Genomic DNA, 57,671 nt, shown 5'->3' with positions numbered 1-57,671 from the left:
AATGCGGCTATTATTAAAGAAATATTGGAAGAGATCAACCAATAGTTCAGATATAAGGGGTAGATATAATGGATAAGATTAAATTGTTTTGTCTGCCGTATGCAGGAGGTTCTGCAGCAGTATATAAATATTGGGAACAATACTTGCATGATAGGATTGAGCTTTTCCCGATTGAGCTTGCGGGAAGAGGCAGCAGGATTGGTGAACCGTTTTACGGAAGTGTTGAGGAAGCGCTTGAAGATATACACCGTATTATCATAAGCAACCTTGAAGAACAACCTTATGCGTTGTTTGGCCACAGTATGGGCAGTGTACTTGTATATGAACTTGCCTATAGAATAAAGGAGCTCGGACATCCATATCCTGTCCATATGTTTATTTCCGGCAGATATCCTCCGGGTTTTGTAAGTAAGAAGAAGGTACTCTATGATTTGCCGGATAAGGAGTTTGTGGATGAGGTATTTAAGCTGGGAGGCACGCCCAAAGAGGTTCTGAAAAGCAATGAATTAATGGAGTTGTTTTTACCGATACTCAGAGCGGATTTTAGAATTACTGACACATACAGGCACATTGAAAAAAACGCTAAGCTTGACTGCGATATAAGTGTATTGTGGGGAAAAAGAGAAAAGGGAGCCACTATTTTTGACGTTGCAAAATGGCATGATTATACGTCCAAAAGTTGTAAAATTCATATGTTTGACGGGGATCATTTTTTTATACACGATTACAAAAAGGATGTAGCAGCAATAATAAATAGTAGTCTCATCGACTTTGCAGACAATGTTATGTGAAGACTGAAGTTTATTTAAAATTTAATATGAAATCAAGAGGCTAAGTTTTTAGGTTGACTTTAATGACCTGTAGACTTAGCCTCTTTCCAGTCTAATCAAAAATTTCAAGAAAGTAGAACCTACGTCCTATTGGAATTATTTTCATGTTTCTGTATTATCAGAATTGTAATCATTTGTTTAATCGCTTTAATTATGGAATGAACTTGAAGTATTTGTGAAAACAAAGGGGGGGGAAATAGTGCTGATAAATGTTGAAAATGAGCAACACAGGAAAATATCAGAAGAAAAATACAAGGAGGTTTGAAAATGACTAGCAAAAAGTTTTCTTTTAAAGCCACATCACTTTTGGTAGTTTTAGCAGTATTCTTATCCACCTTTTGCGCAGTCTTGCCGGTGAGCGCAGCCGCTAGGGGAGCATGGGCACCAAATACTGCCTATGCAGTAAATGATACAGTAACATATAGTGGAAGTACTTATACCTGTCGTCAGGCACATACTTCCCTCGTAGGTTGGGAACCACCTATTGTTCCTGCTTTATGGGAGAAAGGCGGCAGCGGAACTACGCCACCTACAACACCGCCAACAACGCCACCAACAGGTCCTTCAGTAACAAAGCCTTCCGAAGTTCCAAGCCACATATGGACATACACAATGAATGCGGGCGATAAATTCGGTAAAGGCGGAGATTTTGCTTTATTGCTGAGTGCTGTGATCAAAAAGGAAAGCAGCTTTGGAGCAGGCTTACCAGGCAGTCCATCAGCCGGCGACGGATTGATGCAGGTAGAACCAAACACACGTAATGCTTATTTATCTCAATTCAGTTCAAAATTTGGCCGTGCTTATAATCACGGCAGTGAACAAGATCAGGTATGCTTGGGCGGACTGATTTTAAATGAAAAGATTACTAGATTCGGCAACATATATAATGGCTTATTACACTATAACGGAGGAGATAACTGGTATCCGGGAGCTACAGACTCTTATGGCCGTCCTATTCTGGCCAATCAATATGCAGATGCAGTTTACGCTACTTATAAGGGCTATGGCGGTAAGAACTAAGGTGGATTTTAAAAAAAGATAAGCAAAATCGGGCTGAAAAATGCGTTTTTTCAGCCCGATTTTTTTATCAGTTTTTAAATGGATAGAACAAGGGAAGAGAGATGATTCAAATCGGTTTCTATTTACACCACAGGTTAGTTCAATTCAACATTTTACTCTGGAACCTAGAGTTAAATCCAAGTATTTTTTTAATGTGAAAGTTGCCTTAAGGCAAGATTACTTGTATAGAGATGAATTTAAGAATGATTTATATAATGAAAATAGTAGATGTTTCAAAGCTATAGACCAATATATTAGAAAGAAATTCATCAAAAAACATCTAAAATGTATACTAATGCTTCAGGAACTTAGAAAAAATGAAAATGAAGAGTTCCCTCCCATTTGTCCATATGCTTATGCTTATGTATTTTGGAAGCAAACTTTATTAGGGAGAGAGCATTTTTACAATAATCTAGTTATTTCTAGAAGAAGGCCCGGTATAACTGTTGTAACTGAACTTATAGAGAGCATCATAGATGACTACAAAACTAAGCTCTTTGCCCATACCAATCTTTCTATATACGACAACAGAGAAATGTTTAGGTAGTGGAAAACGAATATCATCTTACAACCGGATTCGTTGGAACTCCATACCTGTGTCAAGTATTATCGAACAACGGGTTTCACGATACAGCGGTCAAGTTATTGCTACAGCAATCGTATCCATCCTGGTTATATTCTATAAATCAAGGAGCGACGACTATCTGGGAGCACTGGGATGGCATCAAGCCTGACGGCTCGTTCTGGAGTGACGATATGAATTCTTTTAATCATTATGCTTACGGTGCCATTGGAGAGTGGTTGTATCAAACTGTTGCAGGACTTGATTTAGACGAGGAGGTGCCGGCATACAAGCGAATTCGGATAGCACCACGATTTGCATGTGGGGAACTAACGTTTGCTCGTGCAGCTCTTAATACACCATATGGACGAGCGAATCACACTGGCACCTCGAGAAAGAAGGAACGAGACTATATGTGCAAGTACCCGCAAATGCGACTGCGGAAGTATTGCTGCAGGCTGCTGAACTAAGTAACGTATTTGAAAATGGAGAGACTTTGTCCTCTTCAGAAGGAGTAATCAGTTATGATCAAACAGAAAAAGGGATAGTTCTGACGATCGGTTCAGGTGCTTATAATTTTTACTGGTGATATTATGGCCTGACGGTAACTACAGGCTATTTTTCTAAGCTGGGGCAGAAAGGTTATGGGTTATGGGTTTAGCCATCTACGTGCAACTGTATACGATGCTCTATCGTACGAGCATTGCGTAGAATAACATTGGCTGAATCTCTTTGATTTTCAGAGGCGAAACGTTTGAACGTAGCAAAGGAGAGAAGAGTATGTTGGGTGTTCAAAAAGCCAGATCCGAGCATATCCCAGTGATGTGTGATTTGTTAACAGAATTGTTTCAAATGGAAAAAGATTTTACAGCCGGTAGCCAAGTCGAAAAAATGAGAGCCGGACTGAATATGATTATAAGTAATCCCGATTCTGGACAACTGCTATTATTGCTTGAGAATAATCAAATTATTGGAATGGCGAATTTATTATATTCTATTAGTACCGCTGAAGGCGGGAAGGTCATTGTACTTGAAGATTTTATTTTGTCATCAACGGAACGTGGTAAAGGATATGGCAAATTCTTTATGAAAGAAATCATTCGTTTTGCTAAGGAACATGGATTTTTAAGGATTACATTGTTAGTTGATGCAGATAATCCCACAGCACAGAGATTTTATGAGGGTGTTGGGTATGAATACTCCAATATGAAATGTATGCGGGTAAATGTCAATGAGACATCTACTTAAAGAATAGACCTATGTTATTTCGAAATTCTGAGGCAAAGCTGTTACTTTGTGAAAAAAGGATGGTGTGTTAAAAAGTTGGCTAAAAATCGAAATAAGCGGTTGGAAAATTGAAATGAGCGTGTGAACGGTGATATAAAATAGAAAACATCTGCAATCCTAATGAACCTGACCTCGCTTGAACGAAGCTCTGCCTGATCTAATAATAAGGAAAGAAATTGCAGATGAATGTTTGACGCGGTGTCGATGGGCGAGCTACTGATCAATTTAACGCCATCGGGAAGCAGAACAGGGATAGCCGCTGTTCGAATGCAATCCCGGCGCTTTCGGATAATACGGTTATCTGCGGTTCTTTCGGGAATTGAAATAATTGCTAACTCATTTGTTGGTTATTTAGAATTATCCAGAAATGTCCCTCCAAACTCCTAGTTAGATCTGGTTTACTCAGATCTTCTAGGCTATGAAGGGATTTTTTCAGTTTCCGATAAACCGCATACTTGGTAACGTTTCCGTACTGAAGTGGTCTGGGATATTGAAAAATTGATGCAATTATTATATTTTGATGCTCTTGAGACAAACCTAGATCATGTTCAATATCAAATATCAATAGAAACCGGAGTTATTGTTATAATTAAGGCCTTTTCATCTACAGAAGTTTGACATACACTAACGAAACAAAATGCTGTCTGGCATTGTATCGTCAGTACCGAGCTTTTTGAAAGCGCAAGCATGATTGGAACACAAAGCACTCCACTAGGTAAAAAAGATGAATTTTCATGGAGGGGATTTAGGAAAATTTCCATGGGTTTATGAAAATGCTGTATTTAAGCAGGATCAAAATGAATCGAAGAGGTGACTATGATTCGTGAGAAAACTTAGCAAAGTATTTGTATTAAGTATAATCATGCTCTTTTTGTTCAACTCAATATGGAATTTTGAGTTTCTGCGAGTAGATACTTCGTTAAAATCAAGTGATCTTAAGCTAAAAGATGAGGATATTGTGGACCGGAAAGTACAAATGATTAATATGGGAGTACCTGGAGACACCGCTCTAGGGAGGATTAATAAGGCTGGATTGGGAAACATCTTTTGTTAATGCAAATAAAGCGATCATTATGTTTAGAATGAATGATTTAAACGATGAGGAATACGAGGTTGACCAATATATCGAAGATATGAAATCTCTAATTGAAGCTGTTAAGTCAAAAGATATCCAAGATATTACTCTCTTTGCATCATCTCCATATGATGAGACCGTAAGTGTTGATGTAGCACCAATACCTGGGAAACTTCAAAGAATGCTGATTGCAGCTAAAAAACTTAAGCAAATAGCTAAAATCGAGGGATACCATTTTGTTGATTTTACATCTCCTATAACTAAAATCAATTAGGAACTCCAAAAAAATGATTCAAAAGCAACTATTATAGGCAGCGACCGTACGCATCCAAGGGATGTGGGAACATATATAATGATGTATCTCTATGCAAAAGAGCAAGGCTTTGCTCCTTTGATTGCAGATGTTGAGATAAATGCGAAGCGAGCCCAAATTAGGGAAGAACAGAATTGTGAAGTCGCGGATCTAAATATTAGTCAAGGTGTAGTATCATTTGCTTATAAACCCAAGTCCTTCCCTCTAGCAGTGAATAAAGCTTATCAGGATGCAGACAAGTTTGTTTCTCTGACAGAAGATTAAGCATCATTTTGTTTGTATTATTCGGCCAACCAGAAAACTCTGGCTGGCCATTTATGTTCGCTATATGAAGTGGTGACCGTGTTTCTTTTCTCATCGGTTCTGATTTCGTTTATCTAAAGACTTTCGTGCCTCTCACCATGAATCCGGGAATGGATATATCGTACTGATAGCAAAGAAAAAAGACGATATATAAAAGGTAATATTATCAGAAATTCGAGATATTATGTTGGGGATACAGACATCTTGAAACTCCAGTTGCCAATTGTTTTTCCATTCCGTTCAATTGTTGTAAAATCAAACTCGGTAAATCCATTCTTAGTATAGAATTTTCTATTGATATCATTATTCGTAAAAGTAACAAACGATTCTGACTTGCTCCCTTTACTTTGTTCTTTAATGTAGGGGATGACACAGTCCTTAAGCATTTTACTTCCCAATTGCTGACCCCTGCATGAGTTGTCAACTGCCAGGGATTCTAAGAACCAGGAACGTTTTTTAAGATCCTTACTGGGTTCATGACCTTCATTGAGAATCTTTAAAAATTTAAACACTTTGGTGATGCTGACTGTTCTAAATAATTTGAATACACCAGCACGGAAATAGTCAAATAAACCGATACCCTTACTATAAGGGCGGTCTAAAATAGCAAAACTTTTTATCTGATTTTCTACTTCGCCCACAAAAACGACACTTTTCTTATAATATGCTCCGATGTAAACCTGAAAGATTTCTGTCATAAAATCAACAAAGCTATCCTCATCTGTAAATTCACTCCTGATCTCACTGCATAATGGATAATCTGCAAATGACACGGCATTCAATCGTGCTACCTCTTTCAATTCTTCCAGCCTTGGTCTTCTGTAATTAATCATGCTCGATTCCTCCTAATTTCATTTATTAATTGTTGTTCTAAAGTAAGTAATATTAGACAAATCAAGTTGTTATTACTGCCATTGAAATAGCTCATTCAGTATTTATTAAATTTTAACCTTAATAAGGGGCTTATAGTAAGACACAGTTATAATCAAAATATCCGCTAACGAACACTTTGCTCCACAATGTTCGTTAGCGGATATTTTAGTTTACTTTGATTATTGTTAGTTTAATCACGCATAAGATAAAATGGAAAATATAGAGCATGGCGTTCTATTCCCATAGGTATCCTAATAGATTTGACAGGCATAAGGTGACTTCTTCGGCAGGCATGGAAAAATCCGTCTCAGTCCACCACATTATAATACCGACAACACCAGTTGTATAATAAGCTACTAAAGGCGGCAGGGTCTCACAGGCCAACTGTACACCCTCCGTCTTGCAGACATTGAGTATATTGGTAAAGAAGCTGCTAAATGTCCCTTGAAGCAGTCGCTGTAATTCATCTGACATTTCTGCCACAAAGAGATTATAGTACAGCTTTTTATTGTCGCGAATATCAAGGAGAACATGTAGTATTACTTCCTCTGGTGGCGAGTTCAGTATTATATCTTCCAGCCCTTTCTGCTCTTGATGCAAAATATAAGAGATAAGCTTATATTTTGCATCAAAATGAGCATAGAACGTGGTACGTCCTATAATAGCCGTCTTGCAAATATCATTAACGGTAATTTTTCGGAAAGGCTTTTGTTCGAGTAAAGTATCCATTGCTTGTACAATAGCTTCTCTACTTTTCGTTATTCTAATGTCCTCTTCAAGCACGTATTAGCTCTCCTTGCTATTTGAGTAAACGTTTATATACTACAGGCGGGATGGAAGTATATCAAGGGTCGACTTGTAAACAATTATATGATCTGTCCAGTCGAAGATGAGCTGCAGCTATATCGATGGTGTGTCAAAATTCTGCAGATGGGTAACAGGCATCCGTAGAACCGAAGGTGACTGCCAGCGTTATTCTAATTAATCTTATCTTTGTGAAAGGTATTGTTTACCCAAGATATAGCCTTGTCTGTGTACTTCCATCTGGTTGATGGTGTCGTCACCGTTAGCGAAGATCAGCGGTTTTGGCGATTATTCAGGTAATGTTGGTTGATTGCGAATCCACCTAAATTAAAATATCAGATAGTCGATCAATGCCTTCCTTAATGGCTGCTTCACTTACATTAGCGAAGCCCAGTACCCATCCTTTTCGATTACTCTCCAAACAATATGTGCTAAGAGGGTAAATGCGCACCCCCTTTTCAAGTGCCTTATTTGTTATTGTTCCTTCATCTGATGAAGATTCAGCTTCGAGAAGCATGTGCAAGCCTGTTTCTACGCCGCTTAATCGGAAATGCTTGTTTAAATCTGCCGCGAGGATAGCTTTCGTCATGGCTGCGTGTCTACGCCGATATACATTTCGCACCCTCCTCATATGACGCATGAAATGGCCATGCTCAATAAAATGAGCAAGTGTTAACTGTTCCATAATGGGAAGATGGCGGTAGATCAATTCATGTATGTGTGCAAGCTGACGAATGGCATCTTTAGAACCGATAATTGCTGATGTGCGAATACCGGGGGCGACCATTTTTGAAAAGCTTATCATATACAATGTATTTTGAGGTTGCTGGTTGTATAACGATGGGAGGGGGTCACCACGATAGCGAAATTCGCTGTCATAATCGTCCTCAACAATCCAGAATGAATGTTGTGCGGCCATTTGTAATAACTGCTGTCTTCGAGGTTCTGACATGATGACCCCAACTGCACATTGATGTCCTGGTGTTACAAAAACAAGTTTGGATTGAGGGTCAACACGATCAACTTGCAGCCCGTAATCATCTACAGGAACTGGAACAACTTTCATCCGTCGATAGTTCATTGCCAACCAAGAAGCAGGGAATCCGGGGTCTTCTACCGATACAGTATCCCCTTCTTTTAGAAGGCCTTGGGCAATCAAATCGAGAGTATGTTGTGCGCCTGAAGTTAAAAGGATTTGATCGAGATCTACTTGGATGCCCCTTTCAACTGACAAATAATGTTGAATTTGTTCGCGTAATGATACAAGTCCATAAGCATCACCATATGCCCAATCCTGCAATTCTGTTACTGAAGAGGCTTTTAGAAAAGATTGCCTCCAATTTTTTTGAAACTGATCATCCAAATATGGCTCATGAGGGTTGAAGTTGATCACTACCTTTTGATTGTTCTCTCCTCTGATCCAGTTGTGTAAATAGCCTGCATTTATATTTAATTTTGGCAATTCAGGAATTATTGGTTCTCGGAAGGATGCTTCTTCTGGTAAAAGAGACCCACATGCCCAATTACTTACTCTTGTACCGTTTCGGCGAGATGTTACTGTGTAACCGCGACTGAATAACTCCTCATAAACTATCTGAATCGTTGAACGCGAAACCCCAACTAATTGGGCCAGTTCACGAGAAGGAAGCAGTAGTTCACCAGGAGGCCACTTCCCCGTTGTAATATTATGAATCATTTGATCAAGTAATTGCTGCCAAATTGGTTGTTTATCATCTCGATTTACTTTCAACATCGGTTTCACCTCGGATCCCGTCAAGTAATGAAGTATGGACTGTGTAAAATATATAATCATTGTGTATCATTAACAGTCCATTAGAAAATATACTAACATGGACAATGTTATTTTAGCAAAATTTCTAGAATTGATAGGCGTAGGCTAGAGCGTTCCAATCCACTTCAAATAGGTATTAAGATCATATCTGATTTGTGTTAGGTTCCGAAAAAATAATGAGATGGGATATGAAATGGATTGTTCAAAAAATAATAGTATGGAAGTTTCTATTGGCTAAATAACTGTTATAATTTTAAGAAATTTAAAGATAGTTCTATAGAATAAGGTTCATGATTTAGATGAATCAAAGTATAGAAAATTAATTACAAAAAAGGAGTTTTTTGTATGCATATTCATTTTCTTGTTCATGAAGTTTTCGAAGGGCCGGGTGCTTTTCTTACATGGGCCGAAGCAAATAAACATAGCGTTGGATATTCAAGGGTTTATAATGGTGAACAGCTTCCTCAATCGATCGAGGAAATTGATTTATTAATTGTATTGGGTGGACCTCAATCTCCAAGTACAACCGTAAAAATGTGCCCACACTTTGATTCGGCCTCAGAAGTGGCGCTGATTAAAAGGTGCGTGGAATCAAACAAGGCTGTATTAGGAGTTTGTTTGGGAGCTCAACTCATTGGGGAAGCTCTTGGGGCAAGATATGAGCATAGTCCAGAAAAAGAAGTTGGTTGTTTTCCGATAACATTTACGGATGAAGGGAAGAAGATAGAACTTTTTTCTCATTTCGATAATACCAGTGTTGTAGGTCATTGGCATAATGATATGCCTGGATTATCAGCAGGAAGCCAAGTGGTGGCATACAGCGAAGGTTGTCCAAGACAAATTGTAAGGTACCAAGAATTTGTGTATGGGTTTCAATGTCACATGGAGTTCAATCCGGAGTTGATTGAGCTTTTGATTGCACATTCAGAAGAAGAGTTGATTCGAGATAAAAACAAACGTTTTGTACAGCAAGCTGATGAATTAAGGAAAAATGATTACACTTCAATGAATAATCAATTATTTTCCTTCCTGGATAAATTTACTTCTGAATATTTGAAGAAATAGCTCAGGAGATAGGTAAAGTGGAGCAAGATAGATGAGTTTTTTTGTAAACGTAGATTGGCGCATGAGTAATTGGCTATGGTTTTAGTCAATCAGCTTAAATGTTGGCTAGAGCTGGTCACCTGTTTGATTTGTATTGTGATTCGTGTGAAACCATAAGATTTGCTGTAAAATTGATAGTGGATTGTTCAAAAGGTCGCTGCTCTCACATGCGACCTTAATTCTTGAACTTTTGGATATTGGATCTACGCCATAATGTTAATTCCATGATTGTAAGAAAAACCCTAGAGTTATTTAGTATAAACGAGGAACGTGATATCCACTCTGGGTAAACCTATATATTGTTGACTTTTTAAAATCTGTCAAACATTAAAAGTAGATTATCAATGTATAATATATAGATGGAACTATCGCTATTCATCACGACATGGTCGTGATAATGAATCTTACGTATTTTCATAAGACTGTTTCTGCAAGTCGGTATATTCCTTCCTCAATTAATTCCTCGTCTACCTTTGCAAAACCTAATACCCATCCTTTACGTTTGCTCTCCAAGCAGTAAGAATGAAGTTGATGTACATGAACTCCTTTCAGAAATGCACGATGGGTCATCATACTCTCCTCGAAACACTCATTAGCCTCCAGTAATACATGGAGACCAGTTTCAACTCCTTGTAATGTAAATTTCTCGCGAAGACCACTTGCAACAATTGACTTTTGCAGTATCTCGTGTCGACGACGATAGACATTTCTAACTCGTCGCATATGGCGCATAAAATATCCGTGTTCAATGAAGTGCGATAGTGTTACTTGCTCCATGATTGGAAGATGACGATAGGTGAATGCTTGGACGCGAGCCAATTGTTCAATCGCTTTTGTAGGCCCAATAATTGCTGATATTCGAATGCCCGGTGCAGTTAATTTTGAGAAACTCATTAAGTAAAGACAATTTTGTGGTAGCTGACTATATAAAGTCGGCACAGGTTCCCCGCGGTAACGAAACTCACTGTCATAATCATCTTCAATAATCCAAGCTCGCTGTTTCGCTGCCTTATGCAGAAGCTGCTGTCTGCGCGATGCCGACAGCATTACGCCAACAGCACATTGATGAGCAGGGGTTACAAAAATTAGTTTGGCTTCAGGTGCTATGCTTTCCACTACAAGACCGTATTCATCAACAGGAACTGGAGCAACCCTCATATGCCGATACTTCATTGTCATCCATGCTATGGGATAACCAGGATCCTCCACGGACACCGTATCTCCTTCGGTCAAAAGCGCTTGGGCAATGAGATCAATGCTTTGCTGTGCTCCAGATGTTAATAAAATTTGGTTTGTTTGAACGTGAATGCCACGTTCAAGTGATAAATGGCGCTGGATTTGTTCGCGTAAAGGCTCAAATCCATAAGAATCCCCGTAAGACCAACTGGATGCACTTAAATTGGAAGAGGCCTTCAAATAAGACTTACGCCACAAATTTTGAAAGTGCGAATCCAAATAAGGTTGATAGGGACTAAAATCTATAACTGAATTTAGGTGATCTTTGCTTCTGAACCAATGTTGTGACTGATCAACAAAATGAGGCAGATCAGGGAGCTTAGGGGGGGAAGGTGAAATTTTCTCCTTTATTGGCTTTCCAGTAAAGTGCCTCCAATCATTCACGTGTGTTCCCCCACGTCGAGAGGTCACCGTATACCCACGAGTAACTAGCTCTTCATACACAATTTGTACGGTTGAACGAGAAATTTCTAGCTGTTTGGCAAGTTCCCGAGAAGGTGGAAGGAGTTGGCCAGGATTCCAAACACCGCTTACAATATGATTTATAGCCTGATCAAGTAATTGCTGCCATATTGGTCTTTTATCGGTACGATCTATTTTCATGAACTCGTATCCCATCCTTAATAAAATTCATGTGAATTATTAATGTTTTTGGATTGTTAGAATTGTAGTGTTTTGGATATATATAACCAATCCACCTATTGCTATACTAGCATAGGGTTATTTGCTTGTACAACGATTGCGAATTATCACTTACTTATCAAACGAAAATTATAAAAACGGAAGTATCGCGGTAGGTTGTCATTTTCGTTAAATGAACTGGCTGGTGTGGGGAGTTATTATTCCCAAAATAGATGAGAACAAAAAACACGGAATACAGAGAACAAGGAGTGGGAAAATAATGAATCATTTTGTTAAAGAAAATCTTCGAAGCGTCAAAGAGCAAATGAGAGCTGCATGCCAATCATCTGGCCGCAGCATCGACGAAGTGAAATTATTGTTGGCCACTAAAACGGTGCCGATTGAAAAGCTTGAATTAGCAATGCAAGCAGGGGAAATCTTGTTTGGTGAGAATAAAGCGCAAGAGTTGCGCGGGAAATTCCCGCTTATGGAACAATATAATCAAGTCGAATGGCATTTTATTGGACACCTCCAAACGAATAAAGTTAAGGACGTTGTTAAATATGTAACTATGATTCATTCTGTAGATCGCTTGAAGTTAGGACAAGCATTGCACAATCAACTTCTCAAAGAGAATAAGACCATGGATATATTGATGCAAGTCAATACTTCATACGAAGAAAGCAAATTTGGTGTCTCGCCTGAATCGGCACTAGAGTTAGTTGAGCAATTGTCTCATTTCGAAACATTAAATATAAAAGGTTTGATGACAATTGGGAAGTTAAGTGCTACAAACGATGAGACTCGTCACTGTTTTAAATTATTAAAGTCTATTCAGACACAAATCAAGGAAAAAAATATTCCACGTGTAGAGATGGACATCCTTTCAATGGGAATGTCCGGAGATTTTAAGGTAGCTATTGAAGAAGGTGCCACGATTATTCGCGTAGGGACCAGAGTGTTTGGACAGCGCTATTTGCCTGATGAATATTACTGGAACGAGAAAGGGAATTATGATGAATAGATTGATATAGAAAGGAGCGCATGGATCAGATAGAAATTCGGAAACAATTCCAATCTTAATTAAAAAATGAATGATCATGTACTTTTCTATTTATAGACATTTATGTTTATGGACAATCGCCCATGCGAGTTTCTATATCTATGATACAGAAGACGATGTTGAACGCTTTCTAATTGTATTACTTAAAACCAATGGATATTTTATGGAGTGATAAATTTGAACATAGAACAACATAGCGCCTTATTTCAAAATTATGCAAAGTTTCCTATCACTTTAGTGAAAGGAGAGGGGAGCCGATTATGGGATAATGAAGGAAATGAATATTTAGACTTTATGTCTGGATTGGCTGTGTGCAACTTGGGGCATATACCCAATAGGGTAAAGAAACGTGTTCAGGAACAACTAGAGCGTTTATGGCGTGTTTCTAATCTGTTTCATACTTCTAATCAGGAAGAATTGGCACGTTTGCTAGTTGACCATAGCTTTGCTGATCTCGTTTTTTTTGTAATAGTGGGGCCGAAGCAAATGAAGCGGCTATTAAATGCGTAAGACGTCATCATCAAAAGATTTTTAAAAATGGAAAATACGAAATCATCACATTCGAAAAATCATTTCATGGCCATACATTGGCGACATTAACAGCAACAGGTCAAGATAAAGTTAAAGATGGCTTTTTTCCATTACCAGATGGCTTTTTATATGCTAATTATAATGACATTACTTCAATAGAAGAAAAAATGACGGATCGAACAGCCGCGGTAATGCTGGAACTTGTACAAGGTGAAGGTGGAGTTTATCCAGCCGATCCTAAATTTGTTACTCAACTTGCTGATTTATGCAAGGAGAGAGGAGCACTTCTAATTGTTGACGAGGTACAAACAGGAATGGGTCGAACCGGAAAATTATTTGCGTACGAACATTACGGTATTGAACCTGATATTGTAACTCTAGCTAAAGGATTGGCTAGTGGCTTTCCTATTGGAAGCAATGATTGGGAAAAGTTCACTCGGTAATGCTTTCTCTGCCGGAAGCCATGCTTCGACATTTGGAGGATCACCATTAGCCACTTCGGCTGGCATCGCTACTTTAGAAGTATTAATGGAAGAAAGACTCTTTGAGCATGCCGAAAAGATGGGGGAATATCTCATAATTAAGCTATCTGCTTTGCTTGAAAACGATCTTAGGGTGAAGGCTATTCGTGGTATGGGATTGTTAATTGGTATTGAATTTAAAGAATCAGTTTCAGAGATTATAGAACAATTGCATCAGTACGGATTGCTTGTAGTGCCAGGTGGACTCAACGTTATTCGTATCATGCCAAATTTGTATGTGACCCAAGAAGAAATAGAGCGGGCTTGTCATATCATCTCTTCAGTTCTTTTCGCAAGTATGTAACCATCAAGAGCGATGAATACAGCTTTGGAAAAGGGGTGCTTAAGCATCCCTTCTGTATATGTAAGGACATTAATTGAATAGAGGGATGAAATGAAACGCACTGTGCTGAATTTTAACGCTGGTCCAGCCGCCTTGCCTAGTGATGTAATGTCTCAACTTCAAACCGAATTATTAGATTTGCAAGGTAGCGGCCTATCCATTCTGGAAATTTCACATCGAAGTAAGCTATATGAAGATATAAATGAAGAATCCATGCAGTTGTTAAGAAATCTTTTAAATATCCCCTCCGAATATGAAGTATTGTTTTTGCAGGGAGGGGCAAGTACTCAATTTGCTATGGTACCGATAAACTTTCTTACCAAAGGTAGTGTGAGCAATTACATTTATAGTGGCACCTGGTCAGGAAAAGCCATTTCAGAAGCTCGTAAAGTAGGCAAGGTGTTTATAGCGGGAAGTTCGGAATCATGTAATTTCACTAAGATGCCTGATTTAGATAATGTACATTTATCTCCTAATTCTGCTTATATTCACTTGACTTCAAATGAGACTGTCGCTGGCACGCAATATAGTGAATTTCCTGACACGGGGCAAGTTCCACTAATTGCGGATATGTCTAGTGATATTCTTTCTCGGAAAATTGATATTTCTAAATTCTCTCTTATATATGCAGGAGCTCAGAAAAATATAGGTCCCTCTGGAGTTACGGTTGTTATTGTAAAGCGTGATATGCTCTCGCAAATCCCTGAACAAATACCGGATATTATGAATTATCGAGTACATGCAAACAGTGCATCTCTTTATCACACACCTCCAGTATTTGCTGTTTATATCGTAAGGCTTGTTCTTAAATGGATTAAGGATAATGGGGGTGTCGTCTCTATGGAAGAGCAGAATCGCATGAAGGCCGCACTTCTTTATGACACTATAGACCAGAGTGATGGATTTTACAATGGACTGGCCAATATTCATAGCAGATCCATGATGAATGTTACATTCAGAATAGGGAACAAGCAGCTGGAAGGGCTATTCCTTGATGAGGCAAATAATAATGGATTTATTGGCCTTAAAGGACACCGGGATGCCGGACATATGAGAGCATCGATCTACAACGCAGTATCATATAAGCATTGTGAACACCTGGCGGAGTTCATGCGTTATTTCCAAGGACGATTTGGTTAGAACTTTAATTTGGAAAGGAACATATATTTTCATGAATCAGCATCAAACACCTTTGTTTACCGCACTGATTGAACATGCTCAACAAAATCCTATTCCTTTTCATATACCAGGTCATAAGGCAGGATAAGGGATGGAACCCGAATTCAGAAGATTTTTTGGGAGCAAACGTATTGTCCATTGACCTTATTAATATTGCTCCTTTGGATGACTTACATCAACCTACTGGTGTTATTGATAAGGCACAACGTCTCGCGGCCCAAGCATTTGGTGGGGACTATACCTTGTTCTCCGTTCAAGGCACCAGTTGTGCGATTATGACCATGATTATGTCGGTTTGTGGAGCAGGCGATAAAATCATTGTTCCTCGTAACCTGCACAAGTCTACATTGTTCGCGATTATTTTTTCAGGAACGAAACCTGTTTTTGTTGTTCCTGAAAGAGATATTAAATTGGGAATTGGTCATGGAGTCTCCGTTGGTTCGGTCAGGAAAGCCTTAGAAAAACAGGGATGCTAAAGCTGTACTTATAATCAATCCAACGTATTTTGGAATCCGTACTGATTTGAGATTAATTGTAAATCTTGCCCACCAGCATGACATTCCAGTACTTGTAGATGAGGCATGGAGCATTGTTGAATTTCCATGACAAACTTCCTTTATCTGCTATGCAAAGCAGGGGTCGATATGGCTGTTACCAGTATGCATAAGCTTGGCGGTTCTTTAACGCAAAGTTCACTCCTTCATATCAGAGAGTGAATTGTTGATCCCAAAAAAGTACAGGCCATGTTCAGTATGTTGATCACAACATCGACATCATATATATTACTTGCTTCATTAGATATTGCCCGAAAGTATATTGCCGCAAATGGCCACGAAATAGTGGAAAAAACAATACAGCTAGCAGACTATGCTAGGGAGCGTATTAATAAATTACAAGGTCTTTCTTCATTTGGAAGAGAGATTGTTGGAACAGATGCTCTTTTCGTTTTGATCCTACCAAATTGAGTATTCATGTAGGCGAGCTTGAAATGACCGCTTATGCTGTGGAAATTGGCTGCGTGATCATTACAAAATAGAGGTTGAACTAAGTGATATGTATAATATTTTGTGTCTAATAACTGTTGGTGATTCAGTTGAAACGGTTGATTCTCTGATAGGAGCATTGGAAGAGCTTGCTTAATTCGAAGTAGTGGCTCTCATATTTACGAATCAAATGTAGATATTCCTGATGTATCATTGCTTTCATTAAGCCCACGTGAAGCTTTCTATAGTGATACCGAACTTGTACCATTCAGAGAATCTTGTGTACGAATTATTGCAGAATCGATTTATGTGTACCCTCCTGGAATTTCGATCTTATTACCGGGAGAAGTCATTGCAGAAAAGCATATTCAATATATTTTATTTGGAAGTAGGTCTACCAGTTAAAGGGCCGACGGATTTATCTCTTTCTTATGTCAAAGTTGTTGATGAAGTTAAAGCTATTTCCTGAGACCATTCGAGCTTATCATGGAGTAGGCTCATTTATTCAAGTTCATTAGAAGAGAGGTTGAATAAGTATGTTATCGATGCAAGGCAGAAATGACCAGAAGTCAAAACAGATATATGAAGAGGCACTTATTCATATTCCAGGTGGAGTTAATAGCCCTGTAAGAGCGTTCTCAACTGTTGGACTAACACCTGTTGTGCTGGAAAAAGGATATGGATCTCGCGTAATGGATCTCGATGGGAATGAGTTTATTGATTATATAGGATCGTGGGGGCCGTTGATTTTGGGCCATGCTCACACTAGTGTCCTTGAAGCGATTCACAGCACATCATTGCAAGGAACCAGTTTTGGTTTAACAACAGAGATTGAAGTTAAAATGGCCAAGATCATATGTGAGAATATCCCATCTATCGAAATGGTTCGTATGGTGAATTCAGGTACAGAAGCTACGATGAGTGCTTTACGACTAGCCAAAGGGTTTACCAAAAGAAATCTAATTGTAAAATTCGACGGTGGATATCATGGACATGCGGACGAATTGCTAGTTAATTCTGGTTCAGGTGTCCTTACGTTAGGAATACAGGATAATTCAAAAATTACTCAAAATGCAGAAAGTCATACATTTTCTTTGTCGTACAATAATTTAGATGAAGTTTTTCACATATTTGAAAAACATGGAGATGACATTGCGGCAATTATTGTCGAGCCCGTTGCAGGAAATATGGGAGTTGTCCCCGCTAGACCTGAATTCTTAAAAGGACTGCGTGAGGTAACACATAAATTTGGAAGCTTGCTTATTTTTGATGAGGTAATGACTGGCTTTAGGGTAGGATTACAGGGAGCTCAAGGTTTGTATGGAATTGCACCGGACATTACCTGTCTTGGCAAAATTATTGGCGGTGGACTTCCGGTTGGCGCTTATGGTGGCAGACGTGAAATCATGGAATATGTTGCACCTGTTGGACCTGTATATCAAGCAGGAACACTTTCCGGGAATCCCCTTGCTATGGCAGCAGGTTATACTACTTTGAAACTTTTAACACAGCCAGGTGTATATGAAGATCTGGAAAGAAAAGCATCTATGCTGGGGCAAGGTTTTTTGCAAAATGCTGAGAAAACCGGGATACCACTGAAAGTGAACCGAGTAGGATCTATGATGTGCCCATATTTTTCTGATTGTGAAGTGTTAGATTTTGAAACCGTCAATTCATCAAATATTAAATTATTCAAATCCTATTATGCTGCTTTGCTGAATCATGGAATTCTGGTAGCTCCTAGTCCATATGAAGCTCTTTTTATTTCTACTGCACACTCTGATATAGATATTGAATATACAATCAACAGTCATTATAAGGCATTAAAACAAATTTACGAAGAGATTTGAGAAGGTACAAAATGAATCGTTAATTTAAGTAATACCTATATTTATTGTTTCTTATAGACAGTTATATGGACATAAAGAGGAATAGAGAAACCAATATGGGCTGTATTAATTCTGAGCTCCGCTAATTCAAGTAATTAACTAACGATATATCTCTATATTTGTATTTCATTAAGATGATTCAGCGCTCAAAAGCGGAAGGAACAAAGAAGTCATAAAAGTAACTCATTTGTAAATCAAAAGGAGATAAGCAGGTTGGATATCACTTATACAAATCATAAAGATGTGAGCGTTAAGGATGTGATTCGGGTATTCAGAACAAGTGGAATTGTTCGTCCGATTGATCAACCCGAAAGAATCCAGATGATGATAAGTAATTCAGATATTCTCCTCTCGGCATGGCATGGGAATAAGATGATTGGGATAGCTCGTGCATTAACAGATTGGAGCTTTTGCTGCTATCTGTCAGACTTAGCTGTCGATCAAACCTTTCAAAAATCTGGAGTGGGTAGAAATCTAATTTCCATGGTACAAGAAGAAATAGGAGAAGGTGTTGCTTTAATCTTATTAGCTGCACCGAGCGCAATAACATATTATCCTAAAATCGGCTTCGACCTAATTAATAATGGTTTTATGATCAAACGTAAGAAATAACAAATGCCGAATCGTTCAAATTATATATACTTAGACTTTTTTATATCTTATTACAATATTGATGATATAAATTGAGAGGAAGATGTTCATGAATAAGCTGGGTCGTCAAGATAAATTGGTAGCCGATGCTATCAATCAAGAGCTTGTAAGGCAGCAAAATAAAATAGAATTGATTGCTTCTGAAAATTTTGTTAGTCAAGCAGTTATGGAGGCGACGGGGACCGTCTTGACCAATAAATACGCGGAAGGATACCCAGGGGTAAGATATTATGGTGGATGTGAATACGTCGATCTGGTTGAGAAACTTGCTATTCATCGCGCTAAGGAGCTTTTTGGTGCAGAGCATGTCAATGTACAGCCTCATTCTGGCGCACAGGCAAATATGGCTGTCTATTTCGCTTCAGTGAAACCAGGTGACACAATTCTAGGCATGAATTTATCTCATGGTGGACATCTTACACATGGGAGTCCAGTAAATTTTTCTGGAGAAATCTATAATTTTGTTTCTTATGGTGTTGATCAAAAAACGGAACGTATCGACTTTGATCAAGTGCGAAAACTCGCACATAAGCATCGGCCACGTATGATTGTAGTAGGAGCAAGTGCCTATCCAAGAGTGATTGAATTTGAGATATTCGCTCAGATCGCCAATGAAGTTGGAGCTCTTGTTTTAGTAGATATGGCACATATCGCTGGAATTGTTGCAGCAGGCTTACATCCTAACCCAGTACCCAATGCCCACTTCGTAACAACAACTACGCACAAAACCTTGAGAGGACCAAGAGGGGGGATGATTATGTGTAGGGAACCTTGGGCTCAGGTGATTGATAAAGCCATATTTCCTGGAACACAAGGTGGTCCATTTATGCATGTCATTGCAGCAAAAGCAGTTGTACTGGGAGAAGCTATGCAGCAGGATTTTGTAACTTATATAGAAAAGGTTCTTGACAATGCCAAAGTATTGGCAGATTCGTTAATTAACGAGGGGTTATCTGTTGTTACAGGAGGAACGGATAATCATATTGTCTTAGTTGATTTGCGTACTATTGGAATGACAGGGCAAGAAGCACAAACCATACTTGATAATTTAGGAATCACTGCGAATAAAAACTCCATTCCTTATGATACTGTCAGCCCGCTAGTAACGAGCGGCATTCGTTTTGGAACTCCTGCTATGACATCTAGGGGACTAGGACGTATAGAAATGAAAGAAATTGCGCGGCTTATTGGGCTTGCTTTAAAAAATCCCAAGGACTCAACGATTAAAGGACAAATTGTAGGGCAAATTCGAGAAATCACTTCTCAATTTCCTTTATACAGTGGCCTTTAAAGTGTTGAAGCTTTGAAAGAAAGAACTGCCGTATCTGTATCGGCAGTTCTTTTTCAATTTGAAATAAATATAAAAAATATGCAACGGTTATGTCGAATTTATGGATTGAGCAGATTATTAGTTTTTGGATGTTTCACTTCCACCCATTAATAGATATATTATAACATAGCAAGTGATCAAATATCATGAGAAGTGAGGGCAGTATCTTTAAATATTTTTATTGATGGCGCCATAGCCAAGTGGTAAGGCTGAGCTCTGCAAAGGCTTGATCCCTAGTTCGAATCTGGGTGGCGCCTCCATCATAATTTCTAGTTCAAACAAAATAGTTCTTTAGCTATAACTAACAACCTTAAATATATAATGGTTTTATGATTTAGCGTAAAAACAAACGGCTATGTTGATACTTTGAGCCGTTTGTTTTTATTTTTATACAATATTTAAAATGAATTTTCGAACTAAAATCAAGGTATATCCCTTTACAACTAAAATAAATTCGAGCAATCTTGGTGATTTTTTTGGTTATTTATGGAGTGCTTGAATATATCGATTTTGGATATATCTATACAAACCATACCTTGCTAAACTATCGTTATGTTTCTTAACAAGTGGTTTACAAACTACAAGACCGCATTTATATCTTGCAGTTTTCGGATAGAGAGGGAGGCGAAGATCATGTATAAAGTTCTTGTATCAATCCAATAAGCGATTTTGGATTGCAGCAGTTGAAGCATGCTGAAGACGTGGAGGTCGTCGAAATAACGGGGATGAGCGAAAAGGAGCTCATTTCTATCATTCATTCCTATGATGCACTGCTCGTTCGTTCTCAAACAAAAGTGACCAAGCGCACTATAGAGGCAGGCGTTCGTTTGAAAGTCATAGGTAGAGCTGGAGTTGGGGTGGATAACATTGATCTGGATGCCGCGACAAACCAAGGTATTGTCGTAGTCAATGCACCTGACGGTAATACAATCACGACGTGCGAGCATACTTTTGCGATGATGATGTCACTCGCGCGGCATATTCCGCAAGCCTATACCAAAACCGTTGCTGGACAATGGGACCGCAAATCATTTCTTGGTGTTGAATTGCGAAATAAGACACTTGGCGTGCTTGGACTTGGGCGCATCGGGATTGAAGTAGCTAAACGCGCTGCGGCGTTTGGCATGACAGTTATCGGCTACGATCCCTTTTTAACGGATGAAAGGGCGAGTAAGCTGGGGATCGAGCCGGCGACTGTAGACGCAATTATCCGTATTGCCGATTTTATTACTGTGCATACGCCAATGACAAAAGAGACGCATCATATGATTGCATGGACACAGTTCGAAGTCATGAAGCGGGGAGTGCAAATCATCAACTGCGCGCGCGGGGGAATTATTGACGAGGCGGCTCTTGTTAAAGCAATCGATGAAGGGATTGTGGCAGGCGCTGCTTTCGATGTATTTGAACATGAACCTCCGGCACCGGATCACCCATTCTTAAGGCATCCCAAAATCATCGTTACTCCGCACTTGGGTGCGTCTACTTTGGAAGCGCAAGAAAACGTAGCTGTTGATGTCTCTGAACAAGTAATTCATATCCTGCGACAGGAACCCTATAAAAATGTAATATACCGACCGTTTCATCCGACCTGCTAAACCAATTACAGCCTTGGTTCAGATTGTGCGAACAACTGGGGAAATCGCTTGTTCAGATGACGGACGGAGCGATAAGAGAAGTCACGGTGGAATGTGCAGGCGAACTTGCGAATCTAGACACATCTCCGCTTATCCCTTATGTGCTCAAGGGGATACTATCTCATCATCTCGGCGCGGAACAGGTCAATATCGTCAATGCTATTCATTTGGCGAAGCTTCGTGATATTCGCCTTACAGTAGGAAAATCGTTGTTCGTCCAGAACGCATCCTGTGAGATAACCATTCGACTTAAAACGACTATCGAGGAAAGATGGGTGACAGGAACATCACTGTCCGGTGTTGGGGAACGTCTTGTCCGAATTGGTCCGTATCCAGTTGAGCTTCTACCTGAAGGACATGTTTTATTGATTTCACAGCAAGATATGCCAGGAATCATTGGACAGGTGGGAACATTGCTTGGAGATAGCGGTATAAATATTGCCACAATGCAAGTGGGGAGAAATAAAGTTGGCGGTTCAGCAGTCATGATCTTAAAAATCGATAAAAAAGCATCAAAGAACGTGATAGAGTCTTTACTCGCGATACGGGAAATCAAGCGCGTAAGAGAAATCTCCTTTGACGAGCGTGGCGAGGAAGAAGAGGAGCGTACTGGAGTTGATAGAACAACAGCCCCAGTTTGAAACTTTAAACTTTAAATATAATTGGTTTAATGATGATTGACAATCTGAATGCGACTAATGAGGAGTCCCGACACTGCCATAAAATACGCAGTTCTTTAAGGCATATATACAGGTGTGCTGAAGTTTGGTAATTTACTGCCCCTACATTATACGAAATGAGTTTCGTTTTGGCAGTTCATTACGACGGGGATATCAAAAGGACGATCAGAGCTCATTATCTTGTATTAACCAAAACCAGCTATAAAGGATGATGATTTTGGATACTTCTAGCATAAGAAAACTTTTTCCTATATTGAGTCAAACAGTTAATGGTTATCCGCTTGTCTACCTGGATAGCGCAGCATCAGCACAAAAACCGACTGAGGTGATAGAAACCTTAAAACGCTATTATGAACAAGATAATGCGAATGTTCATCGTGGTGTTCATACGTTAGGATCACGTGCAACAGAAGCTTATGAAGGAGCGCGAGCTAAAATAGCCCGTTTTATCCATTCAGAACGGGTTGAAGAAATTATTTTCACACGTGGGACAACTTCATCCATTAACCTCGTCGCCAGCAGCTACATACGAGCGATATGCAAAGAAGGTGATGAGATAGTTGTCTCTGCTATGGAGCATCATAGCAATCTCCTTCCTTGGCAGCAAGCGGCAAAGGCAACAGGTGCAGAGTTGAAATATATCCCATTACAAGCTGATGGAACATTTTCAATAGAAGATCTAGAGAACGTGATTACGGATCGTACGAAAATGGTGTCTGTTTCACACATTTCTAATGTACTGGGTGTTACCAATCCAGTGAAGCAAATCGCAACAATCGCTCATAAGCACGGGGCAGTTGTCATGGTAGATGGAGCCCAGAGCATCTCGCATATCAAGGTGGATGTCCAAGAGTTGGATTGTGACTTTTATGCCTTCTCGGGACATAAAATGTGTGGGCCAACGGGCATAGGAGTGTTGTATGGTAAAAAGGCTTATCTTGATCAAATGGAGCCGATTGAATTTGGCGGAGAGATGATCGCGGATGTAGGTCTGTACGATTCGTATTGGAAGGAACTGCCATGGAAATTTGAAGGGGGGACCCCTATTATCGCAAGCGCAATTGGCTTGGGTGCCGCCATTGATTTTCTTGAGCAAATCGGATTGGATGTCATCGAAGCACATGACAAACAACTGACCAGCTATGCGGTACAACGAATGAAGCAAATTGAAAATTTGAAGATCTATGGCCCTGAGGAAGGACGGCTTGGCTTGGTGACGTTTAACCTGGGCAAAATTCATCCGCATGATCTGGCTACGGTTCTAGACACGTATGGCGTAGCGATTCGTGCTGGGCATCATTGCTGCCAACCATTGATGAGACATTTTGGAGCTAGTCCTACAGCTCGTGCCAGCTTCTATTTATATAATACAGAAGCGGAGGTAGAGAAGTTTCTTTTTGCCTTGAACAAAACGAAAGACTACTTTAAGGAAATGGAATAAGACGAGAATTCGTTACTTACTATATATTCCGTTATTGGGTTGTGAATAAGGAATCCATATAAGGAGGATTGACTGGCATTCTGTAAAGATAACGGAAGAGTCCGAGTAATCTGTATTTTTCAAACATTATCCATAAGTGACATATACCTCACTATATTGGTTACAAAGAGAGTCTCTTCCTTAAAGTTGTCGTTTATAAACATTTTTACTAGATTGTAATAGAGGGGAGAGAAATCGCAATGGGTGAAAAAGTATTTGAGTCCGGGCATCTAGCCATGCCGGAGGATAATGGGAAGACAGCGCATCTTTGTGGCTTACAGATCCCCAATATTACTTTGGCTGCAACTGATGGTCCGCAGTCCTGCGCATTTCGCGATCATTTCGCCGAACTGAAGGAAGTGGGTACTGAGAGGTTGTTTGGTCTTTCTACTCAAGCTACAGACTACCAAAAAGAGGTCGTTGAGCGGCTTCATTTGCCTTTTCCTCTACTATCAGACAGTTCGTTCTCCTTTTCACGAGCTCTTGTACTACCACTATTTGTAGTGGGAGGGATGATCTTAATCAAAAGACTGACTCTAATTATCAATAACGGGAAAATTGAACATGTGTTCTATCGAGTCCTTCAACCTGAACGAAATGCATCGGATGTAATAGCGTGGCTTTCATCGCGATATATCTAGAATCTGTTATTAAGCTTTGCAGTTCATGATTACTGTGCGTGCCTGTGAGAGTTCATGAAACATATTATAGCAATAATGTAGTAAAGCTCGCCCTACTTCGGTAAGAATTTTCGAAACGATTAAAGGAGACATACCGACCTCGTGTTCAAGTAAACGAATTTGCTGACTGTGTAGTTTCTCCAATTTCTCCAGCTATCAGTTCTATAGTAATCTCAACTTTACGTCAAGAATTGCATAAATAATGTTCGGATTTTGGTGCGAAAGAACTATCAAAATTAAGTAACAATTCTTTTTATTGGAGGTAGTTGTCTCTAAATATTTTGAGTTATAGAAAGTATAAAGGGACAACACTACAATATTTATGGATTGGATAAAAGTATCGTTTATGGATATTTAAATGAATCCAATTAATAGGTATCATATTTATTAAAATAATCATTATCTGTGTAACTAAAAAAGTTACCTTATTGATGGCGCTATAGCCAAGTGGTAAGGCCAAGCTCTGCAAAAGCTTGATCCCTAAGTTCGAATCTAGGTAGCGCCTCTTAATCAAGTACCTTTATCTCGGAAGACGAAAAGCTATCTTACAAATTCAGTGGTTCACTTCATATATTGAAGTGCTTTTTTAATTCAACACATAGACAGAAAGAAGACTTAAAAGCACCTTCTATCAATAGCCTCGATAATGATGATCTTTGTACAGAGAATATCGAATATTATAAAAATCTAGGTTGCTTCGTAAATATCCTGGAAACAGAAGGAGTGATATTTTGAATTCAATAATAAATGTATTGAAAATGGCCAAATTAGGGGAGAAACTCAAAACAGAGCTTCGTCATAGTTGGTTGTCGAATGGACGTAGAGAGAGTGTCGCAGAACACACTTGGCTAACTACCTTGATGGCTATGACAATTGAGCCTTACCTGCCTAAGAAGGTGAATGGAGAGAAACTTATAAAAATGTTAATTATTCATGACTTAGTGGAAATCTATGCAACGGACATTCCTGCATTTAAAACGATGAATAGCCCTGAAATGAGGTCAAATAAAAAACAAAATGAAATCCAAGCTATTGAAAAAATACGTGAGATCTTAAGTGATAAAAATGGACAGCAATTTTATGATTTATGGTTTGAATTTGAGGGGAAAGAGACGTACGAAGCAAAGGTTGCAAATGCTTTGGATAAACTGGAAGCTCAATTACAACATAATGCAGCACCTATTGAAACATGGCTGCCCATTGAGTATAAAATGACGTTTATGCTAGGAAGGCATACTGATTTTGACCCTGTTCTATCTCAACTGAAAGAATTTATTGAAGATGAAGGTGAAAGAAAAATGAAAGAAGCTGGTATAAATATAGATGAAATCAAATATTAGGATTTCTTGTTTGTCAAGGGATGTCTTGCTTACATCTTCAAATGATAAATCTCTTATCGATACTATGATTTTTTGGAACTGTTCATCAAGATGAACTATTCGCTCATGACTGAAGACCATTTTCTAGCTTTAACAAAAATGATCAATTCCTAGGCTTCTTCTCTTCAAGTTCAATGCTGACTTCATGGACAATCTCCGTGACACACAGGTTCGAATATGGACGAGTGATTACTGGAGGGAGGGAGTTTAGCTTCAGTTTGAGGACCATATAGGTTATCAAACGGTACTATTAATTAATAAAATATGGATGTAAATATTATCATTAAAAGTATAGTAGGAGTGTTTGATTTTGGAAAAATACAAAGTTTTGACTATAGCAGGTTCGGATAGTAGTGGAGGTGCCGGTATTCAAGCCGATTTAAAAACATTTCAAGAGCTCGATGTATATGGAATGACTGCACTAACGACAATTGTTACGATGGATCCAAATGAACATTGGAAACATAATATACTCCCATTAGGAATCATGACTGTAAAAGAACAATTAAGAACAATTTTAGAAGGAATTGGTGTAGAGGCATTAAAAACCGGAATGCTTGGGTCAGTCCAATTAATTGAACTTGTTTCCGATGTAATAGAACAATATCAACTGGATAATGTTATTGTAGATCCTGTTCTAATTTGTAAAGGTGTAACTGAAGTGATATATCCTGAAACAATAGTTAGTTTACGTGAATCACTCATACCAAAAGCTACAATTGTTACACCCAATCTACTTGAAGCAGCACATTTAAGTATGATGGAACCGATTAAATCTATTGAGGGGATGAAAAAGGCCGCAAAGATTATTTACGATTTAGGCCCAAAATATGTTTTAGTTAAAGGTGGAAGCCGCTTAGAGCATGAGACAGCCTTAGACTTATTATATGATGGGGAAAATTTTGAATTTATACAGTCAGAAAGATTTCAAACCAGTCATATACATGGGGCAGGTTGTACTTACTCTGCAGCAATTACTGCAGAGCTGGCAAAAGGGAAGTCTGTTATAGAAGCGGTAAGGACCGCAAAGTTGTTTATAACTGAAGCAATACGTGGTTCATTCGCGCTTAATCAATTTGTAGGATCAACAAATCATAGTGCATACAAATATTCGTGAGGGTGAGAGTTCATTTAATGAAAAAATTAAGGAGATGAAGATTTACCAAGTTACTGAGGCGGTTAGTTATGAATTACATTATCACAAGCAAGATTGGAATTCGTCTAGCACAGACAATGAAGAGAAATGAACATTGTTTGAGAACGCCATGTCCAAATTGTTCAGTTGAAGTTCCTTGAGGCCTTATCAGGTATGATGGAACCTTCACTCTGTGATAACGGTATCAATATTTCTACGTTGTTTTAAAATGCTTAAAGATAAAATCCCCACCCATTCATTGAAACATAAAATAGATACAGTTTGCCTCGGTGAGAGGGATTCTCGCCAGTGCAGCTTGTTAGAGGTGTAATATGACAAAGATAGATTTTAATAACACTCAGATGCCTTCACCAAGTTACATCGTTGACGAGAGACTGCTGAAGCGTAATTTGGAAGTACTGGATTCAGTACAAAAACGTACGGGAGCCAGTATCCTACTCGCTCTTAAAGGATTCTCAATGTGGTCCACATTCCCTCTCGTAGGAGAATATCTTAAAGGGGTAACATCCAGTTCTCTGTTTGAGGCTCGTCTCGGCTTTGAGAAAATGGGAAAGGAAGTTCACGCATACCAACCAGCTTACAGCGATCATGAAATTGATGAGATGCTTAGTTATGTAGATCATATAGTCTTTAACTCCTTTGACCAATTGAAGAAGTTCAAAGACAAAGTGAAGAATGTGAAAGATAAAAACATCGAGATAGGTCTGCGGGTAAACCCTGAATATTCAGAGACAGAGACCGCTCTATATGATCCTTGTTATGCTCATTCCCGTCTTGGCATCACACTGGCTAACTTCAAGCCGGATGAACTGGATGGTGTAGACGGTATTCACTTTCACAGTATGTGTGAACAGAATTCTGATACATTGGAGCGTACAATCGAGGTCGTAGAAGATAAATTCGGCGAGTATATTCATAAGATGAAGTGGCTGAACCTAGGTGGCGGTCATCATATCACAAGACCGGATTATGATATTGAAGCTCTCATTCGTATTATTAACCATTTGAAGGAAACGTACAAGGTTGAAGTCTACCTGGAGCCAGGTGAAGCAATCGCCCTGAACACGGGTTACCTGGTAGCAACTGTTCTTGATATCGTCACCAATGGTATAGAAATCGCCATTTTGGATACTTCTGCGGAATGCCATATGCCGGATGTCCTTGCGATGCCTTATCGTCCGCAAATTATGGGCGCTGGACAGCCTGAAGAGAAGGCATACACTTACCGTTTGGGTGGTATGACTTGTCTGGCTGGTGACGTGATCGGCGATTATTCTTTTGAGAAACCGCTGCAAGTGGGTGATAGATTGGTCTTTTTGGATATGGCCCACTATACAATGGTTAAAAATCATATGTTTAATGGTATGAATCTTCCTTCGATTGTAACATATAATGAAGAGCAAGGTATCAATGTAATACGTCAATTCAAATATGAAGATTACAGCAATCGTTTGTCTTAATCCTTACCTCTTATATAGTAATGGAGAACCTCTGCCGTTGAAAGCAGAGTCAGAGTCCAGACAAACCCCTTTGTTTCGAATAAAACTTAGGAGTTTGTCTTGTTTTTTAGCAAGGACGAGCAAAAATATGCCTAATTTGTGTTTTGAACCACCTGACCCCCATAGCCAGGTGACCATTTTTTGAGATTCATACATGCATAAACGAGCATGGCATGCGATGGACACCTTTCTTAGCCCTCGTAAGGTCGTCCATCGCATGCCATGCTTTTCCTATAGAGCTGCAAATATGCGTTCAATCGTTTCCTTGCATTTGGCATAGATTTTTTTGTTCTGCTCGGTATGGCGAAGGTCTTCAGTGAATGGCAATCTGAAAGCGGCCTTCGTAACCGTTTTCACTCAGAATTTTTTACACCTCAATTCACAAGTTTTCTTTACCTATTCGACAAAAAAATTGTGCAACTATTTTATTTTAATTATGGACTGATCTAATTAGTAGCTTATGGATGTTTGAATCCCCTCCAATAATAGATAAACTAACTATCATTGATTCCTAGTTTTAATCGGGGTAGCGCTTCTAAAATCGAGAAGTATTAATTTAACTAAATAGGTATATATTTATTTTTTAAAACAGTTTGGAAAATTTAAATTTGGTATGGTTTTGGAATTTATATCATCTGTTTATAAGTATCATAGTTTTTGCTTATAAAGGTTTGAGATATACTTTCACCTTTCAAATATTCTTTGGCGGTATTGTTCTCCTTATTATCGATTCTAGCTTTGAAAACTTTATTCATTATCCTGATAGAGTTAGTTTTTCTTTTTAAGTATGTTATTAGTTTCGTTTTTTTTAATGCTTTTTCGGGAAGGTATAGCAGTCGATTTAATCGGCTCTGATTTGTGACCATTGAAGAATGTGAAGGTTTTCTAGCCCGAAGAAGCATCAAACATAAAAATCACAAAATTAAGGAGGTTACTGGATTGGCTATTTTGTTAATGTTATTTGCAATATTGGCTGGGATGGCTCTTCCTACCCAATTTAGCGTTAATTCGCAATTACGAACTGTAGTGGGCTCGCCTATTATAGCTTCTGCCATTTCTTTCGTGGTTGGAGCCGTAGTTTTAATTATCGTGTCGTTATTTGGAAAGGGAATTTATATTAAAAAAGAATGGTTTGAAGCACCTTGGTGGATGTGGACGGGGGGATTGCTGGGGGCTTCTTATGTGTTGGCAACCACTATTCTTATGCCTAAAATAGGTGCGGCTTCCACAGTTGGCTATATTTTGGCAGGGCAGGTGATTGCCTCTATTTTAATTGATCACTTTGGCTTGATTGGTGCAAATACGCACACTCTTAGCTTTCCTCGATTAGTAGGATCACTTTTAGTGGTTGGAGGAGTCATTCTAATTCAAAAATTTTAATTATAAATTGGATAGGTCTAAAGTTCTTATTTGGAGCGTTTATAACTATCCATGAGCTGTTATACTCGTGCTCAATTCAAATTCTATAAATACCTATATTGTTACGGGTTTGATCTTTAATAAACTGTTGTGATAGGGATGGCTGGGAATAAAACCAAAAACTAATATTTTGCATTTGCCAGTAGTTGTTCAGTGAAATAAAGCATAAAAACTATGAGACAAATTTTCCCTCACTGAGCAAGATAAACAGGTCGAATGGCATTTTATTGGTCACTTACAAATGAACAAAGTAAAAGATGTTGTGAAAAATGTAATACTTATCCATTCTATAGTTCGCCTGAAGTTGGGACAAGCGTTGCATCATCAGCTCACTAAAGAGAAGAAAACCATGGATATTTTGGTTCAAATTAATTTTTCTCACTAGGAAAGTAAATTTGGAGCCCCTCCGGAAACGGCGCTGGAGTTGGTAAAGCAACTGTCCTAATTCGAAACGCTACACATAAAAGACCTAATGACAATTGGAAAGCTAAACGCTATAAACGAAGAAACAAGACATTGTTTTCGATTGTTAAAGAATATCTAAGCACAAATAAAGAGAAAAACTATCCCATGTGGTACGGACACTCTTTCAATGGGGATGTCTGGCGATTACAAAGTAGCTATTGAAAAAGGTGCTACGCTCGAGTAGGAACAAATGTTCGGGACAAAGCTATTTATCAGATGGGTATTATTAGAAAGAAAACATGCATGGGAATGATTAAGAGAGAGGTAGGAGAACACAAATGAACGAGAAATCCCATTCACTTCGTGGCCGAGATTTCATATCGCCCACCATAGCCGCTTTAATTTCAGTTATTGTCAACTACGGGGGTACTTTTATTCTGGTATTCCAGGCAGCGAAAGTTGCCGGTTTAAGCCCCGAAATGACGGCGTCGTGGATTTGGTCCATTTCTATAGGCGTTGGTGTAACCGGGATTTGGCTGAGTTATCGGTATCGAGAGCCCATCATTACAGCTTGGTCGACACCAGGTGTTGCATTTCTTGTTTCGGCGTTGGCGGTCACACCTTATCCTGAGGCTATCGGTGCTTACATGATTTCTGCAGCAGGTTTTATTGTTTTAGGGCTCTCTGGTATGTTTGAACGTTTTGTCCGGATTATTCCTCCAGGTATCGCTTCAGGTTTATTGGCAGGCATTCTATTGCAGTTTGGCATTTCAGCCTTTGAAGGAGCAAAAATAGATCCTCTGCTTGTTGTTACATTGTTTGTCGCCTACATCTTGTTAAGGCGCTTTACGTCCCGGTATGCAATTGTAGGTATTTTGGTCATCGGACTCATTTATTTAGTTAGTTTGGGAAAAGTAGATTTCAGCTCCGTTAGCTTAGCAGTTGCATCACCTGTTTTTGTCTTTCCGGAGTTTTCGCTACATGCAGTATTGGGTGTAGCACTGCCTTTGTTTATTATTACCTTGACTGGGCAATATATGCCCGGCATGCTTGTCTTGCGAAATGACGGATTTAAAACGAGCGCAAATCCCATTTTGACAGTAACGGGATTGGGTTCTCTCATAACAGCACCATTTGGTTCACATGCTTTCAATGTAGCAGCCATTACAGCAGCAATTTGTACAGGGAAAGATGCACATGAGGATTCTTCAAAGCGTTATATTGCAGGCATTGCCTGTGGTGTTTTTTACATTATTGTTGGTATTTTCGGGGTGACATTGGCAGCTTTGTTTTTGATTCTTCCCGCTAGCTTTATTGCAACGCTAGCCGGCTTGGCTCTAATCGGAACAATTGGCGGTAGCCTTGCTAATGCGTTGACCGATCCCAAGGGTCGTGAGACTGCCTTGATTACTTTTTTGGCAACAGCAGCAAATGTAACTTTACTTGGTGTAGGCGGAGCATTTTGGGGACTTATTGCAGGCTTGGTAGCTCATCTACTGATACATGGTAAATTAAAAAAAAGAAGTATCAACTGACTGAAGCGGAACAAGCTAAAATTGCGGAAGCTGCTGAGGCAACGGCTGGTATGGCGCTTAAACGCGCGTACTTTCTGATTTCGAGTCGCTGGTGGTGTAGCTCGAATGGCTGACCCAACAATTGTAGAAGAAGTGATGAGGGTATATCCATTCCGGTAATGGTCCAAATTTGTATCGGACATTACGTCGAGGCCAAAGTACTGGAATCATGGGGGGGGGGGCGATTATATTGATGAAAGCGAAGTGTTAACCCCCGCAGATGAAGTTTATCATATCAGTATAGATGAGTTTACTGTGCCATTCGTTTGCGGTGCGAAAGACCTCGGCGTAGCTAACCTTAAAATAATAATTATACGGAAGGAACATAAATTATGGCAAGAGAATAGACTATTACAACATTGCGCCTGAAGCATTTAATATAATAATGAGATGGAAGCTTATATCAAGCAGACAGAAATCAGTGCAAAACTTATTGAGTTAATTAAAACCAGAACATCGCAAATCAACGGCTGCGCATTCTGCTGAAATATGCATGCCGCCGACGCCAAAAAAATAGGTGAATCGGAACAGCGCATTTATTGTGTAGGTACTTGGGAGGAATGTATATTTTATTCTGAAGAAGAAAAAGTGGTATTAGAGCTTACGGAACATGTCACGCTTGTTTCACATAAACGTGTTCCGGATCAAGTTTACGATCGTGTGCGGCAACACTACGGGGAAAAAGGATATACGGACTTAATTTTCATCATTAATCAAATTAATGTTGGAATCGGCTTTCTATTGGCTATGAGGCCGAGTAAATTAGCTGACCCGTGTACAGCTCCTAATGGGAACCATTGATAGAACAAATGAAACGTGCCTCCAAAAAGCAGAATCCGTTCGATCATTAAGAAAAGGGGTGCTACTGCGTGAATGAGCCACGTTCTTTTTCTGGGATGTGGTTTTTAATATTTTTTTAGGAGAATCACATGATGAGAAATATTTTGGAGAAACTGACGGGTCAACAACTTGCCGAAGTAAAGCGACAACTGGATATTCGGGAATTAATGTGCAGTTGAGCGGTAACGTCGGCGCCGCGAAAGGGGGGAATCAAAGAAGTAAGTTACACAATTGGTTATTTCCACTTATGGAGCAGTTCAAACAGGTAGAATGGCATTTTATCGGGCATCTGCAAACGAATAAAATAAAGGATGTTGTCAAATATGTCACGTTCATTCATTCTGTGGACCGTTTGAAGTTGGGACAAGCGTTGCATAACTATCTCGTCAAAGAGAACAAGACCATGAATATACTGGTACAAATCAATACCTCCTACGAGGAAAGCAAATTTGGTGCTCCGCCTGAATTGGCATTGGAATTGGTGGAACAATTGTCTCAGTTCGAAACATTAAACATAAAAGGCTTAATGACGATTGGTAAACTAAATGCCACAAACGATGAAACCCGGCACTAATTTCCAATTATTAAAATCTATTCAAACACAAATAAAGGAGAAAAAGTTTCCGCGTGTAGAAATGGATATCCTTTCAATGGGAATGTCCGGAGATTTCAAAGTGTCTATTGAAGAAGGAGCTACTATTATCCGTGTAGGGACAAGTGTATTCGGTCCGCGTTATTTGCCGGACGAATATTATTGGAACGAGAATATGCGCCAGGAAGATTAGAAGAGAGATCATGGAAATAATTAATCACTATTGATGTGGATGTAACCCCTAGCAGATTGACTCTACTGTTAGTTCAGGGGAATCTCTTCAAAATCTTAAAGCGAGTCGAATACAAAAATTCAGAAAAATTTGGAGACAAAAAATGAAGACAGCTACAAAGCGGGTTAAAAGAGGGATGGCAGAAATGCAAAAAGGTGGTGTCTATGAAGGTTGTTTCCATTCCAGTTATGGCAAAGGCTCGCATAGGCCATTACCTTGAGGCGAAAATTCTTGAATCAATGGGCGTTGACTACAGTAATGATGAATCTATTCACGTAGAGGCATAAATCCGTAGACGTCACTATAAGCCCAGATAGATGATCAATCACCGTCTCTACGAGATTCGAAGAAACTATCTTCTCCAATTATTAAAAGAGAATATGGGTTAAAGGGATTATCCTATTCTTTCTTTTAGCACCAATTGCAGTTAATTGTCCCTAGCTTTTAGGGTGTAGAAATACTAATTTGCTATTCCGTTAACTAAAACCCAATGAGGAGAGGCTGTTTGAGTTGCCGACTCCCTTATCATATTGCTAACCTGATTCAAAATTCGTGTGCATGATAATCTCGACATCGTCATTCTAAAAGGGGATTTCCTAGACATATTTTCGATAATGAATTGAAGAAGCTTTATAACCGTTTTTTTGCGCTGCCATAACCGTTCATTTCGGGCGGTCGCACGTGCTATGTGACTTTAAATAAGGAGGAATTTTGGGTGGAATTTACTGAACTGGTTCATGAGTTGAGAGGCGAAGTAATTGAGAATGTACACTACGGAGCGATTTGTGTAGTGGATGAGAGAGGGAAAGTTGTCCATCGGGCGGGCGATCCTGAACATATGACCTTTCTCCGCTCGGCGGCCAAGCCTTTTCAAGCTATCCCTGTGTTGAAGCGGCGGATTCCGGAAATCTATGAACTGACCGGGGGAGAGACAGCTTTGTTTGCTGGGTCTCATCGTGGGGAGGAGTACCATATCGCTGCGCTCGAGTCAATGTACAAGAAAATCGGTATCGACGAAAATACGCTTCACTGCTGCGCTACCTATCCGTTGAACGAGCACGCCAAAGAAGCTCGTCACCGGGCGCGCGAGCCAAAACGGCGTATCTTTCACAACTGTTCGGGCAAGCATGCCGGCTTGATCGCGCTGAATGTATACAAATTCCACTTACAGCTGCTAGAGATTTATGAAATGTCGGGAGATAAGAACATTATCTCATTAATTGCTGCGAAAATCGCGGCTTTTTTATTTTATGGGATAAAGTTCTTGTCAAAATCAAATGACAAGAACTTTATCCCATTACCGATTTTGACAAGAATATTATCCCATTTCCAACGAACCAATCATGAAGGTTTATATTTTGGCTCAATCTCAAAATCAGTGCTTGACTATCAGCCCAACATCCGATGGCGGTTACATTCAATGAGAATGCCTGCTTTATAGCGGCTACGATTTCGCGTAAAGTAATGGCGACGCTGAAAGGCCTTAATGCGATTGTGACGACCTTCTACCGTTGCGTTTGTCCACCGACATTGATGGTAGTTTACGATTTCTATATTCCAATTGCGCATCGTTTTTAAGGTATACAAACAGCAGGGTGGTCCATCTTTTCGCCTTGCTCACACCAACGCTCAAATCCCAGTTTGGCAGCACTAAAGTTAGGCGAGCAGTCATACCAGGTCGTGAATGCTTCCTTTCATTCCCATACGCTGCGAAGCAGCGGAGAGAAGGTTAGCAGCGTCTCCAGTCGGGTACGGCTCTCCTCTACCAGCGATTCCGCAGGCGGATTGAGTAAGCGATGGTGGGTTTTTAGGTAAGTCCTTGCCCGTGGCAATAGCATAGACTGAACGGTTTTCCGAACCTCCTGTACGCTGTTGATCACATAACCGTGAACATGAAACCGATCTGCAATGCAAATCGCGCGAGGAAAGCACTCGCTGATCCAGGTATGATACGCCTGTGCTAAATCCATGACGACCGCTTTGGGGTTCCGCAGAAGTAAGTCTGGATGAGTGCGTGCATACACCCGCAAGTCCCTCAGTTTTCGACCCGGAAGCAGATCCAGCATGGTCTCGCTTTTGAGATTATGGATACCGGTATTGTACGTATGACCTTTTCGGATAGCAAAATCATCGACACCTTAAACCAGATTGGACATTACTTTGGCTTTGGCCCACACGTCCTTCTCGATGCGCTGGCACTCCACCGGAACTGCCTCGTTATGCATGCGCTGTACGGTACTGGCAGGTAGTTGCTGGATGTGAGCGCTATGTGCAGCAGTTGATCCCAGCGCTTGCTCGACGGTATGGGAACGAAAAAGCCAACTGTAGCGCTGCTTGGGTCCAACAAATACATAGAACCATCCAAATCCGACTTCGCAAGTGGTGCACGACAAACGGATGGAAGGCACATGCAAAAAAGTTTTTTCGCAAACACGGGCAAATGTCTTACCGTCCGCATACCATTACTTCCCTTACGAATGACGTTTTGGTCGGTCTTGCACAAGGGGCAGCATTGCTTCTAGCTGCGTGGAATGGCTTCGATATGAAGCTCGTCGGTCACCATGCAACGAATGTGAAGGACTTGTAGCTCTGATATGTCGAGTATTTCATTGATATACTGGATATGCATCTGTTTATTTTCCTTTTTTGTTTTTTGGTGAGACTTACAACAATACAGGAATAACAGATGTTCTTCCATTTTCATCCTCCATCCACTACGTCAAGCACTGATTACGGCTTTGAGCCTAATTTGTAAATGAAAAGAGCCGATAGTAGCCCCATGCCACTTTAAGGAGCCTTTTAATTTCCAAGGCGAGGTCTAAACCACCGTCTTTAGACGGAATCCGCTTTTAGCGCGGCTACCACTTGTACATACTTTCTGCAGCGGACAGTCCATACGAAAGCCGAAAGGCACAGATCGGAAGCTTCATCGCCGCAAGTGGAGATGTTCGCCCGAATGCGGCTGTTTACCAAAACGCCGCGTGATTCGGGAAAGTGGAAGCCGGTTTACAAGCATTGAGCGTTCCAACAAGCGGGAGAAAGTCATTACAACTTGATCTGGTCGGCATCGCTCAACGATTATGTGCTACATCCGCATCTACAGCATTATGATCTGCCAGCATATGGATGGTTTATACGTCAGCCAGAAGGACGAATGGGACAAACTGAAATCCGCGATTTGCCCAACAGCCGCCTAATTTTTAAAAAATACAGTTTGACAAATGGGTGGAGTCTGTCCTTTTTTTGAAACTGGTTCCATTGCCTATAATTCCCAATCCATTTATTTCCTACGTCATATCCCCTTTAATACCTGTATAATTCCGAGAGGCTATTATATATTTGAAAATATAATCTAAAGTAAAAGTTAATATTTATATTTTAAAATTATAAAAGTGTTTACAATAACTAATTTGTTAAATATAATATAAAAAAGTTATCCTCTATTTAAAGTAATTAATTTTCAAGTAAAGTAATTGGATTTAGATTATTGGATTTGAGTATTTTCTCCACTTGAAGTGATTTAATTAAGAGGGCGGAGGCGAATGGTGAATAAAAAATCTTTTCAGACAAACCAACCGCTACTTTATATCCATCCCATGCAAATCTTCTTTCTGTTATTCAGGGCTGTGATGATTATAAAAGGGCTTTCCCTTGAATACTTGATAATTTTGTCTCGCTAAATATTAATTATCGCTCTCACAATATGACACCAAATTTTTGGGTCAAAAGCGAAATTAGCGGTTCAGCACTTATGGCTTGCTGGAGGCTTTGAGGGGTAAAGTAATCGTCCCCGCCTTAACGTGGGTTATAACCGCAACAGCTGCATTGAATGTAAACGATTTACCAGTATTTGTGGATGCCGAAGAGGATACTTTTTGCCTCGATCCAGTAAAGGTCAGAGTGGCGATCACGGCTCGAACGAAAGCTATAATTCCCGTCCATTTATTCTGCTACATGACAAATATGGACGAAATCATGGACATGGAGTACGGACTATATGTTGTTGAAGATGCCGCCCAGAGTCAGATCGGTCTGGCTGGGTAAGCGGGCAGGTACAATCGGTCATGTTGGCGCATTTAAATGCCAGCAAGGAAAGGTGCCGACAGCTGGCGAAAGTGGGATTGCGGTAACCGTTGATGAAGGCGTGTACATCAAGCTGCAGCAGCTGAGGGCGGACACCAGAGTATTTACAAATGCGGGCATTTCCTATGGAGATATGGAACTTGTCACTAGTGGCAGATTCCAGGGAAGCAATCACTGCATATCCGAGTTTCAGGCTGCAATATTGTTTGACTAGTTGCAGAGGCTAGATGATCTGGACGCCGTTCGTGAGGCGAACACCCAGTATTAGAATGAGGGATTGAGCCTGATTGAACATAGAACAAGTGACTAACATGCGGAAAAAGCTTATGACCGCGATGAAGACAACAAGTGGGGAATGAACGGATATCGCCGTTGGTGGAGGAACCGTCTTCTATGCTAGTGTATCTTTCAGATGCCGTGAATTGACTTTGATGCACAAAGCTACGTCGCTCCGGATGCCATGGACCCCAAGTGGCCGATTACATATGCCGACCTGGATCCTTATCACAATCGGGTAGAGGAATGGCTTGGGGTCTCTGGTGATTTAAAAGCCGATTCGATGATGAGTTCTAATAGCACAAGCCTATAGCCGGCAGGCAGCCGAACTAGGAGTATTCTGGAACAGATGGAGGCACATTTTATCTAAAGAAATCCGTCCTATTATTACCTAGGAATCGCGCCTTTTCATGGCACTTGCCGAGCAGGGACAAATAAGAATACATCTGTTGTGGTAAATTTAGAAGATTTCACACCATTGATAATCTGAATGCAGTGGATGGCTCATTCATGCCTTTTGCAAGCAGTGTCAATCCTACGTTGATAATCCAAGCGAATTCATTAAGAAGCGCGGAGCATATTCGGTTGTAGCATATAAAACTTGTGTTCGGGAGGATCCCAAAATAGAAGTAGGGCTAATTCCTATCTAAAAAAGGAGAAGGAAAATGGGGAAATTAGACATTCCAATCAATAGAATTATTCCCAAAAATAATAATAGGTACCCTACATGTTTTGATGATGTTATTTCATCACTTACTTTGTGGAAAAACAGAAGTCACCAGTTTATGTATTTAGACTGCTGGAGTTTTAATTATAAAAGCGTAGAAAATTTTGAAAGCGTATCCGAGTTGTTTCATAGCATCATAGTAGAAGATTACTCTTTGGATAATCTTTATAAATATCATAAAATCTATATTGAATTTATAGATAGAGAGCCAGGAATGGATTTTTATAAAAAAATAGAAGAAACTATTAGAGAAGGAAAACCCGTATTCATTAAATTTGATAGTTATTACAATGAATGGGATCCATTGTATAACAAAAAGCATAATAATCATGTTTGCATTGTCACTAATGTAAATCTAAAACAGAGTATTCTTCAAATAACTGATCCTTATTTTCATGTGAAAGATAGGTATGTACCTTTTGAAACTTTAGACAAAGCAAGTGATTTCTTAGGGATAGTTCATTTTGAAAGTGCTATTGATAACTTCTTGGGGATACAAAAAAATAAAATATTCAGTAAATATAAACTGACTATGAAAAAGTCGAATATTGCTAAAATTAACTCTTTTGCTGATCAATTATATAATATAGCTTCAAGAACAGATAGTATACGACCGGGTGATCTGCCTATAATCTATAGTAAAATTAATGATATCATCCTAGGGAGATTAAGATTCGGTATCACGCTAGATTTTTATAGTTCAATTAGTTATTCAAATGAGCTGCATTATTTTTCTAAAAAAATGATAGAGATATCTTTGCAATGGGAAGTAGTATTAAATTTGATAGCTAAATCAGTTTTAATGAATCAATTAGAAAACAGAATCACTATTATTGTGGAAAAAATAAAATCTATTTCTTCTTTAGAAGAATCCACGTTAGATGAATTTTGTGAATTTGTGTTTGAGAATATAAAAGCAACAGCAAAGAAACAACCGTCGAGAGTATTCGACGATATAAAGTATACAACACTTGATATTTCTAAACATTTCAATAATAAAGGATTTATAAAGAAGAGTATAAAAAATAATGTTGAAATAAATGCAAATCTTACTGGTTTAGGTGAATTTTTTATTTTGGATCAAGAAATCTCAAACTGCGAATTAATTGTTAACAATATATCTTTTATTATTCCAGATTTTAGTGAGCACTTGGATAATATTTCATGTGATGGTCAAAAAATATCGATAGATAATAAAGTAAAGAAAATCAAAATCCTTGGTTGTGCTGAATGGGGAAGTATCTTAGCTTTATTCAAAGTTAATTATGATGATGATTCTACTGAAAATATAGAAATTATGTTTACTGACCTATCATGTGAACCAATGTATGGTGAAGAAATTGCATTGATTGGTTCAACAGGGGAAATTATCAATAATGAAATCATAAATGTACAAGATAGAGCCTTTATTAACATAGCTTCCTTAACTCTAAATGGAGAGAAAACGGTTGAAAGTATAATTATTCCAAAAAACAAAAACTTCCACATACTTTCTATAACTGTAGGAATATAAGGCTGTATAAAGATTTATAAGGTCCAATGATGTTTTATAAACAGAATAATTCCTTTTAAATGAATAAGCGCTTACTGGGGTCCTACCAACATTTTAAAGTAAACATACTTTAACCTAAATTTCGAAAGTGAATTGAACAAATCCAGATAGAACAAGAGATGAACCCTCTTTTTCCTTCACCCATTTGGTGCATGCTGTTTTTAGCAAGAAATCCCTTAATGTAGAGCCCTTTAGATGATTTGTGGATGCTTACTTTCGAAATTCGGGTACAAAAAGGACGGGAGCTTTTAGAAAAATCCGATCTGACGAATAGCGAAATTACCAGATACGTCGGATACATCTCGAGCTCTCAATTTTCGGGCTACTATAAAAAATATTACGGCTTCTCTCCAAGTGAATTTCGCAAACATCTGTGCATGAAACGAGGGGAGGACAAGGGTAATGAAACAAGTATCCGGTGAACAAGATTATTCAAATTATTCAAGGTATTCATAGACATAATTTGGAGATTTAGCCTTGCGATAGATTGGTTTATATTGGATTAAATTCAATAAAACTCAATAAAATTCATTTCTTGATCGTTGCATTGGAGGAAGAATTTGAAATCACATTCGATGACGAAGAGCTGTTATATGAATGTTTCGCCACCGTTGAGCTAATTGAATGGAGAATATCAAGTCGGGCGTATCATGATCCTAAATAAACATGAGCAGTGATTTTTTTACCAAGGCTGCACGCTTTGATCATTCTTTTTTAAACAAGAGGGAGTCAATATTACATAGCGCGTAGTTAAATCATCTAGATAATTGTTAATTACTGGAATGAGCGTCTGAATTGAAACGATTATGTGATGTGCTAGAAAAACCGGTGCAAAAATATCAGCACAAAGCAGCTTTAATTACAGACGAAGGCTGCTTTACTTACAGTCAGCTAACCCAAGAGAGGAACAGTATATCCACATATATGCAGTCCTGCGGCGTTCGTGTAGGCGACCGAATAATAATGCTTTTGCCCCATTGTAGGTTTCTCGTCTCATCGAACTTTGCCGCCTCGAAGCTGGGAGCAACCTATACCCTCCTGCATGAGAGCACAACGAGGTATCAGTTGGACTATATTATTAAAGATTCACAAGCTTCCTATTTGCTAACGACAGATACCTTTAATGTGAAATTGGAGTTGGCATCCAACATAGGAACCAAGGTGATTTTGGATCAAGCCGTGACCACAGACGAAATGGAGCAACGTATCTTATATTAATTTGGGACTTGATCCTGAAGAAGCAGTAGCTATGGGGCTTCAGGCTGAAAGCTTTAAGCGGAGTAACCGTCATCGACCTACGGCCAGTTATATCAATTATTAATGGGAAGACTGGCTACAGGAAAACCGTGTAGAGCTGAATGCTATGACTACACCGCAATTCATCCAATGGCTTGAGAGCAAGATGGAGGAGTATGGTCACTGGACAGCTCCTGTACAGAATCGTGCAGAGGATATTGTAAAGAGAATTTGTTAAGGCATACAAGATAAAAAGCCTTCTTAGACAAGCTCCAGTCAATTTGGCTGGAGCTTTGCATAGTCGTAAGAGCATGCTGAAGCAGAGAAAATTGGAGTCAAACAGCCATGTTGGAACGTCGTATTCGTGAACAGGGCTGGCTGGATGAAGGAACGAGCGTGCGATGACACCACCACCACGTGCCCTAATCGGATCATCTATCCGCAGAGATACTATCGGCTTTTCACATTTACAGATTTTCAAGTGATTATTGGCTAGTATAGTTACTTATTATGGATAATCAACAGGCGTATCGGACAACTAAATTTATCCAAAGATCAAACTATATGCTGTACATGGAAGAAATGAAATAAAAGCATCATATAGTATGCTATACAGGATAGAGTTAAGGCAAGCTTGGAGGTACGATCTAATGTATTAATATACGTTCCTGACGGGATCTCCACTAAGAAAATAAATGTAAATTTCCTTTACATACATTTTAATGTATGTAAAGGAAATTTACATTTATTTCGACTAAACTTATCAAGGAGGAATTTCTTATTATCGCAAACAACTTTAATGATGTTTTGCTGACTCACACTTTAGAGGCGACGTAAACGATCATTCGCAACTGCGTGAGACGCCGATGAGAGTTGTTGCCTTTCGGTTTTGTTTGCAGGGGTACTAACATTTTCCAAACTGAAGGCACTGTTTTTTTACTATTTAATGGTTATATAATTGTCGTTTTATTCCAAACAAGATTTAGGGAAGTAGTAAATTTAAAAGCGGAGGTAAAAATGAAGAGTATTTTACCAGTTTATAATCCTCCATTACTAGGATTTTTGAGATGGCCATACACGTTATCTATAACCATGGGATATAACGAAACCCTTCCGTGGTTTTATACCAATTTCATTCAAGTTAAAGTAAATAAAAATTTTCACGAGAAAAAATCAGAGTTTAATTTCAATTTCTATCGTGGAGAAAGAAATGAATTTACGAATAATCCATTTATATCTACAACTTCTATAGATGTTGATTTTTTAAATGGTCTGAATCATGATATATTATCATTTTTGAAATACTCAATTGATAGTGGATATTATGTTGTAATGTTAGTCGATGAGTTTTTCATACCAGGGAAAGATAGTTATTTAAAAGAAAATTATCCTCATCATATTTTTATTTATGGATATGATTTTGAGAAGAAAGTTCTTTTTTTGACTGGATTTAGCCATGGGGTATATGGACATAACGAAATTAACTTCTATGATTTCATCAACTCATATAAATCTATAATTAATATGTATAATAATAACTTAACTCCTAAAGATAATATTTATTTAATGAAATTTAATTCAAATCACAGTTACAATTTTAGTGAAGAAGTTTTTAAGGACGAAATTCTATCTTATTATTACTCTAAAAGTCATACTGATAGCTTGAATTACATTAATGCCGATAATGAATATGGACTAAAAACTTATAAACACTTAATTTATTATTACTCTTTGCTAAGTGAAGAAGTGGAAATTAATGATTTTGGAAAAATTAGGAGTTTGCATATATTATGGGAACATAAAAATATGATGGTTAAGCGACTTGAATATTTATCTGAAAATGGTCATCTCAATAATGTAGAATTAACTATCATGAATTACAAGAAAATGGCTAACAAGGCAATTATTTTAAGGAATTTGATATTGAAAAGCAATGTGCATGTTGAGAAAAGCGTTTATATTAAAGTCATCAATGGATTAAGAGATCTAGAATTGATTGAAAGTGAAGCTCTTGGGAAAGTACTGGAACTATTTAGAAAGAATTGATGTTTACCAGGTTTGTTGATTCACTAATTATTTGAATTCAAGAATGGATATCCTTCATATTAAAGGTATATTCAAAAAATTATAGAATTAACGCTAACTGGATACAAAGAGGGATTTAAAGAATAGAATGAGGTGAAGAAAAAATGTCAAGATATGTTGATGTTGAACTAATTGATAAAGTCACACATAAATTCAAATTATTCTTGAAATAAATGAGAACATTTTAATTGAACCCGAATTTCGAAAGCATAGCTCTATGAAAAATGTAAAAATGCTCCTGAATCTTTGGTAGAGTAGAATAGCTGTTTATCGAGAACACATCACCTAAAGAGAGGAGCACCTTTAAGGTGAAGTCTATCAAATCTACCGCAAAAATCAAGTGCGAGTTTTCGCTACAAAACGGAATCCCTCTGGTCGGAAGCAAAGTCTGGCTGGATTTCCTGGAGCGCATCCAACTCAGTCAATCGTTTTCAACCTGTCCTGCGTCAAAGCGGCTCATTCTCTGTTTTCCCTTCAACAGGTCTTACTGTATCTCATCACGGGCTGGTTGGGTGTCAGCGGCTGTTTCATTTTCGGACTATCCAACAGGATCCTCTCCTGCAACGCTTTCTCGGAGGAAGATGGCGTCACCATTCCTTGCTGTACAAGGAGCTAACCCGGATCTGAGACGTGAAATCGCTGGTTCTTCCCGAGCTGCAACACCTGAATATCCAGCTCCTCTCCCCATGCTTGCCCGAGCGGTCCATTCTGGATCTGGACTCCACAGTGGAAACCGTCTACGGGAACCAGGAAGGCGCAGCAGTGGGGGGCAATGCCCATAAGCGGGGGCGCAAAAGCTACTATCCCCTACTCGTTTTCGAAGAACAGTCCATATCGTACTCCCAGTACAGCTCCGGCTGATCCAATAGCAGCTGATCTCCGGCAAAACGCTTGGCTTTGCGGATCACACATACCCGACGATGCTTGTCCCAGGAGGTCGCTTTGTACAGCAGCAGTGTGATGCCTTCGATGATCCAATCGTCTTCGGCGTACCGCTTCCAATCCCGGCATTCGCGCACTCGCTCTTGCAGCCGTTTTGAGCTTACCCACATAGCCGATACCCCTAGATTCGAAAAGCGAGTAGAAGACTTCTTCGCCAAACCCTTTGTCAAACGGGTGTAAGCACCTTGCGTGATTCCAAAAGCGACAGAGTCCGTTCCACAAACGCCGTTGCATCGGTAGACGAGTGGGTGTTGCCGGGACGAAGCGCGGCATGAAGGGCCAAGCGAGCTCTATTAGCCTATTTAGAATCACTGATGTTAAGTGATAAGAATCTTTCACTATTACCCTTCCACGTCTTGTTTGAACATAAACAATGCATGCTATTGCTTGCAAGATTTCTCAAGGGACAATATTAAGTTAATGAAGAGCTTTCATTAGAGATTATGAATACTGCGAAGGCCATTCGAAATATGATCATTAAATATTATATAACAAGGGACAAAGAGATCTTAACGAAGATCATGTTAAAAATACCTGGATTAATTGAAAATGAATCTAGGTATGTTCAATCTATATTAAATGCGATTCGTTGGAATGGAAGGATTGCTGCATATTCAAATCTTAGCGAATGGCGTCGCATTCTTGAAAGTGATTACGAGGAAAGAGGATGGAGAGGGTAGTTATTCCGTATAATATGCGCTTAAGGAGAATGCGAATATGTTGATAGCTAAAGGCGATATAGGGACCATTAAGAGAAAACAGATTTTAAATGGTTATAAGGCATCGAGGTTTAATATTTTTTCAGAGGGAAAGGAGGGACAATTAATATTATTCAATACCTATACAAAGAAACTTGTTCAGTTTCCGTCCCATGCTAATGGGTCAGTAAGAGATGTTCTCAAAAATCCAGACGCAACTGAGCAAGAGAGTGATTTGTTTGGCTTTCTATTCGAACGAGAATTTTTTGTATCCAATTCATCAGACGAATTTCGTAGAGCAGATATGGTACACCAAGAGACGATTCCTCAAGAGGGGACTCTGTCTCTAATCATTTTACCAAATGAAGACTGCAATTTCAGGTGTACGTATTGCTATGAATCATTCAGCAAAAACTTTATGAAAGAGTCTGTACAGAATGGAATTAATAACTACATAAGAAAAAATATTAAGAAATATGCACGCCTGCACGTTGAATGGTTTGGTGGTGAGCCGCTTACAGCAGTACCTATTGTAGAGAGACTCTCTAAGGAAAATGGTTAGAATATGTCATGAAAATAAAGTACAGTATGCTGCCACAATGACTACAAACGGGGTATAACTTTCACTTGATACCTTTAAAAAGATGCAAGCCTGTTATGGTATTTGGATATCAAATTTCATTAGATGGACTTGCTGAAACGCACAATTTAACAAGAGTAGGTCTTGACGGTAATAATACCTTTGATCATATTCTTTCAAATTTAAAAACCATTCGGGATAATGTAAAGCTTAATACGTTCTCAATAGTTACTCGTACAAACGTTACCCGTCAAATCTATGATGGCCTAGAGCAGTATTTTGAATTTTTCAAGGATGAGTTTGGGAAGGATCAACGTTTTGTATGTAAGATCCACAAAACAGGTGATTGGGGTGGGGGTGCTGTTCGTAGTCTTGATAACCAGTTTTGTTCAAGTATAGATATTGTAACTGTTTTGAAATATGCAGTCGAGAATAGTGTTCCAGTGTGGCGTACCTATGAAAGTCAATTGCATTGGTTTAATAAACATCATATTCACGGAACTTTAGGCTAAATGACGTCTGCCCAGTATCGCTATGAAGCCCTTAAAAAATTTTGTTTTTATGTGACAATCCAAGTTATCTTTAATTCTTGACCATTATCGGCTCCGCCGAGTCGATTCCACGGGACTTATGAGAGTTTACAGATTTCTATAGGAGGTTCGTAAAGTTGGAGAAATCCTATGACAATATTGATCAATTGAAAAGATACTATACGTTGACACATGCTCAAAAGCGTGTATGGAACACAGAGCGAATATTTCCAGAACAGCCGCTCCACAATATTGGTGGATCAATTCTTATTTCAGGACAAGTCCAATTTGATTTGTTGGAAAAGGCAATCCATGCCTTCATTGCTAGGAACGATGCCTTATGTTTATCTTTTATTGAAACTGAGGGAGAGGTCCGCCAATATAAAAAGGAATATCGGTTTGAACCATTGCCACTAATAGACTTTACTGCTTTTTCAAACCCTCAGGAACAATACGAATTATGGGTCATGCAACAAAAGCAGCGTTTCTTTAAACTTGAACACGAACATCTATTTCGGTTTTTTCTCGTTAAATTGAATGAACTAAAAATGGGGTATTTCGTTATTTTTCATCATCTCATTGCGGATGGCTGGTCGATCCAGATCATGACAGAACAAATTCGAGAGGCATATGAGCAATTGTTGTTGGATGGTAGTATCCAATTAATTGAATCTCCCTCTTATCTAGATTATCTCTATTCCGAAAAAATGTATTTGGAATCTGACAGATTTGTTAAAAATAAATCTTACTGGTTGGACTTGTTCGGCGAAACTACTGACCGTGAACATACTTGTAATTTAGAATCGTTTGCAGCTGCAAGAAAAACTTTTGGACTTGACCGCGATCTCTCAATTAGGATTAAAGACTTTCTGAATCAAAAAAACTGGACAATCAATACCTTCTTTATTGCAGTAATGGCATTATATTTATATAAAACCACCCAACGGAAAAGAATTGTTTTAGGCAATCCTACTTTGAATAGAAGTGGCAAAACAGAACGCAGGATGTTCGGGATGTTTACGAGCACAATGCCTATACTGATAAACTTTGACGAAGTTTATACGGCCTCTCAATTGATGGATTTGGTTCATTATCAAGTTAAAAAAGGATTACTCCATCAAAAATTTCCTTATAACTTGCTATTGAAAGAGTTAAGTAGTAATCAAAATCCCATTGACGGATTGTTTCAAATTGTTGTGAACTATTATAATACGAAGCTTCCGACCGAATTTGCCGGGATGAAAGTTGAAAATATTGAGTTTAATTGCGGTAGTCAGACGTACCCTTTGCAAATGGTGGTTAAGGAGTGGGGGGATACGCAACAAATTCAACTTGATTTCGATTATAGATTAGACGTTTACGATGAGGCATTCATAGATAGGATTTTTGGCGGTTTATGTCTGATCGTCAAACAGTTGCTAATATCCACAGATGTTCAATTGTTCGACATTCGTATAATGGAGGATTTGGAAATTCACCGTGCCATCTTTGAATTTAATAATTCGCAAACATCTTATCCCAATAATCAATCGATTACGGAACTGTTTGAGCTTCAGGTCAATCGTATACCGGAAAAACCAGCTATTATTTGCAGTGACAGAGTTATTTCCTATCGCGAGTTGAATGAAAAAGCTAACCAATTAGCACGATCTTTACGAAGTACGGGTATGACTGAACGTCAATCCGTGGTCATAATTATTAACCATTCGGAATATGCAGTCATTGCTATTTTGGCGGTATTAAAAGCAGGAGGCGCGTATATTCCAATCGATCCAGTATACCCAGAGGAACGAATTGCTGATATATTGCAAGATTCCAGTGCAAAATGGCTGATTACGGATGATCCTGCTCGTTTCATTGGACGGTTAGATTGTGAAATCTTGGACACCAACGACGAAGCCAACTATTTGCAAGAAAATTACAATTTAAACATTCCTGTTCAACCGGATGAATTGGCATACATGATTTATACTTCAGGTTCGACGGGTAAACCAAAGGGTGTTATGGTAGAGCACAAAGGCTTGGTCAACTACATTTGGTGGGCAGGCAAGGCTTATATTCGAGACGAGCATGAAGCATTTGCGCTTTATTCCTCACTTGCCTTTGACTTGACAGTAACTTCCCTATTCACACCTTTGGTACATGGAAACAAAATGATTATTTTTCGTGATTCCGGCAGAGACAATCTATTTTACGAGATTCTGAGCGATACACGTGTAACGATTCTAAAAATGACTCCTTCTCATTTTGCGTTAATCAAGGAACTTGAACCAAGCCTACTGCAAGCGTCGAAGATCTCAACCTTTATCCTCGGTGGAGAGGACTTAAAGGTTGGTATATGCAAAGAAATGATAGGGTTATTCGGACAAAGTATATCGATTTATAACGAATATGGACCGACAGAAACGGTTGTCGGCTGCATGATTTATCAATTTGATCCTAAACAGGATACAACAGGTTCTGTACCTATTGGTTTGCCGATTGATAATATGAAAATTTATATTCTTGATGAATATCTGCAACCGCTTCCTGTGGGGACAGTCGGAGAACTTTATATTGCAGGAGACGGAGTGGCAGGAGGATACTGGAAACGCGAAGAGATGACAAAGGAGCGATTTCTGTCGAATCCATTCATCACTGGGGGGAGGATGTATAAATCGGGAGACCTTGCCAGACGAAGGGAACACGGGATAATTGAATACCTAGGGCGGGTAGACCATCAAGTGAAGGTACGCGGGTATCGGATTGAATTGGGCGAGATTGAGAATATGATCTTAAGGATACAGGGAATCTCAGAAGCAGTAGTGGTTATTGGCAGAGATGAATCAGAAGCCTCTGTAATTTACGCTTATGTGACGATCAGAGAAAGTAGATATCTACTAGATGAACAAGAAATTCGCGTAGAATTAGCAAAGAGGCTACCTGCGTATATGGTTCCGCAACGCATAATCATCATGAGTAAGCTGCCACTAACACATAACGGAAAGGTTGACCGCAAGGCATTGCCGATACTAGTCCATCACGCTCCTACGATCTTGGGTTCGCCTAGTAATGAGAAAGAAATCGAACTGATAAAAATAATTAGTGAAATCATGGAGAAAGAGGATATAGGAACTCTCGACAATTTTTATCATCTTGGTGGAGATTCAATCGTTGCCATTCAAATTGCAACAAGATTAAAAAAGAAAGGCCTTCTGATCAAAGTCAAGCATATACTTGAATTTCCTGTAATCAAGGAGATGGCTGCAACGATCGAATATTTGAAGATAAATGAAGAAATTCATATTCCTCAGGGGATATACGAAGGAGATATTCCGTTGTCTCCTACGATGAAATGGTTTCTGTTTCATTATTCTACTGAACCGCATTATTATCATCAATCCTGTCTGATAACTTTGAAAAGAAATATACCTATAGAAATTCTTCAAATGGCGATACAGAAGTTGCTAATTCATCATGACGGTCTTCGGATAAATTATGATCTGAGTCGTAATTCAATGTTTTATAACAATCAAATAATAGACAAGAATTTACCCATCAAACTTGTCGATTTGTCGTCTTGCAATCCATTAAGTAATGAGAAAATCATATATAAACATAGCTGCGAGTTGAAGTCAAGCATTAAGATTACAGAAGATATACCGATCCGGGTTTGCATGTTCAACGGAGGGATGCAGACTGACTCTAAACTATTGTTGATCGCTCATCATATGTTGGTGGATGCCGTATCTTGGCGAATACTATTAGAAGATTTGGATCAGTTGATAACATCAATAGAGGAGAATCTTGAAATATCGCTACCTCAAAAAACAACCTCAGTTAAAGAGTTTGTAAAAGTTTTGCAAACCATTGTGCAAGAAAAGGAAATTATTTTAGAAGAGGACTATTGGAGGCCGTTGTTACATTTGCCAGGCTGGACGAGCAAATGTACGACTAGTATGAATGCGGATTTAATTATCAATCATGATTACTTGAATATGGAGCGTTTTGAACAAGCCAATTTTATATATGGAACGGATGCAATGGATTTGATTTTAGCAGCGTTTGGTGTAACGGTTTGTAACTGGTTGAACAGCGAGAAGGCAGTAATAGAAATAGAAGGCCACGGACGGGAAGCATGGCCAAATGGAATAGATCTAACAAGGTCAGTTGGGTGGTTCACCGTTATGTTTCCATTCGAGGTTCACTCAATCAACGCTTTTGAGTCCTTAGGAAAACTTGTTCAATATGTGAAGGAGACAAGGAGGGGAATTCCCCAAAAAGGAACGAGGTTTGGGGTGCTAAAATATTTAAGGTTAACAGAGGATAACGGCCAGGCTTTTGGAAGTAAGGAAACTCCATTATTTCGAGTGAATTATTTAGGGAATTTCGATTTAGGCATGACATTCAGCAATTTTGAGTTGGATCTCGACTCGGATACCGGACCGGATCAGTCGATTGATCATCCGTTGAGCGCTGGCATGGAGGTAAATATCTTTTTCCTAAAGGGTAGGCTTGTCACTCGGATTCGGCGGTCAGATGATATATTTCCAGGAGAGGAAGCAGCCGCATTCATAGCAAAGTTCGAGCAGACATTAGATGAGATTGTGGCATACTGTATTCAAAAAAATGAACGAGTATTCACGCCGTCTGATTTTGATTCAGCTGATCTGTCACAAGAAGATCTTTTTGAAATATTTGGGGAATAAGCTAGTGAGACATATGAGAAGGAAGCTGATACTGTACAAAGGATTAGACTGTTTTGTATTCCATATGCTGGAGGATCGGCATCGATTTATTTAGGATGGAGAGTACCGTTGGCTGATATCGCAGAGGTAATTCCTATAGAGCTTGCAGGAAGAGGAAGACGACTAAAGGACCCCTATTATAATTCGTTTGATGAGACAGTCCAAGAAGTTTGCAAAACGATTTTATCGCAAGTCGGCAGCGAGCCTTATGCATTGTTTGGTCATAGTATGGGTTGCATGATTGTATATGAAGTTATCCATCGTCTGCTTGCCAAAGGAAGCAGTACACCAGTCGTGACGTTTTTGTCCGGAAGGTCGGCGCCGCATCGAAGAAAAGAGCGTGAAACTCCAATTCATCTTCTTCCAGATGATGAATTTCGCGATGTGATCATGGATCTAGGAGGTACCCCGGTTACGGTTTTCGAGCATAAAGAGATGTATGACATTTCGTTCCTTTACTAAGGAATGACCACCGTATTATCGAGACATTTGAAAATGAAAAAAAGATACTCTACTTCCAGATAAAGTCTTCATTCTTTAACGAGTATTGAAGAAGATCCATATTTGGTACAACCTAAGCTCCGACTGGTCGGTGAAATTAACTCGGATTTAATTGAAGAAGCATGGCAGCAATTGGCTAAAACACATGAGTCGCTTTGCTCCGTATTTCGGTATATAGGGATAGAAAAGCCTAACCGTTATTCGTGTACGGAAGTGATATCCATACCTCACGACGATCAAACAAAGATTCGATTTGTGATTTGGAGTGGAGCGGACAACAGCCGGATTTGTTATCACATGCAGTTATATCACCATTAACTGTAGAGGGAATTTGCAGAGGAATTGTTTAATAGTTCTGCCGATTTATTAGAGAAAGTGACGTTGAGATATTATTTAAGAAATCATAATAAGGAGAACTAGTCATGAATCAAATTGCAGTTGTTTTCCCAGGTCAAGGCTCGCAATATTCTGGCATGGGCAAAAAATGGCTGGAACGGACGCCTCACGCATCGAGATTATTTGAGGAAGCGAATGAAGCAATCGGGTTTGATTTGAAGAAACTCTGCATCGATGGAAGCATGGCTGACCTGACGAGAACCGTATATACGCAACCGACCATTTTAACGATCGAAATGATTATGTACAGTGCTTTAATCGAACAAACCGGAATAAAACCGACTCTGCTTGCCGGTCATAGTTTGGGAGAAATAACTGCACTGTGTGCAGCAGAGTCCATTGCGTTTAGCGATGCTGTCCGTTTGGCTTACTTCCGAGGAAAATACATGCAAGAAGCGGTTCCGCAAGGAATCGGAGGAATGTCCGCGGTAAAGAATCTTTCCAAAAATGAAATAGAAAAGATTTGTGCGGACGTATCATCCGAAATGGACACCGTTGTCCCGTCGAATTATAACGCAAAAGATCAAATTGTGATTTCCGGCAAACGGAGTGCTTTGAACGAAGCAGGAAATCGAATACTTCAATTAGGAGGCCAGATTATACCGTTGCAGGTTAGTGCACCATTTCACAGTCCGCTCATGAAACCTGCCGCAGTCATGTTATCTGAACTTATGAAAGGATTTTCTTTTAAAGCTCCTAAGCACCCTGTTCTTTCCAATGTTACCGGGCGTTATTATGGGGAACAAAGCGATATAGTGAACATGCTCCAATTGCAGCTGACTTCTCCAGTGTTATGGATAGAATGTATGGTCAGAATGAAGGAAGCCGGCATTTCAACCGTAATTGAAGCGGGGCCGTTAAACGTTCTTAGCACGCTGCTTGCTCTAACATATCCGGAAATGAATGTCTTCTCTATGGACCAAATAGAGATAGACGCTCTTCGCGATAAATTGAAAACAGGTGAAGCAGGAAACATAAATATCTTACCGCAGTATCCCTCGGGTATTAACACCGTTAAATCCATGACGAACATTGTATCCAAGTGCATTGCAATCGCTGTTTGTACAAGAAATCGAAATTGGAATAACGATGAATACCAGAGGGGAGTTATTGAGCCCTATCGCAAAGTCCTGAAAATTCAAAATGAGCTAGATCGGACGGGTTTGGAACCGAACATGGAACAGATGAAAGAAGCTCTTACCATGCTTCAATCCGTATTTGAGACCAAGATGGTACCAACGGGAGAAAGAATCGAGAGATACAATCAATTGTTTGCGGAGACGGGGACACGTCAGTTGTTCCCGGACATCGAATTCAAATGAAATCAATAGCGTTGCATAAAAGTTCTTGTTCAAAAAAATCACGAATAATTCCTAAAATGTAAAATAACCGCTCCAAGGGTCGCCAAAAAGTCCTCAAGAACTAAGATGGCCTAACCGCTCTCTATATTACAATATGAACTAAATGGATCTGATTACTTGCTTTTATAAAAATGATTTGTTGATTGTGTTAAGTTAATGCAACGCTATGAAATGAAGTGGGAGGTGAATATAGCTTGTTGGACTTCAGCAAGTTTCAATCGAGAGAAGTCACAAAAGTTCGCCATCTTGAAATCCTAGAATCTGCTTTTCAAGTTAAGGATAACGCGATTATCGGTGTTTTACTCAATATTGCGGATTCGGACGCCCTAGGACTATTTTGAAGAAGATTTGTGACAAGAACGATTTCATTCGAAAGATGCCTGCTGAGTGGTATGACGATGCCGTTCAAACCCTTCACTCATTGCGTTTTCCTATGGACAACATCGCTAATATTGAAGCTGCATTTCTGCAGGAAGTAGACAAATTTGATTCCGCTTTCTTTCGTTAACTCCGAAAGAAAGCGGAATTGTTGGATCCCAATCAACATCTCTTCAGGCAGACGGTTTGGAAATCAATCGAAGATGCAGGTTATGGAGGAAAGAAACATACAGCAGCAAAACAGGCAAGGAAGAATTGGAGGGCTTTGGATTTATGATTAATAAGCTGGATAAGATGAATGTGGATGATATCTGGTCGCTCAGCCCCACTCAAGAGGGAATTCTATATCATTCTTTAATGAGTAATGAAGAAGATCCATATTTGGTACAACTTAAGCTTCGACTGGTCGGTGAAATTAACTCTGATTTAATTGAACAAGCATGGCAGCAATTGCCTCAAAAACATGAGGCGCTCCGTTCCGTATTTCGTTATAAAGGGATAGAAAAGCCTGTTCAGATAGTTTTGAAAAATAAAACTATCCCCATTCGAAAGTATAACTTTGCGAATCTTGAAGATGAGCAATCGAGGAGTGAAATGATAGATATCGTAATGTCGCAGGACTCCGTTGAAAAAATCGATATTACGTGCGATCCGGTGCGGGTCACGCTATGCACTTTCGGGACTAATGCTTGTGAAATGATCATCACCCATCATCATATTTTGTATGACGGATGGAGTAGTGGAATAGTAATTGGTTCATTTCTTGAACAATATGAAGCGCTTTTGATGGGAACCTCTATCCCCATATCTAATCATATGGGGTATAAATCGTTCATTCGATGGACGAAATCGCTAGATAGGCAGGAACAATCCGATTATTGGAAAAAAAACCTAGATGCGCTCGACAGTCGGAGCATGCTGAAAATTCCCAAGGACATATCAAGCGTGTACAAAAAGGGTTCAGGTGAATGGATATTAACGTTGGATAGCGAGTACTATGCGGAAGTGCAAAGTTTCATTCGAGCTCACGAAATGACGCTCGCTTCATTCCTATATTCTGCTTGGGGAATACTACTTCATAAATATACCAGGAGTTGTGATCTTGTCTTCGGCACAACGGTCTCAGGCAGAAATTTGGATATAGACGGAATCGAAAACACAATTGGATTATTCATCAATACCTTGCCCCTAAGGCTCAAATGGGATGGAAATCAAAACATCATTCATTGGATCCGCACAGTGGAGGAATTGTTGCGAAGTCGAATGGAATACGAGCAAACTCCACTTATCAATATTCACGAGTATAGTGGGTTAGGCACGGGTGAACCTTTATTTAACACAATCTTTGTCGTGGAAAATTATCCGCTTGACGAACGATTGCGCCAGCATACTGGCAGAGTAAAGATTATCAGTTATGAATCTATTGAGAGAACGCATTATGATTTGACGTTAACTGCTTTCTTAGATGAATCGCTTCGATTGCGATTCACATATCTCCAGGATAAAATCACTTTGGAGCAAATACAGGGGTTGGGCAAGCATCTATTTAAAATAATGAAACATATGATGAGAAATCCCGGCTTAGCATTAAACGACGTCCAAATGTTAGATCTCAACGAAGTGGAACACCTAATGGAGCTAAGTGTTTCCACCCCAACGAAATATCCGTCCGAGCTCGGTATTCATACTAGGTTTGAAAACCGGTTTTGTCATGCGGATAATCCACATGACAAAACCATTGTCAGCTGGTTTGAAGAACAAGTTGCGAGAACGCCGGAAGCAGTAGCGGTGGTGTGCGGGAATGAACATCTGACGTACCGGGAGCTGAACGCGAAGGCGAACCAACTGGCGCGAGTATTGCGAGAACGAGGTATAGGAGCCGACAGTCTCGTGGGGATCATGGCAGAGCGTTCGGTAGAGATGGTCGTGGGAATACTTGCTATTTTGAAGGCGGGCGGGGCGTACTTGCCGATCGAACCATCGTACCCGACGGAGCGGATCGCGTACATGCTGGAAGACAGCGGCGCCGATCTTTTGCTTGTATACGGGGAACCGAAAGTACCGCAAGTTTACGAAGGAACTGTGCTGAACCTAGCGGATGCTTCGCTGTATGCGGGAGAAACGTCGAACCTGCCTGCGGCAAGCGGGCCTGAGAATCTAGCGTATGTGATCTATACATCTGGATCGACGGGACAGCCGAAGGGTGTAGCCGTCGTCCATCGTGGTGTAGTGCGGTTAGTGAAGGAAACGGACTATGTACGCATCACGGAAAGTGATGTCTTTTTACAGGCATCGACGGTTTCCTTCGATGCGGCGACATTTGAAATTTGGGGGAGCTTGCTTAACGGTGCCCGGTTGGTACTGATGCCGCCGGTGCTTACGACACTGGAAGAACTGTCCGAACAAATCGGAACATACGGCATCACCATTCTGTGGTTAACGTCAGGATTGTTTAACGTCATGGTGGAGCATCGTCTGCATGGGTTAAAAGGAGTGCGCCAACTGCTCGTAGGCGGCGATGTCGTCTCTGTACCGCATGCGAAAAAAGCGATGCAAATCGAAGGATTGCAATTGATCAACGGTTATGGCCCGACGGAAAGTACAACCTTCGCATGCTGTTATCCGATTGGAGAAGCGGACGTTAACCGCGGAACGATTCCGATAGGGCGCCCGATTGCCAATACTCGCGCTTACATCGTAGACCGGGAGAACATGCTACTGCCGATCGGTGTGCCGGGCGAGCTGTGCATCGCGGGGGATGGCTTGGCAAGGGGTTACTTGAACCGTCCGGAACTGACGGCGGAGAAATTCGTGTCCAATCCGTTTGAACCCGGAGAGCGGATGTACCGGACCGGGGATCTGGCACGCTGGCTGCCGGACGGGAATATCGAGTACCTGGGCCGGATCGACCACCAAGTCAAAATTCGGGGGTACCGGATCGAGTGCGGGGAAGTGGAAGTGCGGCTTTTGGAACACGAAGCGGTGCGGGAAGCGGTGGTCATGGCGAAGCGTGACGAAAGCGGACAGGCCTACTTGTGTGCGTATTACGTGAGTAGCGAAGCCCGGTCTGTCGCCGAACTGCGGGCCCATCTGGCCGCGTTGTTGCCAGAGTACATGATCCCGGCGTACTTCGTGCACCTGCACCAGATGCAGCTCACCCCTAACGGCAAGATCGACCGTAACGCATTACCGGAACCGGACGTACAGTTGGCCGCAGGTGCGGCGTACGAAGCGCCGCGAAGCGACATCGAATCCCAATTGGTCGAGATTTGGCAGGGCGTGCTGAGCGTCGAGCACATCGGCATTCATGACCATTTCTTTGCGCTGGGTGGCGATTCTATCAAAGCGATTCAGGTGGCCTCCCGTCTGCATAAGTACGATCTTCAGCTGGAGATGCGGGATTTGTTCCGCTATCCGACGATCCATGACCTTGCGCCTCATGTGCAATCCGTAGCGCGTCACGCCGACCAAGGGCTCGTGGCAGGGGAAGTGCCGCTTCTACCTGTTCAGCACTGTTTCTTTGAGCAGCAGATGGAGCATCCGCACCGGTTTAACCAGTCGATGATGCTCTATCGGAAAGAGGGATTCGATGAAGCGATTGTGCAGCGCGTGTTCGATCGGATGGTGCAGCACCATGATGCGCTTCGCATGCACTTTTCCGTGAGCGAATCGGGCAT

40 protein-coding genes, 2 tRNA genes and 12 pseudogenes (1 of these 54 running past the window's edge) are annotated in these 57,671 nt (G+C 39.8%); 46 read left to right on the top strand and 8 right to left on the bottom strand.

The features are described 5' to 3' along the window. The 7 genes and pseudogenes from NLX74_RS24130 to NLX74_RS24100 all read left to right on the top strand — a co-directional run. On the top strand, window positions 1-45 hold the 3' portion of the coding sequence (locus NLX74_RS24130; protein ID WP_254330747.1) for a non-ribosomal peptide synthetase. 10,065 nt of this gene lie to the left of the window's left edge; 45 of the gene's 10,110 nt are visible here — the last part of the coding sequence; its start codon lies off the left edge, out of view; it ends in the stop codon at window positions 43-45. Between the two features lie 23 nt (window positions 46-68). Then, window positions 69-791, top strand: a complete 723-nt coding sequence (locus NLX74_RS24125) for a thioesterase II family protein (RefSeq protein WP_052132609.1) — start codon at window positions 69-71, stop codon at window positions 789-791. 306 nt (window positions 792-1,097) lie between these two features. Next, entirely contained in the window at window positions 1,098-1,850 is a 753-nt protein-coding gene (locus tag NLX74_RS24120; protein WP_090738952.1) for a carbohydrate-binding protein, read from the top strand. Window positions 1,851-2,435: 585 nt separating this feature from the next. Further along, window positions 2,436-3,040 (top strand): annotated as a pseudogene (locus tag NLX74_RS24115) (alpha-L-rhamnosidase-related protein). A gap of 191 nt (window positions 3,041-3,231) precedes the next feature. Next, a complete protein-coding gene (locus NLX74_RS24110) occupies window positions 3,232-3,699 on the top strand; it encodes a GNAT family N-acetyltransferase (protein WP_254330743.1) in 468 nt (155 codons plus the stop codon). Window positions 3,700-4,811: 1,112 nt separating this feature from the next. Continuing rightward, window positions 4,812-5,087: an SGNH/GDSL hydrolase family protein gene (locus NLX74_RS24105; RefSeq protein WP_254330741.1), complete on the top strand. Its 276-nt coding sequence runs from the start codon at window positions 4,812-4,814 to the stop codon at window positions 5,085-5,087. Between the two features lie 78 nt (window positions 5,088-5,165). Beyond that, complete coding sequence (locus tag NLX74_RS24100; protein WP_254330739.1) at window positions 5,166-5,390, top strand: hypothetical protein; 225 nt, start codon at window positions 5,166-5,168, stop codon at window positions 5,388-5,390. A gap of 221 nt (window positions 5,391-5,611) precedes the next feature. Here NLX74_RS24100 and NLX74_RS24095 read toward each other — a convergent pair whose 3' ends face one another. The 3 genes from NLX74_RS24095 to pdxR (NLX74_RS24085) all read right to left on the bottom strand — a co-directional run bounded on the left by NLX74_RS24095 (window position 5,612) and on the right by pdxR (NLX74_RS24085) (window position 8,859). Continuing rightward, window positions 5,612-6,262 carry a GNAT family N-acetyltransferase gene (locus tag NLX74_RS24095; RefSeq protein ID WP_254330737.1) on the bottom strand — a complete coding sequence of 217 codons (651 nt, stop codon included), beginning with the start codon at window positions 6,260-6,262 and terminating at the stop codon, window positions 5,612-5,614. 274 nt (window positions 6,263-6,536) lie between these two features. Then, the gene (locus NLX74_RS24090; RefSeq protein WP_254330735.1) at window positions 6,537-7,085 is read right to left on the bottom strand and encodes a TetR/AcrR family transcriptional regulator; all 549 of its coding nucleotides are present in this window, start codon (window positions 7,083-7,085) and stop codon (window positions 6,537-6,539) included. 343 nt (window positions 7,086-7,428) lie between these two features. Continuing rightward, complete coding sequence (gene pdxR, locus NLX74_RS24085) at window positions 7,429-8,859, bottom strand: MocR-like pyridoxine biosynthesis transcription factor PdxR (protein WP_254330733.1); 1,431 nt, start codon at window positions 8,857-8,859, stop codon at window positions 7,429-7,431. Window positions 8,860-9,243: 384 nt separating this feature from the next. On the opposite strand from pdxR (NLX74_RS24085), the gene NLX74_RS24080 reads away from it, so the two are divergent. Then, the gene (locus tag NLX74_RS24080; protein WP_254330731.1) at window positions 9,244-9,963 is read left to right on the top strand and encodes a type 1 glutamine amidotransferase; all 720 of its coding nucleotides are present in this window, start codon (window positions 9,244-9,246) and stop codon (window positions 9,961-9,963) included. A gap of 453 nt (window positions 9,964-10,416) precedes the next feature. Here NLX74_RS24080 and pdxR (NLX74_RS24075) read toward each other — a convergent pair whose 3' ends face one another. Then, window positions 10,417-11,841 carry a MocR-like pyridoxine biosynthesis transcription factor PdxR gene (gene pdxR, locus NLX74_RS24075; protein ID WP_254330730.1) on the bottom strand — a complete coding sequence of 475 codons (1,425 nt, stop codon included), beginning with the start codon at window positions 11,839-11,841 and terminating at the stop codon, window positions 10,417-10,419. Between the two features lie 298 nt (window positions 11,842-12,139). Between pdxR (NLX74_RS24075) and NLX74_RS24070 the strand changes: the two genes are divergently transcribed. The 11 genes and pseudogenes from NLX74_RS24070 to NLX74_RS24020 all read left to right on the top strand — a co-directional run bounded on the left by NLX74_RS24070 (window position 12,140) and on the right by NLX74_RS24020 (window position 24,787). Beyond that, on the top strand, window positions 12,140-12,883 hold the full coding sequence (locus NLX74_RS24070) for a YggS family pyridoxal phosphate-dependent enzyme (RefSeq protein WP_254330719.1): 744 nt from the start codon (window positions 12,140-12,142) through the stop codon (window positions 12,881-12,883). A 216-nt stretch (window positions 12,884-13,099) separates the two neighbouring features. Further along, window positions 13,100-14,278: pseudogene (locus NLX74_RS24065) on the top strand (acetylornithine transaminase). Between the two features lie 90 nt (window positions 14,279-14,368). Beyond that, window positions 14,369-15,457 (top strand): 3-phosphoserine/phosphohydroxythreonine transaminase, encoded by a 1,089-nt coding sequence (gene serC / locus NLX74_RS24060; RefSeq protein WP_254330718.1) that lies wholly within the window; start codon window positions 14,369-14,371, stop codon window positions 15,455-15,457. Window positions 15,458-15,488: 31 nt separating this feature from the next. Further along, window positions 15,489-16,948: pseudogene (locus tag NLX74_RS24055) on the top strand (aminotransferase class I/II-fold pyridoxal phosphate-dependent enzyme). Window positions 16,949-17,015: 67 nt separating this feature from the next. Beyond that, window positions 17,016-18,329 (top strand): glutamate-1-semialdehyde 2,1-aminomutase, encoded by a 1,314-nt coding sequence (hemL, locus tag NLX74_RS24050; protein WP_416145651.1) that lies wholly within the window; start codon window positions 17,016-17,018, stop codon window positions 18,327-18,329. Between the two features lie 252 nt (window positions 18,330-18,581). Then, window positions 18,582-18,980, top strand: coding sequence for a GNAT family N-acetyltransferase (locus NLX74_RS24045; RefSeq protein ID WP_254330696.1), 399 nt, complete (start codon window positions 18,582-18,584; stop codon window positions 18,978-18,980). 88 nt (window positions 18,981-19,068) lie between these two features. Then, window positions 19,069-20,310, top strand: a complete 1,242-nt coding sequence (locus NLX74_RS24040; protein ID WP_254330695.1) for a serine hydroxymethyltransferase — start codon at window positions 19,069-19,071, stop codon at window positions 20,308-20,310. Window positions 20,311-20,535: 225 nt separating this feature from the next. Then, window positions 20,536-20,609: transfer RNA gene (locus NLX74_RS24035), tRNA-Cys, on the top strand. Window positions 20,610-20,982: 373 nt separating this feature from the next. Continuing rightward, window positions 20,983-22,564 (top strand): annotated as a pseudogene (serA, locus tag NLX74_RS24030) (phosphoglycerate dehydrogenase); the annotation flags it as partial. A 319-nt stretch (window positions 22,565-22,883) separates the two neighbouring features. Further along, window positions 22,884-24,107 carry a cysteine desulfurase gene (locus tag NLX74_RS24025; protein ID WP_254330693.1) on the top strand — a complete coding sequence of 408 codons (1,224 nt, stop codon included), beginning with the start codon at window positions 22,884-22,886 and terminating at the stop codon, window positions 24,105-24,107. A gap of 239 nt (window positions 24,108-24,346) precedes the next feature. Further along, window positions 24,347-24,787 carry a redoxin family protein gene (locus NLX74_RS24020; RefSeq protein WP_254330687.1) on the top strand — a complete coding sequence of 147 codons (441 nt, stop codon included), beginning with the start codon at window positions 24,347-24,349 and terminating at the stop codon, window positions 24,785-24,787. A gap of 27 nt (window positions 24,788-24,814) precedes the next feature. On the opposite strand, the pseudogene NLX74_RS24015 reads toward NLX74_RS24020, so the two are convergent. Further along, window positions 24,815-24,955 (bottom strand): annotated as a pseudogene (locus NLX74_RS24015) (LysR family transcriptional regulator); the annotation flags it as partial. 304 nt (window positions 24,956-25,259) lie between these two features. Between NLX74_RS24015 and NLX74_RS24010 the strand changes: the two are divergent. The 4 genes from NLX74_RS24010 to nspC all read left to right on the top strand — a co-directional run bounded on the left by NLX74_RS24010 (window position 25,260) and on the right by nspC (window position 28,821). Beyond that, window positions 25,260-25,331, top strand: a tRNA-Cys gene (locus tag NLX74_RS24010). Between the two features lie 253 nt (window positions 25,332-25,584). Further along, window positions 25,585-26,166 carry an HD domain-containing protein gene (locus NLX74_RS24005; protein WP_254330756.1) on the top strand — a complete coding sequence of 194 codons (582 nt, stop codon included), beginning with the start codon at window positions 25,585-25,587 and terminating at the stop codon, window positions 26,164-26,166. A 349-nt stretch (window positions 26,167-26,515) separates the two neighbouring features. Next, entirely contained in the window at window positions 26,516-27,322 is an 807-nt protein-coding gene (gene pdxK / locus NLX74_RS24000; RefSeq protein WP_254330685.1) for a pyridoxine/pyridoxal/pyridoxamine kinase, read from the top strand. A 350-nt stretch (window positions 27,323-27,672) separates the two neighbouring features. Further along, entirely contained in the window at window positions 27,673-28,821 is a 1,149-nt protein-coding gene (gene nspC, locus NLX74_RS23995; protein ID WP_254330682.1) for a carboxynorspermidine decarboxylase, read from the top strand. 3 nt (window positions 28,822-28,824) lie between these two features. Here the strand turns inward: nspC and NLX74_RS26075 are convergent. Continuing rightward, window positions 28,825-29,175, bottom strand: a pseudogene (locus NLX74_RS26075) (transposase); the annotation flags it as partial. A gap of 624 nt (window positions 29,176-29,799) precedes the next feature. Between NLX74_RS26075 and NLX74_RS23990 the strand changes: the two are divergent. The 7 genes and pseudogenes from NLX74_RS23990 (at window position 29,800) to NLX74_RS23955 (ending at window position 35,363) form a co-directional block, all read left to right on the top strand. Then, entirely contained in the window at window positions 29,800-30,240 is a 441-nt protein-coding gene (locus tag NLX74_RS23990; RefSeq protein ID WP_254330681.1) for a DMT family transporter, read from the top strand. Window positions 30,241-31,022: 782 nt separating this feature from the next. Next, on the top strand, window positions 31,023-32,219 hold the full coding sequence (locus NLX74_RS23980) for a benzoate/H(+) symporter BenE family transporter (RefSeq protein ID WP_254330679.1): 1,197 nt from the start codon (window positions 31,023-31,025) through the stop codon (window positions 32,217-32,219). Beyond that, window positions 32,195-32,564 (top strand): annotated as a pseudogene (locus tag NLX74_RS23975) (beta/alpha barrel domain-containing protein); the annotation flags it as partial. The gene NLX74_RS23980 and the pseudogene NLX74_RS23975, both read left to right, overlap by 25 nt. Before the next feature lie 79 nt (window positions 32,565-32,643). Next, a pseudogene (locus tag NLX74_RS23970) lies at window positions 32,644-33,019 on the top strand (carboxymuconolactone decarboxylase family protein). Between the two features lie 314 nt (window positions 33,020-33,333). Next, a pseudogene (locus tag NLX74_RS23965) lies at window positions 33,334-33,883 on the top strand (YggS family pyridoxal phosphate-dependent enzyme); the annotation flags it as partial. 175 nt (window positions 33,884-34,058) lie between these two features. Then, window positions 34,059-34,194, top strand: a pseudogene (locus NLX74_RS23960) (pyridoxal 5'-phosphate synthase lyase subunit PdxS); the annotation flags it as partial. A 443-nt stretch (window positions 34,195-34,637) separates the two neighbouring features. Then, window positions 34,638-35,363, top strand: coding sequence for an asparaginase (locus NLX74_RS23955; protein ID WP_254330677.1), 726 nt, complete (start codon window positions 34,638-34,640; stop codon window positions 35,361-35,363). On the opposite strand, the pseudogene NLX74_RS26070 reads toward NLX74_RS23955, so the two are convergent. Next, window positions 35,312-36,551, bottom strand: a pseudogene (locus NLX74_RS26070) (ISL3 family transposase). The gene NLX74_RS23955 and the pseudogene NLX74_RS26070 sit on opposite strands and share 52 nt — an antisense overlap. 423 nt (window positions 36,552-36,974) lie before the next feature. On the opposite strand from NLX74_RS26070, the gene NLX74_RS23930 reads away from it, so the two are divergent. From NLX74_RS23930 to NLX74_RS25750, 9 genes are all read left to right on the top strand, one after another. Further along, a complete protein-coding gene (locus tag NLX74_RS23930) occupies window positions 36,975-37,169 on the top strand; it encodes a hypothetical protein (protein ID WP_254330672.1) in 195 nt (64 codons plus the stop codon). A gap of 521 nt (window positions 37,170-37,690) precedes the next feature. Beyond that, window positions 37,691-37,966, top strand: coding sequence for a DegT/DnrJ/EryC1/StrS family aminotransferase (locus tag NLX74_RS23925; protein ID WP_254330671.1), 276 nt, complete (start codon window positions 37,691-37,693; stop codon window positions 37,964-37,966). Then, window positions 37,920-38,219: a DegT/DnrJ/EryC1/StrS family aminotransferase gene (locus tag NLX74_RS23920; protein WP_254330669.1), complete on the top strand. Its 300-nt coding sequence runs from the start codon at window positions 37,920-37,922 to the stop codon at window positions 38,217-38,219. Before NLX74_RS23925 ends, NLX74_RS23920 begins: the two co-directional genes overlap by 47 nt. 506 nt (window positions 38,220-38,725) lie before the next feature. Continuing rightward, window positions 38,726-38,872 carry a GMC oxidoreductase gene (locus NLX74_RS26065; RefSeq protein WP_483311663.1) on the top strand — a complete coding sequence of 49 codons (147 nt, stop codon included), beginning with the start codon at window positions 38,726-38,728 and terminating at the stop codon, window positions 38,870-38,872. A gap of 74 nt (window positions 38,873-38,946) precedes the next feature. Further along, window positions 38,947-40,521 carry a hypothetical protein gene (locus tag NLX74_RS23915; protein ID WP_254330667.1) on the top strand — a complete coding sequence of 525 codons (1,575 nt, stop codon included), beginning with the start codon at window positions 38,947-38,949 and terminating at the stop codon, window positions 40,519-40,521. 245 nt (window positions 40,522-40,766) lie between these two features. Then, the gene (locus tag NLX74_RS25950; RefSeq protein ID WP_367997060.1) at window positions 40,767-40,982 is read left to right on the top strand and encodes a helix-turn-helix domain-containing protein; all 216 of its coding nucleotides are present in this window, start codon (window positions 40,767-40,769) and stop codon (window positions 40,980-40,982) included. Between the two features lie 373 nt (window positions 40,983-41,355). Continuing rightward, window positions 41,356-41,778 (top strand): AMP-binding protein, encoded by a 423-nt coding sequence (locus tag NLX74_RS23910; protein ID WP_254330665.1) that lies wholly within the window; start codon window positions 41,356-41,358, stop codon window positions 41,776-41,778. Window positions 41,779-42,813: 1,035 nt separating this feature from the next. Further along, the gene (locus NLX74_RS23905) at window positions 42,814-43,842 is read left to right on the top strand and encodes a hypothetical protein (RefSeq protein WP_254330658.1); all 1,029 of its coding nucleotides are present in this window, start codon (window positions 42,814-42,816) and stop codon (window positions 43,840-43,842) included. 620 nt (window positions 43,843-44,462) lie between these two features. After that, on the top strand, window positions 44,463-44,663 hold the full coding sequence (locus NLX74_RS25750; protein WP_302058719.1) for a hypothetical protein: 201 nt from the start codon (window positions 44,463-44,465) through the stop codon (window positions 44,661-44,663). Between the two features lie 111 nt (window positions 44,664-44,774). On the opposite strand, the pseudogene NLX74_RS26060 reads toward NLX74_RS25750, so the two are convergent. After that, window positions 44,775-45,115, bottom strand: a pseudogene (locus tag NLX74_RS26060) (transposase); the annotation flags it as partial. A gap of 425 nt (window positions 45,116-45,540) precedes the next feature. Here NLX74_RS26060 and NLX74_RS23890 point away from each other — a divergent pair. The 7 genes from NLX74_RS23890 to NLX74_RS23860 all read left to right on the top strand — a co-directional run. Further along, entirely contained in the window at window positions 45,541-46,083 is a 543-nt protein-coding gene (locus tag NLX74_RS23890) for a 4Fe-4S cluster-binding domain-containing protein (RefSeq protein ID WP_254330654.1), read from the top strand. 65 nt (window positions 46,084-46,148) lie between these two features. Beyond that, window positions 46,149-46,613 carry a hypothetical protein gene (locus NLX74_RS23885; protein ID WP_254330653.1) on the top strand — a complete coding sequence of 155 codons (465 nt, stop codon included), beginning with the start codon at window positions 46,149-46,151 and terminating at the stop codon, window positions 46,611-46,613. Window positions 46,614-46,768: 155 nt separating this feature from the next. Continuing rightward, window positions 46,769-51,319 (top strand): non-ribosomal peptide synthetase, encoded by a 4,551-nt coding sequence (locus tag NLX74_RS23880; RefSeq protein ID WP_254330651.1) that lies wholly within the window; start codon window positions 46,769-46,771, stop codon window positions 51,317-51,319. A gap of 42 nt (window positions 51,320-51,361) precedes the next feature. After that, on the top strand, window positions 51,362-51,820 hold the full coding sequence (locus NLX74_RS23875) for a thioesterase II family protein (RefSeq protein ID WP_367997061.1): 459 nt from the start codon (window positions 51,362-51,364) through the stop codon (window positions 51,818-51,820). 102 nt (window positions 51,821-51,922) lie between these two features. Beyond that, a complete protein-coding gene (locus NLX74_RS23870; RefSeq protein ID WP_254330645.1) occupies window positions 51,923-52,177 on the top strand; it encodes a hypothetical protein in 255 nt (84 codons plus the stop codon). Window positions 52,178-52,281: 104 nt separating this feature from the next. Continuing rightward, window positions 52,282-53,577, top strand: a complete 1,296-nt coding sequence (fabD, locus tag NLX74_RS23865; RefSeq protein ID WP_044649004.1) for an ACP S-malonyltransferase — start codon at window positions 52,282-52,284, stop codon at window positions 53,575-53,577. Between the two features lie 690 nt (window positions 53,578-54,267). Further along, on the top strand, window positions 54,268-57,671 hold a 3,404-nt coding region (locus tag NLX74_RS23860), incomplete at its 3' end, for a non-ribosomal peptide synthetase (RefSeq protein WP_254330639.1).

Source organism: Paenibacillus sp. MZ03-122A (assembly GCF_024213325.1).
Taxonomy (GTDB): Bacteria; Bacillota; Bacilli; order Paenibacillales; family Paenibacillaceae; genus Paenibacillus; species Paenibacillus polymyxa_B.
The sequence above is the reverse complement of the archived record's forward strand: the minus strand, read 5'-3'. Positions and strand labels throughout refer to the sequence as shown.

Excerpts from the sequence above, each read along its gene's own strand:
- NLX74_RS23915 (WP_254330667.1), top strand. The coding sequence starts at position 38,947 with ATGGGGAAATTAGACATTCCAATCAATAGAATTATTCCCAAAAATAAT.
- NLX74_RS24080 (WP_254330731.1), top strand. The coding sequence starts at position 9,244 with ATGCATATTCATTTTCTTGTTCATGAAGTTTTCGAAGGGCCGGGTGCT.
- NLX74_RS23920 (WP_254330669.1), top strand. The coding sequence starts at position 37,920 with ATGTTGTTGAAGATGCCGCCCAGAGTCAGATCGGTCTGGCTGGGTAAG.
- NLX74_RS24040 (WP_254330695.1), top strand. The coding sequence starts at position 19,069 with ATGAATAAGCTGGGTCGTCAAGATAAATTGGTAGCCGATGCTATCAAT.
- nspC (WP_254330682.1), top strand. The coding sequence starts at position 27,673 with ATGACAAAGATAGATTTTAATAACACTCAGATGCCTTCACCAAGTTAC.
- NLX74_RS24005 (WP_254330756.1), top strand. The coding sequence starts at position 25,585 with ATGGCCAAATTAGGGGAGAAACTCAAAACAGAGCTTCGTCATAGTTGG.
- serC (WP_254330718.1), top strand. The coding sequence starts at position 14,369 with ATGAAACGCACTGTGCTGAATTTTAACGCTGGTCCAGCCGCCTTGCCT.
- NLX74_RS23905 (WP_254330658.1), top strand. The coding sequence starts at position 42,814 with ATGAAGAGTATTTTACCAGTTTATAATCCTCCATTACTAGGATTTTTG.
- NLX74_RS24070 (WP_254330719.1), top strand. The coding sequence starts at position 12,140 with ATGAATCATTTTGTTAAAGAAAATCTTCGAAGCGTCAAAGAGCAAATG.
- NLX74_RS24105 (WP_254330741.1), top strand. The coding sequence starts at position 4,812 with ATGTTTAGAATGAATGATTTAAACGATGAGGAATACGAGGTTGACCAA.
- NLX74_RS24110 (WP_254330743.1), top strand. The coding sequence starts at position 3,232 with ATGTTGGGTGTTCAAAAAGCCAGATCCGAGCATATCCCAGTGATGTGT.
- hemL (WP_416145651.1), top strand. The coding sequence starts at position 17,016 with ATGTTATCGATGCAAGGCAGAAATGACCAGAAGTCAAAACAGATATAT.
- NLX74_RS23890 (WP_254330654.1), top strand. The coding sequence starts at position 45,541 with ATGTTGATAGCTAAAGGCGATATAGGGACCATTAAGAGAAAACAGATT.
- NLX74_RS24095 (WP_254330737.1), bottom strand. The coding sequence starts at position 6,262 with ATGATTAATTACAGAAGACCAAGGCTGGAAGAATTGAAAGAGGTAGCA.
- NLX74_RS24100 (WP_254330739.1), top strand. The coding sequence starts at position 5,166 with ATGATGTATCTCTATGCAAAAGAGCAAGGCTTTGCTCCTTTGATTGCA.
- NLX74_RS24125 (WP_052132609.1), top strand. The coding sequence starts at position 69 with ATGGATAAGATTAAATTGTTTTGTCTGCCGTATGCAGGAGGTTCTGCA.
- NLX74_RS23980 (WP_254330679.1), top strand. The coding sequence starts at position 31,023 with ATGAACGAGAAATCCCATTCACTTCGTGGCCGAGATTTCATATCGCCC.
- NLX74_RS25750 (WP_302058719.1), top strand. The coding sequence starts at position 44,463 with ATGGCGTCACCATTCCTTGCTGTACAAGGAGCTAACCCGGATCTGAGA.
- NLX74_RS24020 (WP_254330687.1), top strand. The coding sequence starts at position 24,347 with ATGGGTGAAAAAGTATTTGAGTCCGGGCATCTAGCCATGCCGGAGGAT.
- pdxR (WP_254330733.1), bottom strand. The coding sequence starts at position 8,859 with ATGTTGAAAGTAAATCGAGATGATAAACAACCAATTTGGCAGCAATTA.
- pdxR (WP_254330730.1), bottom strand. The coding sequence starts at position 11,841 with ATGAAAATAGATCGTACCGATAAAAGACCAATATGGCAGCAATTACTT.
- NLX74_RS24120 (WP_090738952.1), top strand. The coding sequence starts at position 1,098 with ATGACTAGCAAAAAGTTTTCTTTTAAAGCCACATCACTTTTGGTAGTT.
- NLX74_RS25950 (WP_367997060.1), top strand. The coding sequence starts at position 40,767 with ATGCTTACTTTCGAAATTCGGGTACAAAAAGGACGGGAGCTTTTAGAA.
- fabD (WP_044649004.1), top strand. The coding sequence starts at position 52,282 with ATGAATCAAATTGCAGTTGTTTTCCCAGGTCAAGGCTCGCAATATTCT.